Annotated in this window: 58 protein-coding genes and 1 riboswitch (1 of these 59 cut by a window edge); of the genes, 35 read left to right on the plus strand and 23 right to left on the minus strand. The window is 66.0% G+C overall.

Features of this window, described 5'->3' with window-relative positions:
- The first annotated feature begins 98 nt into the window (after positions 1–98).
- From ACFW0B_RS02600 to ACFW0B_RS02615, 4 genes are read left to right on the plus strand one after another with little or no spacing between them, the layout of a single operon-like run.
- The gene (locus ACFW0B_RS02600) at positions 99–623 is read left to right on the plus strand and encodes a C40 family peptidase (protein ID WP_449146396.1); all 525 of its coding nucleotides are present in this window, start codon (positions 99–101) and stop codon (positions 621–623) included.
- A gap of 7 nt (positions 624–630) precedes the next feature.
- Positions 631–1,281, plus strand: a complete 651-nt coding sequence (locus ACFW0B_RS02605) for an O-methyltransferase (RefSeq protein ID WP_449146397.1) — start codon at positions 631–633, stop codon at positions 1,279–1,281.
- A 5-nt stretch (positions 1,282–1,286) separates the two neighbouring features.
- Entirely contained in the window at positions 1,287–1,607 is a 321-nt protein-coding gene (locus ACFW0B_RS02610; protein WP_449146398.1) for a hypothetical protein, read from the plus strand.
- Positions 1,608–2,357 (plus strand): SIR2 family NAD-dependent protein deacylase, encoded by a 750-nt coding sequence (locus tag ACFW0B_RS02615; RefSeq protein ID WP_449146399.1) that lies wholly within the window; start codon positions 1,608–1,610, stop codon positions 2,355–2,357. It begins immediately after the preceding gene.
- 68 nt (positions 2,358–2,425) lie between these two features.
- Here ACFW0B_RS02615 and ACFW0B_RS02620 read toward each other — a convergent pair whose 3' ends face one another.
- The gene (locus ACFW0B_RS02620; RefSeq protein ID WP_449146400.1) at positions 2,426–2,713 is read right to left on the minus strand and encodes a type II toxin-antitoxin system Phd/YefM family antitoxin; all 288 of its coding nucleotides are present in this window, start codon (positions 2,711–2,713) and stop codon (positions 2,426–2,428) included.
- A 407-nt stretch (positions 2,714–3,120) separates the two neighbouring features.
- On the opposite strand from ACFW0B_RS02620, the gene ACFW0B_RS02625 reads away from it, so the two are divergent.
- From ACFW0B_RS02625 to ACFW0B_RS02700, 16 genes are all read left to right on the plus strand, one after another.
- A complete protein-coding gene (locus ACFW0B_RS02625; RefSeq protein ID WP_449146401.1) occupies positions 3,121–3,426 on the plus strand; it encodes a winged helix-turn-helix domain-containing protein in 306 nt (101 codons plus the stop codon).
- Positions 3,336–3,695: a transposase gene (locus tag ACFW0B_RS02630; RefSeq protein ID WP_449146402.1), complete on the plus strand. Its 360-nt coding sequence runs from the start codon at positions 3,336–3,338 to the stop codon at positions 3,693–3,695. Before ACFW0B_RS02625 ends, ACFW0B_RS02630 begins: the two co-directional genes overlap by 91 nt.
- Positions 3,696–3,787: 92 nt before the next feature.
- Positions 3,788–4,001, plus strand: a riboswitch (cobalamin riboswitch).
- A 34-nt stretch (positions 4,002–4,035) separates the two neighbouring features.
- Positions 4,036–5,937 carry a TonB-dependent vitamin B12 receptor gene (gene btuB / locus ACFW0B_RS02635; RefSeq protein WP_449146403.1) on the plus strand — a complete coding sequence of 634 codons (1,902 nt, stop codon included), beginning with the start codon at positions 4,036–4,038 and terminating at the stop codon, positions 5,935–5,937.
- Positions 5,938–5,950: 13 nt separating this feature from the next.
- Positions 5,951–6,562, plus strand: a complete 612-nt coding sequence (gene cobO, locus ACFW0B_RS02640) for a cob(I)yrinic acid a,c-diamide adenosyltransferase (RefSeq protein WP_449146404.1) — start codon at positions 5,951–5,953, stop codon at positions 6,560–6,562.
- Positions 6,563–6,619: 57 nt separating this feature from the next.
- Entirely contained in the window at positions 6,620–7,918 is a 1,299-nt protein-coding gene (locus ACFW0B_RS02645; RefSeq protein ID WP_449146405.1) for a cobyrinate a,c-diamide synthase, read from the plus strand.
- A complete protein-coding gene (bluB, locus tag ACFW0B_RS02650) occupies positions 7,915–8,565 on the plus strand; it encodes a 5,6-dimethylbenzimidazole synthase (RefSeq protein WP_449146406.1) in 651 nt (216 codons plus the stop codon). The genes ACFW0B_RS02645 and bluB overlap by 4 nt, the downstream gene beginning before the upstream one ends.
- Positions 8,562–9,470, plus strand: coding sequence for an adenosylcobinamide-phosphate synthase CbiB (cbiB, locus tag ACFW0B_RS02655; protein WP_449146407.1), 909 nt, complete (start codon positions 8,562–8,564; stop codon positions 9,468–9,470). Before bluB ends, cbiB begins: the two co-directional genes overlap by 4 nt.
- Positions 9,463–10,455 carry a threonine-phosphate decarboxylase CobD gene (gene cobD / locus ACFW0B_RS02660; RefSeq protein ID WP_449146408.1) on the plus strand — a complete coding sequence of 331 codons (993 nt, stop codon included), beginning with the start codon at positions 9,463–9,465 and terminating at the stop codon, positions 10,453–10,455. The genes cbiB and cobD overlap by 8 nt, the downstream gene beginning before the upstream one ends.
- Positions 10,452–11,909, plus strand: coding sequence for a cobyric acid synthase (locus tag ACFW0B_RS02665; protein WP_449146409.1), 1,458 nt, complete (start codon positions 10,452–10,454; stop codon positions 11,907–11,909). Before cobD ends, ACFW0B_RS02665 begins: the two co-directional genes overlap by 4 nt.
- Before the next feature lie 108 nt (positions 11,910–12,017).
- A complete protein-coding gene (gene cobU / locus ACFW0B_RS02670) occupies positions 12,018–12,539 on the plus strand; it encodes a bifunctional adenosylcobinamide kinase/adenosylcobinamide-phosphate guanylyltransferase (protein WP_449146410.1) in 522 nt (173 codons plus the stop codon).
- Entirely contained in the window at positions 12,536–13,594 is a 1,059-nt protein-coding gene (gene cobT / locus ACFW0B_RS02675; RefSeq protein WP_449146411.1) for a nicotinate-nucleotide--dimethylbenzimidazole phosphoribosyltransferase, read from the plus strand. Before cobU ends, cobT begins: the two co-directional genes overlap by 4 nt.
- A complete protein-coding gene (gene cobC / locus ACFW0B_RS02680; RefSeq protein ID WP_449146412.1) occupies positions 13,591–14,157 on the plus strand; it encodes an alpha-ribazole phosphatase family protein in 567 nt (188 codons plus the stop codon). Before cobT ends, cobC begins: the two co-directional genes overlap by 4 nt.
- Positions 14,154–14,882 (plus strand): adenosylcobinamide-GDP ribazoletransferase, encoded by a 729-nt coding sequence (locus ACFW0B_RS02685; RefSeq protein ID WP_449146413.1) that lies wholly within the window; start codon positions 14,154–14,156, stop codon positions 14,880–14,882. Before cobC ends, ACFW0B_RS02685 begins: the two co-directional genes overlap by 4 nt.
- A gap of 292 nt (positions 14,883–15,174) precedes the next feature.
- Positions 15,175–15,588, plus strand: coding sequence for a MarR family winged helix-turn-helix transcriptional regulator (locus tag ACFW0B_RS02690; protein ID WP_449146414.1), 414 nt, complete (start codon positions 15,175–15,177; stop codon positions 15,586–15,588).
- 43 nt (positions 15,589–15,631) lie between these two features.
- Positions 15,632–16,837 carry an MFS transporter gene (locus tag ACFW0B_RS02695; protein WP_449146415.1) on the plus strand — a complete coding sequence of 402 codons (1,206 nt, stop codon included), beginning with the start codon at positions 15,632–15,634 and terminating at the stop codon, positions 16,835–16,837.
- A 171-nt stretch (positions 16,838–17,008) separates the two neighbouring features.
- Positions 17,009–17,563: a glutathione peroxidase gene (locus ACFW0B_RS02700; protein WP_449146416.1), complete on the plus strand. Its 555-nt coding sequence runs from the start codon at positions 17,009–17,011 to the stop codon at positions 17,561–17,563.
- Positions 17,564–17,619: 56 nt separating this feature from the next.
- Here ACFW0B_RS02700 and ACFW0B_RS02705 read toward each other — a convergent pair whose 3' ends face one another.
- The 5 genes from ACFW0B_RS02705 to ACFW0B_RS02725 all read right to left on the minus strand — a co-directional run bounded on the left by ACFW0B_RS02705 (position 17,620) and on the right by ACFW0B_RS02725 (position 22,588).
- Positions 17,620–18,873 carry an OmpP1/FadL family transporter gene (locus tag ACFW0B_RS02705; RefSeq protein WP_449146417.1) on the minus strand — a complete coding sequence of 418 codons (1,254 nt, stop codon included), beginning with the start codon at positions 18,871–18,873 and terminating at the stop codon, positions 17,620–17,622.
- A 180-nt stretch (positions 18,874–19,053) separates the two neighbouring features.
- Complete coding sequence (locus ACFW0B_RS02710; protein WP_449146418.1) at positions 19,054–19,533, minus strand: hypothetical protein; 480 nt, start codon at positions 19,531–19,533, stop codon at positions 19,054–19,056.
- Between the two features lie 242 nt (positions 19,534–19,775).
- Positions 19,776–20,630, minus strand: a complete 855-nt coding sequence (locus ACFW0B_RS02715; protein WP_449146419.1) for a sulfurtransferase — start codon at positions 20,628–20,630, stop codon at positions 19,776–19,778.
- A gap of 102 nt (positions 20,631–20,732) precedes the next feature.
- Positions 20,733–21,908, minus strand: coding sequence for a cystathionine beta-lyase (gene metC / locus ACFW0B_RS02720; RefSeq protein ID WP_449146420.1), 1,176 nt, complete (start codon positions 21,906–21,908; stop codon positions 20,733–20,735).
- Between the two features lie 203 nt (positions 21,909–22,111).
- Entirely contained in the window at positions 22,112–22,588 is a 477-nt protein-coding gene (locus tag ACFW0B_RS02725) for an Lrp/AsnC family transcriptional regulator (RefSeq protein ID WP_449146421.1), read from the minus strand.
- Positions 22,589–22,714: 126 nt separating this feature from the next.
- On the opposite strand from ACFW0B_RS02725, the gene ACFW0B_RS02730 reads away from it, so the two are divergent.
- Positions 22,715–23,524, plus strand: coding sequence for a lysophospholipid acyltransferase family protein (locus tag ACFW0B_RS02730; protein ID WP_449146422.1), 810 nt, complete (start codon positions 22,715–22,717; stop codon positions 23,522–23,524).
- Between the two features lie 107 nt (positions 23,525–23,631).
- Here the strand turns inward: ACFW0B_RS02730 and ACFW0B_RS02735 are convergent, their stop codons facing one another.
- Positions 23,632–24,693 (minus strand): SMP-30/gluconolactonase/LRE family protein, encoded by a 1,062-nt coding sequence (locus ACFW0B_RS02735; RefSeq protein WP_449146423.1) that lies wholly within the window; start codon positions 24,691–24,693, stop codon positions 23,632–23,634.
- Positions 24,694–25,108: 415 nt separating this feature from the next.
- Between ACFW0B_RS02735 and dapA the strand changes: the two genes are divergently transcribed.
- The 6 genes from dapA (at position 25,109) to ACFW0B_RS02765 (ending at position 30,407) form a co-directional block, all read left to right on the plus strand.
- A complete protein-coding gene (dapA, locus tag ACFW0B_RS02740; protein ID WP_449146424.1) occupies positions 25,109–25,963 on the plus strand; it encodes a 4-hydroxy-tetrahydrodipicolinate synthase in 855 nt (284 codons plus the stop codon).
- A gap of 155 nt (positions 25,964–26,118) precedes the next feature.
- On the plus strand, positions 26,119–27,246 hold the full coding sequence (gene rnd, locus ACFW0B_RS02745) for a ribonuclease D (protein WP_449146425.1): 1,128 nt from the start codon (positions 26,119–26,121) through the stop codon (positions 27,244–27,246).
- A gap of 47 nt (positions 27,247–27,293) precedes the next feature.
- Positions 27,294–27,587 (plus strand): YcgL domain-containing protein, encoded by a 294-nt coding sequence (locus ACFW0B_RS02750; RefSeq protein ID WP_449146426.1) that lies wholly within the window; start codon positions 27,294–27,296, stop codon positions 27,585–27,587.
- Positions 27,587–28,516: a D-2-hydroxyacid dehydrogenase gene (locus ACFW0B_RS02755; protein ID WP_449146427.1), complete on the plus strand. Its 930-nt coding sequence runs from the start codon at positions 27,587–27,589 to the stop codon at positions 28,514–28,516. The genes ACFW0B_RS02750 and ACFW0B_RS02755 overlap by 1 nt, the downstream gene beginning before the upstream one ends.
- A 94-nt stretch (positions 28,517–28,610) precedes the next feature.
- On the plus strand, positions 28,611–29,060 hold the full coding sequence (locus ACFW0B_RS02760) for a YcgN family cysteine cluster protein (RefSeq protein WP_449146428.1): 450 nt from the start codon (positions 28,611–28,613) through the stop codon (positions 29,058–29,060).
- A 123-nt stretch (positions 29,061–29,183) separates the two neighbouring features.
- Complete coding sequence (locus ACFW0B_RS02765) at positions 29,184–30,407, plus strand: hypothetical protein (protein WP_449146429.1); 1,224 nt, start codon at positions 29,184–29,186, stop codon at positions 30,405–30,407.
- A gap of 266 nt (positions 30,408–30,673) precedes the next feature.
- On the opposite strand, the gene ACFW0B_RS02770 is transcribed toward ACFW0B_RS02765, so the two are convergent.
- Together ACFW0B_RS02770 and ACFW0B_RS02775 are read right to left on the minus strand one after the other, a co-directional pair.
- Entirely contained in the window at positions 30,674–31,369 is a 696-nt protein-coding gene (locus tag ACFW0B_RS02770) for a type 1 glutamine amidotransferase domain-containing protein (protein WP_449146430.1), read from the minus strand.
- A gap of 41 nt (positions 31,370–31,410) precedes the next feature.
- Positions 31,411–31,785: a YajD family HNH nuclease gene (locus ACFW0B_RS02775; protein WP_449146431.1), complete on the minus strand. Its 375-nt coding sequence runs from the start codon at positions 31,783–31,785 to the stop codon at positions 31,411–31,413.
- Positions 31,786–31,918: 133 nt separating this feature from the next.
- On the opposite strand from ACFW0B_RS02775, the gene ACFW0B_RS02780 reads away from it, so the two are divergent.
- Positions 31,919–32,245, plus strand: coding sequence for a hypothetical protein (locus tag ACFW0B_RS02780; protein ID WP_449146432.1), 327 nt, complete (start codon positions 31,919–31,921; stop codon positions 32,243–32,245).
- Here ACFW0B_RS02780 and ACFW0B_RS02785 read toward each other — a convergent pair whose 3' ends face one another.
- Entirely contained in the window at positions 32,246–34,288 is a 2,043-nt protein-coding gene (locus ACFW0B_RS02785; protein ID WP_449146433.1) for a S9 family peptidase, read from the minus strand.
- Between the two features lie 95 nt (positions 34,289–34,383).
- Between ACFW0B_RS02785 and ACFW0B_RS02790 the strand changes: the two genes are divergently transcribed.
- Positions 34,384–34,863, plus strand: a complete 480-nt coding sequence (locus tag ACFW0B_RS02790; RefSeq protein ID WP_449146434.1) for an MFS transporter — start codon at positions 34,384–34,386, stop codon at positions 34,861–34,863.
- 164 nt (positions 34,864–35,027) lie between these two features.
- Positions 35,028–35,801, plus strand: a complete 774-nt coding sequence (locus ACFW0B_RS02795) for a class II glutamine amidotransferase (protein WP_449146435.1) — start codon at positions 35,028–35,030, stop codon at positions 35,799–35,801.
- Between the two features lie 113 nt (positions 35,802–35,914).
- On the opposite strand, the gene ACFW0B_RS02800 is transcribed toward ACFW0B_RS02795, so the two are convergent.
- The 4 genes from ACFW0B_RS02800 to ACFW0B_RS02815 all read right to left on the minus strand — a co-directional run bounded on the left by ACFW0B_RS02800 (position 35,915) and on the right by ACFW0B_RS02815 (position 39,012).
- Complete coding sequence (locus tag ACFW0B_RS02800) at positions 35,915–36,409, minus strand: PaaI family thioesterase (protein WP_449146436.1); 495 nt, start codon at positions 36,407–36,409, stop codon at positions 35,915–35,917.
- Positions 36,410–36,490: 81 nt separating this feature from the next.
- The gene (locus ACFW0B_RS02805) at positions 36,491–37,669 is read right to left on the minus strand and encodes a vWA domain-containing protein (protein ID WP_449146437.1); all 1,179 of its coding nucleotides are present in this window, start codon (positions 37,667–37,669) and stop codon (positions 36,491–36,493) included.
- Between the two features lie 28 nt (positions 37,670–37,697).
- Positions 37,698–38,093: a GFA family protein gene (locus tag ACFW0B_RS02810; RefSeq protein WP_449146438.1), complete on the minus strand. Its 396-nt coding sequence runs from the start codon at positions 38,091–38,093 to the stop codon at positions 37,698–37,700.
- A 73-nt stretch (positions 38,094–38,166) separates the two neighbouring features.
- Positions 38,167–39,012, minus strand: coding sequence for an AAA family ATPase (locus tag ACFW0B_RS02815; RefSeq protein ID WP_449146439.1), 846 nt, complete (start codon positions 39,010–39,012; stop codon positions 38,167–38,169).
- Positions 39,013–39,235: 223 nt separating this feature from the next.
- Here ACFW0B_RS02815 and cysK point away from each other — a divergent pair, with 223 nt between their 5' ends.
- Entirely contained in the window at positions 39,236–40,210 is a 975-nt protein-coding gene (gene cysK, locus ACFW0B_RS02820) for a cysteine synthase A (protein WP_449146440.1), read from the plus strand.
- A 78-nt stretch (positions 40,211–40,288) separates the two neighbouring features.
- Here cysK and ACFW0B_RS02825 read toward each other — a convergent pair whose 3' ends face one another.
- From ACFW0B_RS02825 to ACFW0B_RS02835, 3 genes are all read right to left on the minus strand, one after another.
- Positions 40,289–41,197 carry a DMT family transporter gene (locus tag ACFW0B_RS02825; protein ID WP_449146441.1) on the minus strand — a complete coding sequence of 303 codons (909 nt, stop codon included), beginning with the start codon at positions 41,195–41,197 and terminating at the stop codon, positions 40,289–40,291.
- A 504-nt stretch (positions 41,198–41,701) separates the two neighbouring features.
- Positions 41,702–42,433, minus strand: a complete 732-nt coding sequence (locus ACFW0B_RS02830) for a TorF family putative porin (protein WP_449146442.1) — start codon at positions 42,431–42,433, stop codon at positions 41,702–41,704.
- A gap of 104 nt (positions 42,434–42,537) precedes the next feature.
- Positions 42,538–44,280, minus strand: a complete 1,743-nt coding sequence (locus ACFW0B_RS02835) for an amidohydrolase (RefSeq protein WP_449146443.1) — start codon at positions 44,278–44,280, stop codon at positions 42,538–42,540.
- Between the two features lie 105 nt (positions 44,281–44,385).
- On the opposite strand from ACFW0B_RS02835, the gene ACFW0B_RS02840 reads away from it, so the two are divergent.
- Entirely contained in the window at positions 44,386–45,300 is a 915-nt protein-coding gene (locus tag ACFW0B_RS02840) for a LysR family transcriptional regulator (RefSeq protein ID WP_449146444.1), read from the plus strand.
- A gap of 116 nt (positions 45,301–45,416) precedes the next feature.
- Positions 45,417–47,153, plus strand: a complete 1,737-nt coding sequence (aceK, locus tag ACFW0B_RS02845; RefSeq protein ID WP_449146445.1) for a bifunctional isocitrate dehydrogenase kinase/phosphatase — start codon at positions 45,417–45,419, stop codon at positions 47,151–47,153.
- A gap of 271 nt (positions 47,154–47,424) precedes the next feature.
- On the opposite strand, the gene ACFW0B_RS02850 is transcribed toward aceK, so the two are convergent.
- From ACFW0B_RS02850 to ACFW0B_RS02865, 4 genes are all read right to left on the minus strand, one after another.
- Positions 47,425–49,968 carry a penicillin acylase family protein gene (locus ACFW0B_RS02850; RefSeq protein ID WP_449146446.1) on the minus strand — a complete coding sequence of 848 codons (2,544 nt, stop codon included), beginning with the start codon at positions 49,966–49,968 and terminating at the stop codon, positions 47,425–47,427.
- 82 nt (positions 49,969–50,050) lie between these two features.
- Positions 50,051–50,701, minus strand: coding sequence for a glutathione binding-like protein (locus ACFW0B_RS02855; RefSeq protein WP_449146447.1), 651 nt, complete (start codon positions 50,699–50,701; stop codon positions 50,051–50,053).
- A gap of 82 nt (positions 50,702–50,783) precedes the next feature.
- The gene (locus ACFW0B_RS02860) at positions 50,784–50,969 is read right to left on the minus strand and encodes an SEC-C metal-binding domain-containing protein (protein ID WP_449146448.1); all 186 of its coding nucleotides are present in this window, start codon (positions 50,967–50,969) and stop codon (positions 50,784–50,786) included.
- Positions 50,970–50,976: 7 nt separating this feature from the next.
- On the minus strand, positions 50,977–51,477 hold the full coding sequence (locus tag ACFW0B_RS02865; RefSeq protein WP_449146449.1) for an LEA/WHy family protein: 501 nt from the start codon (positions 51,475–51,477) through the stop codon (positions 50,977–50,979).
- 114 nt (positions 51,478–51,591) lie between these two features.
- On the opposite strand from ACFW0B_RS02865, the gene ACFW0B_RS02870 reads away from it, so the two are divergent.
- Entirely contained in the window at positions 51,592–52,161 is a 570-nt protein-coding gene (locus ACFW0B_RS02870; RefSeq protein WP_449146450.1) for a hypothetical protein, read from the plus strand.
- 42 nt (positions 52,162–52,203) lie between these two features.
- Here the strand turns inward: ACFW0B_RS02870 and ACFW0B_RS02875 are convergent, their stop codons facing one another.
- The gene (locus tag ACFW0B_RS02875) at positions 52,204–52,674 is read right to left on the minus strand and encodes a YchJ family protein (RefSeq protein WP_449146451.1); all 471 of its coding nucleotides are present in this window, start codon (positions 52,672–52,674) and stop codon (positions 52,204–52,206) included.
- A 3-nt stretch (positions 52,675–52,677) separates the two neighbouring features.
- Positions 52,678–53,175 carry a DUF6231 family protein gene (locus ACFW0B_RS02880; RefSeq protein WP_449146452.1) on the minus strand — a complete coding sequence of 166 codons (498 nt, stop codon included), beginning with the start codon at positions 53,173–53,175 and terminating at the stop codon, positions 52,678–52,680.
- 130 nt (positions 53,176–53,305) lie between these two features.
- On the opposite strand from ACFW0B_RS02880, the gene ACFW0B_RS02885 reads away from it, so the two are divergent.
- Positions 53,306–53,651: the 5' end (the start) of an OmpA family protein gene (locus tag ACFW0B_RS02885; RefSeq protein WP_449146453.1), read on the plus strand. The gene runs 347 nt beyond the window's last position; the window shows 346 of its 693 coding nt (coding positions 1–346); its start codon is at positions 53,306–53,308; the stop codon falls past the right edge of the window.

Consider the following 53,651-nt stretch of genomic DNA (forward strand, 5'->3'; position numbering starts at 1 on the left):
CCTCGGCTTTTTTGTGCACAATCGCACAGCTGCCTCTTGCAATATCATTGTGAGATCAGCAAATTAGCGAGCATTCTTCAAGTCAGGACTGACTTGCCATGCTCGCACCGGACCGCCTTGCCATTCTTGCCCTGGCCTCGCTGCTCACCGCTTGTGCGAGCAAGGCGCCGCCGCCTTATTCCCCTCCTGTCGCCACCCCCGTCCAGCAGTCCTCGCCGGCCGCCGAAGACGTGCTGTTCCGCGCCATAGGCCTGGTCGGCACGCCCTATCGCTGGGGCGGCAACACCCCGGACAGCGGTTTCGACTGCAGTGGCCTCATCGGCTACGTCTACCGTGACGCCGCGGGCATCAGCCTGCCGCGCTCCACTCGCGAACTGATCACCATGCGCGCCCCGAGCATCGGCATCGATGCCCTGCAAAGCGGCGATCTGGTGTTTTTCGCCACCAATGGCGGCGGCCAGGTCAGTCATGCCGGCATCTATGTGGGCGAAGGGCGTTTCGTTCATGCGCCGCGCACCGGCGGAACGGTGCGGCTCGACAGTCTGTCGAACAGCTACTGGCAACGAAGCTATCTCAGCGCCAAGCGCGTAATCTTCGATCCACGTCTGGCGCAATCCCACTGAGGCATCCATGACCAACCGCACGCTGAACCTGGACGACGCCCTCTACGGCTATCTCCTCAAGGTTTCGCTGCGGGAGGCGCCCCTCCTCGAACGTCTGCGCGCTGAAACCGCGGCACTGCCCATGGCCCGCTGGCAGATCGCGCCGGAGCAGGGCCAGTTCATGGCCTTGCTGGTCAGGCTCACCGGCGCCCGGCGCATCCTCGAAGTGGGCACCTTCACCGGCTACAGTGCTCTGTGCATGGCCGCAGAGCTGCCCGGCGATGGGCAAATGATCTGCTGTGACCTGCCCGGCGACTACAACGCCATCGCCCGCCGTTATTGGCAGGACGCTGGCCTTGCCGGGCGCATCGAGCTGCGCCTCGCGCCCGCGCTGGATACTCTCGCCGGCCTGCAGGACGGCAGTTTCGACCTGATCTTCATCGATGCCGACAAGGCCAATTACCCGGCCTACCTGGAAGAGGCCCTGCGCCTGGCCCGCACGGGCGGGCTGATCCTGTTCGACAACGTGCTCTGGAGCGGCCGGGTCCTGGAACAACAGCCGGATGACCCCGATACCCGCGCCATCCAGGCGCTCAATCTGGCCCTGAAGAACGACCGGCGCGTCGACCTCTCGATGCTGCCGGTGGGCGACGGCCTGACCCTCTGCCGCAAGCGTTGAAGGGCATGCCCGAGCCAATCCGCCTTCCGCCCCAGCCCGATGCCTGCGAACTCTGTGGTCGCGCATCCATGCTGACCCGCCATCACCTGATCCCCAAGGCGCTGCACGACAAACCCTACGTGCAGAAACGCTTCGGCAAGGGCGAGCGCATCACCGCCACCCTCTGGGTCTGCCGCCCCTGCCACAACCAGATCCACAAGCTGTTCAGCGAGAAGGAACTGGCCCTGACCTACAACAACCGCGATGCCCTGCTGGGCGACGAGCGTCTGCGCACCTTCGTCGACTGGCTGGCGGGCAAGCCGGCGGGCTTCACCCCGAGGCACTGAATGACACGCATCCCCGACGACCTTGTTTCGCGCCTGCGGAATTCCCGGCATCTGCTGATCTTCACGGGCGCCGGCGTTTCCGCCGAGAGCGGAATCCCGACCTTCCGTGACGCCCAGACCGGCCTCTGGGCGAAATACCGTCCCGAGCAACTGGCCAGCCCCGAAGGATTCCGCGCCGATCCGCAGACGGTCTGGGACTGGTACGCCTGGCGCCGCGAGCGCTGCCTGGCGGTACCGCCCAATCCGGCGCACCAGGCCATCGCAGAACTGCAGCGGCGGCTGCCGAAGGTCACCCTGATCACCCAGAACGTCGACGGCCTGCACCAGCGCGCCGGCAGCTCCGCGCCCCTGGAACTGCACGGCAATATCCATCGCCTGAAATGCTTCAAATGCCGACGCGACGGCGGCCACTGGCCGGAGGATGTTCGCCGCATCCCGCGCTGCGAATGTGGCGGCCTGCTGCGCCCGGCGGTGGTCTGGTTCGGCGAGAGCCTGCCTGAAAACGTGCTGGAGGCGGCCGCCGAGGCCAGCCGGGACGCCGACCTGTTCCTCAGCATCGGCACTTCCAGCCTGGTCTACCCGGCGGCCGAACTGCCGTTCCTGGCCAAGCGCCACGGCGCCTATCTGGTGGAAATCAACCCACAGCCCACGCCCCTCAGCGCGCGTGCCGACCTTTGCCTGCAAGGTGCGGCGGGGGAGGTGATGGCGGCCCTAATGGCGACCGCATGGGCGGGTTCGCAGGTGCGCTAGAGCGAAGCGAATCCAGCGGCTGTGTCTGCATCAAGTGTTGCAGGTCGCTGCATTGCCCGTAGGCGATCTCAATCGTTTTGATCAGCCTGGGCGTCTCCCGGCGTTTCCTGGGCAGCAGGGCTGCGCTGCTTCAGTCGTTCCAGCAGGGGGTCACCCGAGATCAAGCGGTCTTCCGCCACATCGCGGTCGGCGAAGGACAGCAATTTGATCAGTGCCAACGCTTCGTCATGGCGCTGGCGCTCGGCGTAGGACTCGACCACATAGGCCGGTACGCCCTTCTGGGTGATCACCATGGGCTCGCTGAGATCCAGCGAGGCAGCATGCTGCTTCAGATAGCTGATGGTCTGGATTTTCATGGCATCTCCCAGGTGTTGAGGACGTCGCATCCCGGCGGGATGATGCGCCCCAAGGGCGTGAATGGAGCGGTCCATTCAATGTCCGAACAAAGACTGCCATCAATCAGCGAATTCGGGGCGAACTTCCGGTTGCCTTGGGCGTCGTGCCGCATTACCGTCCGCCGCTGCAGAAATTTGCGCCCGCCCGGGCGCCCGACTCAATCGCGCACCAAGCAGGACAAGCATGATCACCGGGGAACTCAAGAGCCAAGTCGACGCCGTCTGGAACGCCTTCTGGACCGGCGGCATCTCCAACCCCCATTCGATGCGCCGGCGCTGTTGGGCTGCGCCGAGGTGAGCTTGCCTGTGACCGCTCCGGCTACTAATGTAGCCAAAACGGCTACGAATGAAGCTGAGTTGGCTACAACATGAACCTGCTGGATACCCTGTTCGGCCTGCAACGCCAGCGCGTGCTGAGCTGGCTGCTGCTGCACCCGGAGCAAGCGCTGCACGTGCGCGAATTGGCGCGCCTGACCGGCACTCATGCCGGCTCACTGCACCGTGAGCTGGCCAAGTTGGCCGAGGCCGGGTTGTTGCTGCGCAGTAAACAGGGCAATCAGGTGCTGTACCAGGCCAATCGGCAATGCCCGGTGTTCGAGGAACTGGCCGGGCTGTTCCGCAAGACCCCCTGCGCTTCAGGAGTGCCCGCGCGATCACCGCCTTTGCCGGGCTGAATCCGAAGCTGCAGGAGTCCGGCACCTACAAGGGCCAGACCCGGATTTCCAAGATGGGCTCGGCGCGCCTGCGGGCGGGGTTGTACATGCCAGCGGTGAGCGCGCTGACGCACAACGCGGCTATCCGAGCGCTGAGTGAACGCCTGCGCGCGAAGGGCAAGACGGGTAAGCAGATCGTCTGCGCGGCGATGCGCAAACTGCTGCACATCGCCTACGGGGTCCTCAAATCGGGCCAGCCCTTCGATGCAGAACGGGCGCTTGCTCACTAGGGATCAAGACGGTATCTACCGGTTCGTTTCGCTGCGGATGTACCCGGTCCCCTGGCCGCCATCCGATTTGACGCTACCCCGCGCACCCTCTAACCTTCGCCGCTGCCTCAGGTGCCCCTTGGCTTTGGCCTAAGGGGTGAAACAGGGAAGCCGGTCCATTCCTTCGAAGAATCCGGCGCTGCCCCCGCAACGGTAGGCGAGTCGAATGCCGCAATCGGCCACTGTGCTCCAGCATGGGAAGGCGCGGCGCAGGAGCATGTCGCTCCACTCGCAAGCCCGGAGACCGGCCTGTCGCACACAGGGCATCGCGGAGTTTTCCGCATGCAGTTCCTCCCAAGAAATGTCGCGCGGGTGGCACGACGGAGATCCGACCTTGATTCGCAAGCCTTTCTTCAGGCCGGCGGCGCTTGCGCTGCTCGGCGGTACTTCCATTTCCCCCTTCCTGAACGCCGCGCCCCTGACGCTGGACGAACAGGTGGTCACGGCAACCCGTAGCGAACGGCCGGTGCGCGCCAGCCTGGCCGCCAGCAGTGTGATCGACCGCGAAGAGATCGAGCGCAGCCAGGCCCGTTCGGTGCCCGAGCTGCTGCGCACTGTGCCGGGCGTGACCCTCAACAACAACGGCGGGCCGGGCAAGCAGACCTCGGTTTCCATCCGTGGCACCGAATCGGACCATGTGCTGGTGCTGATAGACGGGGTCAAGGTGGGTTCGGTCAGCAATGGCCTGACCGCCTTCCAGGACCTGCCGGTGGAGCTGATCGAGCGCATCGAGGTGGTTCGTGGTCCGCGTTCCAGCCTCTACGGCTCCGAAGCCATCGGCGGCGTGATCCAGATCTTCACCCGCAAGGGCGGGGAGGAGGGCACCAAGCCCTGGTTCTCGGCAGGTTATGGCACCCACGACAGCTATGACGGCAGCGCCGGCGTTTCCGGCGGTGATGGACGGGCCTGGTACAGCCTCGGCGTCAGCAGCCAGGACACCGACGGCATCGACGCCCTCAATGCGCGCAATAGCTATCACGAGCCCGACGCCGACGGTTACCGCAACCTGTCCGGCAACCTGCGCGCCGGCTATCGCTTCGATAACGGCCTGGAGCTGGATGGCACCCTGCTGCGTGCCAAGGGCCATACCGATCTCGATCTGGTGAGCCCCTTCAATCCCGGCGGCGGCCACAACGCCAACTCCGACAACGAGCAGCGCCTGGCCGGTGGTCGCGCCCGTTTCAGTCCGCTGGAGCCCTGGGATGTGACCCTGCAGGCCGGTCGCAGCGAAGACCTGGCCTATACCGAAACCAGCGGACTGTTCTACTCGCGCTTCGATACCCAGCGCGACTCCGCCTCCTGGCTGAACGACCTGACCCTGGCCGAAGGCCACGTGCTGACCCTGGGCTACGACTGGCAGCGGGACCGGGTCAGCAGTTCCACTGCCTTCGACAAGGACTCGCGGCTGAACAAAGGCTGGTTCGCCCAGTACCTGGGCGAATACGGGCGCCAGGACTGGCAGCTGGCCCTGCGCCGCGACGACAACGAGCAGTTCGGCACCCACGACACCGGCAGCGCCGCCTGGGGCTACGCCCTGACCGACGCGGTGCGCTTCAGCCTGAGCTACGGCACCGCCTTCAAGGCGCCGAGCTTCAACGAGCTGTACTTCCCCGACTATGGCAACCCGAACCTGGACGCGGAAACCTCCGAGACCTTCGAGGTCGGCCTGACCGGTGAGCACGACTGGGGGCGCTGGTCCGCGAACGCCTTCCGCACCCATGTCGATGACATGATCGTGCACGACGCGAACTCCGGGCTGGGGCCGTTCGGCAGCCCTAACAACATCGGCAAGGCACGCATTGACGGCATCGAACTGGTGCTCGGCAGCCGTTGGCTGGGCTGGGACTGGCAGGCCAACGCGACCGTTCTCGACACCGAGAACCGCGCCCGAGACGCCAACCACGGCAATGAACTGCCGCGCCGCGCCCAGCAGGTGTTCAACCTGGACCTGGACCGCCGATTCGGCAAGCTTGGCCTTGGCGCGACCCTGCATGCCGAAGGACGGCGCTTCGACGACGTGGAAAACGACGACCGCCTGGCCGGCTACGCCACGCTCGACCTGCGTGGCGAATACTGGCTGACCGAGGAGTGGCGCCTGCAGGCCAAGGTGACCAACCTGCTGGATGCCGACTACGAAACCGCGCAGGACTTCAACCAGCCGGGGCAGGCGGTGTTCTTCACCGTTCGTTACCAGGCTCTGTGACGAGGACGCTCCGATGACCGAATCCGCCGAACGCGACGCCCGGCACAAGGCCCGCATGCAGCGCAAGAAGGCCGTGATCGACGAGAAGATCGCCCAGGCCCGGGATGAATACGGCCTCCTGCTGGTGCACACCGGCAACGGCAAGGGCAAGAGCAGCTCGGCTTTCGGCATGGTCGCCCGCGCCCTCGGCCATGGCCTCAGGGTCGGCGTGGTGCAGTTCATCAAGGGCGGCATGTCCACCGGTGAAGAGAACTTCTTCCGCCGCTTCCCCGAAGAGGTCAGCTACCACGTGATGGGCGAGGGCTACACCTGGGACACCCAGGACCGCCAGCGCGACATCGAGAAGGCGCGGGCCGCCTGGGCCGTCGCCCGGGGGCTGCTGGACGATCCGAAAGTAGGCCTGGTGGTGCTGGATGAACTGAACATCGCCCTCAAGCACGGCTACCTGGACCTGGACGAGGTGCTGCGGGACATCGAATCCCGCCCCGAGCACCAGCACGTGGTCGCCACCGGCCGTGGCGCGCCCCAGGGGCTGATCGACGCCGCCGACACCGTCACCGAAATGACCCTGGTCAAGCACGCCTTCAAGTCCGGCGTGAAGGCCCAGAAGGGTGTGGAGTTCTGATGCCCGGCACCGCTACTCCTTCTCCCTTCAGGGAGAGGGCCGGGGAGAGGGCATCCCATGTCTGACCTCGCCCGGAGCTGCCCGGCCCTGCTGATCGCCGCTCCCGCCTCCGGCCAGGGCAAGACCACCGTCACCGCCGCCCTGGCCCGCCTGCACACACGTCAGGGCAAGCGCGTGCGGGTGTTCAAGTGCGGCCCGGATTTCCTCGACCCGATGATCCTCGCCCGCGCATCCGCGGCCCCGGTCTACCAGCTGGACCTGTGGATGGTGGGCGAGGCGGAAAGCCGCCGCCTGCTCTGGGAAGCGGCAGGGGAGGCCGACCTGATCCTGATCGAGGGCGTGATGGGGCTGTTCGACGGCTCGCCCTCGGCCGCTGACCTGGCGCGCCGCTTTGGCGTGCCGGTGCTCGGCGTGATCAATGGCGCCGCCATGGCCCAGACCTTCGGCGCCCTGGCCGTGGGCCTGGCCACCTACCAGCCGGACCTGCCCTTTGCCGGCGTGCTCGGCAATCGCGTCGGCAGCCAGCGTCACAGCAACCTGATCCGCGACAGCCTGCCGGACTGGATCCGCTGGTACGGCGCCCTGCCGCGCAGCGCGGACGTGGAACTGCCCAGTCGTCACCTGGGCCTGGTGCAGGCCGAAGAACTGGCGGACCTGGAGGCGCGCCTGGACGCCGCTGCCGATGCCTTGGCCGCCAGCGCCGAAGTGGCCGTGCCACCGGCGGTGAGCTTTGCCGCGCCCGAGCTGCAGGCGATCGCTGAAGAGCTGGCCGGTGTGCGCATCGGCGTCGCGCGGGATACCTCCTTCGCTTTCCTTTACCAGGGCAACCTCGACCTGCTGCAGCGGCTGGGCGCCGAGCTGGTGTTCTTCTCGCCGCTGATCGATGAGCAGCTGCCCGAGGTGGATAGCCTCTACCTGCCGGGCGGATACCCCGAATTGCACCTGCGCCAGCTGCAAGGCAACCGCGCCATGGCCGAAGCCATTCGCGCGCACCATGGAGCGGGCAAGCCGATCCTCGCCGAGTGCGGCGGCATGCTCTATCTGTTCGACGCCCTGACCGACACGAGCGGCGAGAGCGCGGAACTGCTGGGCCTGCTGCCCGGCCGCGCGACCATGCAGAAGCGCCTGGCGGCGCTGGCCCTGCAGGAGGCAGCGCTGCCGGAAGGTCATCTGCGCGGTCACACCTTCCACCATTCGCTGCTGGACTCGCCGTTGCAGCCCCTGGTTCGCGGCCTTTGCCCGAACGACAAGCCGGTGGCCGAGGCAGTGTTCCGCTGCGGCCGGCTGACCGCCTCCTACATTCACTTCTACCTGCCGTCCAATCCCCGGGCGGCCGTGGAGCTGTTCCGACCATGAGCGAACACGCCTTCAGCCTCGACGAGCGCGCTGCGGTCTACCGGGCCATTGCCGAGCGTCGCGACATGCGCCACTTCTGCGGCGGCGAGGTGGCCCCCGAGCTGCTCGCGCGCCTGCTGGAGGCGGCCCACCAGGCGCCCAGCGTCGGGCTGATGCAGCCCTGGCGTTTTATCCGCGTCACCTCCACTGAGCTGCGGGAAGGCATCCACGCCCTGGTGGAGGCCGAGCGGGTACGCACTGCCGAAGCGCTGGGCGAACGCTCCGACGAATTCATGCGGCTCAAGGTGGAAGGCATCCGCGACTGTGCCGAACTGCTGGTGGCGGCCTTGATGGATGGCCGCGAAGCCCATGTGTTCGGCCGCCGCACCTTGCCGGAAATGGACCTCGCCTCGCTGTCCTGCGCCATCCAGAACCTCTGGCTGGCGGCTCGCGCTGAAGGCCTGGGGATGGGCTGGGTGTCGCTGTTCGATCCCGCGGCCCTGGCCGATCTGCTGGGAATGCCCGAGGGCAGCAAGCCGCTGGCGGTACTCTGCCTGGGCCCGGTGAGCGGGTTCTATCCGGCGCCTATGCTTGTGCTCGAAGGCTGGGCCCAGCCGCGTCCGCTGGCCGAGCTGGTGTTCGAAAACCAATGGGGGCAGCGTCCATGAGCCTGGGATTGTTCGCCCTCGGCGCGGTGGCGCTGGATGCCCTGTTCGGCGAGCCGAAGGGCTGGCACCCGCTGGTGGCCTTCGGCAAGTTCGCCAACCGCCTGGAGCGCCGCTTCAACCCGGGCGGCTGTGGCTGGCGCAGCCATGGCGCGAGTGCCTGGGGGCTGGCGGTGCTGCCGCTGACCTTCGGTGCCTGGCTGCTCTCGGAGCTGCCTTACATCGGCTGGCTGGTGGGGCTGGTCGCCCTCTACGCCGCCATCGGCCTGCGCAGCCTCAACGAACACGCCGAGCCTGTGGCCAACGCCCTGCAAACGGGCGACCTGCCGGAGGCACGCAAGCGCGTCGGCTACATGGTCAGCCGCGAAACCCGTGAGCTGGATGAATCCGCCGTCGCTCGCGCCGCCACCGAGTCGGTACTGGAGAACGGCAGCGATGCGGTGTTCGCCGCGCTGTTCTGGTTCGCCGTGGCCGGGGCGCCGGGCGTGGTGTTCTATCGCCTGTCCAACACCCTCGACGCCATGTGGGGCTACCGCAACGAGCGCTTCGAGCGCTTCGGCTGGGCGGCGGCGCGCATCGACGACCTGCTCAACTACATCCCGGCGCGGCTGGTGGCGCTGACCTACGCGCTGCTCGGCAAGACCGCCCTGGCCCTGCGCTGCTGGCGCCGCCAGGCACCGCAGTGGGACAGCCCCAACGCCGGTCCGGTGATGGCCGCTGGTGCCGGTGCTCTGGGCGTGGCCCTGGGCGGACCTGCCGTCTACCACGGCGAGCTGCATCAACGGCCGGTGCTGGGCGAAGGCCAGGCGGCGCGGGCGCAAGACATCGGCCGCGCCATGGACCTGGTGCGCCAGGGCGTGCTGCTGTGGCTGGCGGTGCTGATTGTTGGAGGCTGGTTCCTTGCTTGAACATGGCGGACGGCTGCGCGCAGCGGCGCGGCGCTACGGCATAGCAGACGCCGACTGGCTCGATCTCTCTACCGGCATCGCGCCCTATGGCTGGGACTTGCCGGCCATTCCGGCTGCCGCCTGGGCGCGCCTGCCCGAGCTGGACGACGGCCTGGAAGAGGCGGCGCGGCGTTACTACGGTTGTGCCTCCCTGCTGCCGGTGGCCGGTTCCCAGGCGGCGATCCAGACCCTGCCGCGCCTGCGTGAACGCAGCCGGGTAGGGGTGATCTCGCCGTGCTACGCCGAGCACGCCCATGCCTGGCGCCGCGAAGGCCACGAGCTGCAGGCGCTGGATGCGCAAGCCGCCGGACGTGAGCTGGAGCGTTTCGACGTGATGCTGGTGGTCAACCCGAACAACCCCACCGGCCAGCGCCTCGACCGGCAGACCCTGCTGGAGTGGCGCGCACGGCTGGCCGCGAAGGGCGGCTGGCTGCTGGTGGACGAAGCCTTCATGGACTGCACGCCGCAGGAAAGCCTCGCCGGCGATTGCCCCTTGCCGGGGCTGGTGGTGCTGCGATCCTTCGGCAAGTTCTTCGGCCTGGCGGGGATCCGCCTGGGCTTCGTGCTGGCCGAGCCGCAACTGCTGCAGCGGCTCGAAGAGTGGCTCGGGCCCTGGGCGGTGAGCGGCCCCGCGCGCGCCCTGGCCAGGGCGCTGCTGCTGGATCAGGCGGGCCAGGCCCGGCAGCGGCAAGCCCTGCTGCGGGACGGCCAGCGTCTGGAGAGCCTGCTGCGCGACTGCGGCCTGCCCGCCAGTGGCGGCACGGCGTTGTTCCAGCGCCTGCTGCGTGACGACGCGCCAGTCCTGCACGAATTCCTCGCCGCTCGCGGCATCCTCACCCGGCTGTTTGAAACGCCCGCCAGCCTGCGCTTCGGCCTGCCGCCGGACGAGGCTGGCTGGGAGCGGTTGGGCCGGGCCCTGATCGACTACGCCAAGGAGCGTCCATGACCACCCTGATGGTGCAGGGCACCACCTCCGATGCCGGCAAGAGCACCCTGGTGACGGCGCTGTGCCGCTGGCTCAAGCGCCAGGGCGTGGCCGTGGCGCCCTTCAAGCCGCAGAACATGGCGCTGAACAGCGCGGTGACCGCCGACGGTGGCGAGATCGGCCGCGCCCAGGCGGTGCAGGCCCAGGCTTGCGCCCTGGCGCCGCACACCGACATGAACCCGGTGCTGCTCAAGCCCAATACGGATATCGGCGCCCAGGTGATCATCCACGGCCGCGCCGTCACCAGCATGAATGCCGCTGCCTACCACGACTACAAGAAGGTCGCGATGGCGGCGGTGCTGGAGTCCCACCAGCGCCTCAGCCGCCAGTATTCCGTGGTCATGGTCGAAGGCGCCGGCTCGCCCGCGGAGATCAACCTGCGGGCCAACGACATCGCCAACATGGGCTTCGCCGAGGCGGTGGACTGCCCGGTGATCCTGGTGGCCGACATCGACCGTGGCGGCGTTTTCGCCCATCTGGTGGGCACCCTGGAGCTCCTCTCGGAAAGCGAGCAGGCGCGGGTGAAGGGCTTCGTCATCAATCGCTTCCGGGGCGACATCGCGCTGCTCAAGCCGGGGCTGGACTGGCTGGAACAGCGCACCGGCAAACCGGTGCTGGGCGTGCTGCCCTATCTCACCGACTTCCACCTGGAAGCCGAGGACGCCATCGACCAGCGCCAGGCCGCCAAGACGGGCGATGTGCTGCGGGTGGCGGTGCCGGTGCTGCCGCGCATCAGCAACCACACCGATTTCGATCCGCTGCGCCTGCATCCGCAGGTGCAACTCGACTTCGTCGCCCCCGGCCAGCCCATGCCGCCGGCGGACCTGATCATCCTGCCCGGCTCCAAGAGCGTGCGCGCCGACCTCGCGCGGCTGCGTGAACACGGCTGGGATCGGGCCCTGCAGCGCCACCTGCGCTACGGCGGCAAGGTGTTGGGCATCTGCGGCGGCTACCAGATGCTCGGCTGCAGCATCGCCGACCCCCACGGCCTGGAAGGCCCGGCAGGGGAGAGCGCAGGGCTTGCCCTGCTGGAGGTGGATACCGTGCTGGAGCCGGAGAAGCAGCTGCGCAACGTCAGCGGCCGCCTGCTGCCGGATGGCGCCGCCCTGAGCGGCTACGAGATCCATGCCGGCGTCACCACCGGTGCGGGCCTGGAGAATCCTGCCGTGATGCTCGACGACGGCCGTGCCGACGGCGGGCGAAGTGCCGATGGCCAGGTCATGGGCACCTACCTGCATGGCTTGTTCGAGTCCGCCGATGCCAGCGCCGCGATCCTCCGCTGGGCCGGACTTTCCGTCGTACAAGCGGTGGACTACCACGCCCTGCGCGAGCGCGACATCGAACGCCTGGCCGACCAGGTGGAGCAGCATCTGGATATTGGGAGGCTGCGATCACTGTGCGGACTCTCTCTGTAGGAGCCAGCTTGCTGGCGAACCTTCGGTGCATCCTTCGCCAGCAAGCTGGCTCCTACGGGCGTGCACTCGGTCCACGGATGCACTCCCCACGAACGACGAGGTTTACCAATGCCTGAACTCATCCTCGGCGGGGCCCGCTCCGGCAAGAGCCGGCTGGCAGAGAAACTGGCGGCTGAGAGTGGCCTGAAGGTGGTCTATATCGCCACCAGCCAGCCACTCGATGGCGAGATGAGCGCGCGGGTGGCCCATCACCGCGCCCGCCGCCCGGAGCACTGGGGCCTGGTGGAAGAACCACTGGAGCTCGCCCGCGTGCTGCAGGCGCACGCCGCCGCCGATACCTGCCTGCTGGTGGACTGCCTGACCCTCTGGCTGACCAACCTGCTGATGCTGGACGACCCGGCGCATCTGGACGAGGAACGCGAGGCGCTGCTCGGCTGCATCGCCGCGCTGCCCGGCCGCGTGCTGCTGGTCAGCAATGAAACCGGCCTGGGCGTCGTGCCCCTGGGCGAGCTGAGCCGTCGCTACGTCGACGAAGCCGGCTGGCTGCACCAGGCCCTGGCCGAACGCAGCGAACGGGTGATCTTCACCGTCGCCGGCCTGCCCATGATCCTCAAGGGAGACCCCCTATGACTTCACTGCATTGGTGGCAGGCGCCCTGCCAGCCGCTCGACCCGGTGGCCCGCGCCAAGGCCCGGGGCCGCCAGGACCAGCTGACCAAGCCCCGTGGCGCGCTTGGCCAGCTGGAGGAGCTGGCCATCACCCTGGCCGCCCAGCAGGGCCGTGAACGACCCGCCATCGACCGCCCCTGGTTCGCCGTGTTCGCTGGTGACCACGGCGTGGTGGAGGAGGGCGTGTCCGCCTACCCGCAGGCAGTGACCGGCGAGATGCTGCGCAATTTTGTCCGTGGCGGTGCCGCCATCAGCGTGTTGGCCAGGAGCCTTGGCGCCACCCTGGAACTGGTGGACCTGGGCACCGCCCTGCCGCTGGAACCGCTGCCGGGTGTGCTGCACCTGCAGGTCGGGGCCGGTACGGCGAACTTCGCCCGTGAACCGGCGATGACCGCCGCCCAGTGCCTGATCGCCCTGCAAGCCGGCCGCTCCAGTGTCGAACGCGCCCTGGCCGCCAGCGCCGACCTCTATGTCGGCGGCGAGATGGGCATCGGCAACACCACCACTGCCAGTGCCTTGGCCTGCGCCCTGCTGGAGCTGCCGGCCACCGCGCTGGCCGGGCCCGGCACCGGGCTGGATGGCACGGGCGTGGCGCACAAGATCCAGGTTATCGAGCATGCCTTGGCCTTGCATCGCCAGGATTGCGACAGCCCGCAGGAAACCCTGCGCCGCCTTGGCGGCTTCGAAGTGGCGGCGTTGACCGGCGCCTACCTCGCCTGCGCCCAACTGGGCCTGCCGGCCTTGGTGGATGGTTTCATCTGCAGCGTGGCGGCGCTGTGTGCCGTGCGCCTGAACCCCGCGTGCCGCGAGTGGCTGCTGTTCTCCCATCGTTCCGCCGAGCCCGGTCATATCGCCGTGCTCGCAGCGCTGCAAGCGCAACCGCTGCTGGACCTGGGCCTGCGCCTGGGCGAAGGCAGTGGCGCGGCCATCGCCCTGCCGCTGCTGCGCCTGGCCTGCGATCTGCACGGCGGCATGGCCACCTTCGCCGAAGCTTCCGTGTCGGACCGCCCGGCATGAAACTCGACCTCCTGCGCCACGGCGAAACCGAGCTGGGCGGCGGCTTTCGCGGCAGCCTGGACGACGCCCTGACCGCAACCGGCTGGGCGCAGATGCGCGCCGGAGTCGACGGTGCAGGCCCCTGGGATGTGCTGGTGAGCTCGCCCCTGCAGCGCTGCGCCGCCTTCGCTCGCGAGCTCGAGGCGCGACTCGGCCTGCCGCTGAGTTTCGACGCCGACCTGCGCGAGTTGCACTTCGGCCAGTGGGAGGGCCGCAGCGCGGCGCAACTCATGGAGGACCACGCCGAAGGCCTGGGGCTGTTCTGGAACGATCCTTACAGCTACACGCCCCCGGACGGCGAACCCCTGCTGGATTTCGAGGCACGGGTGCTGGCTGCTGGCGAGCGCGTGCGGCAACGCTTCGCCGGCAAGCGGGTATTGCTGGTCACCCACGGCGGGGTGATCCGCATCCTGGTGGCCCGCGCCCGGCAACTGCCGCGTAGCCAGTTGATGCAGGTGGAAGTCGCCCATGGCGAGCTGTTCCGCCTGGCCTTCGACGAACACGGCCTGCGGGAACGTCCATGACACCGCTGCTGATCGCCCTGCAGTTCCTCACCCGCCTGCCTGTGCGCCTGCCGGGCATGCCCGAGCCTCGGCAGATCGGCCGCTCGCTGCTCTGCTATCCGCTGGTGGGCGTACTGATCGGCGCCCTGTTGCTGGCCGGTGCCTGGCTGCTGGACGGCCGCCCGGTCCTGTTGTCGTCCGCGCTGCTGCTGGCGCTCTGGGCGGGATTGTCCGGCGGCCTGCACCTGGACGGCCTGGCCGATACCGCGGACGCCTGGGTGGGTGGCTACGGTGACCGTGAACGCACCCTGAGCATCATGAAAGACCCCCGCAGCGGCCCCATTGCCGTGGTCGTGCTGGTGCTGGTACTGATGCTCAAGTTTGCCGCGCTGGCTGCCTTGCTGCAGGCCGGGCAGTGGCTGCCCCTGCTCCTGGCGCCCTGGCTGGCGCGCGGCATGCTGCCGCTGCTGTTTCTCACCACTCCCTATGTGCGCCCCGGTGGCCTGGGTCAGGCGCTGGCCGAACACCTGCCACGCCGGGAACTGCCGCTGTGGCTGGGCGGGCAGGCGGTGGTGATGCTGTTTTTGGGCTGGGTGGCGTGGATTGTGCTGGTGGCGGCGCTGGTGATCTTTGCCTGGCTGCGAGGGCGGTTCATCCAGCGGCTGGGAGGGACCACCGGGGATACGGCGGGGGCGCTGGTGGAGATTGTCGAGGTGGGGGTGTTGGTGGCTGTGGCCTTGGCCTGACAGTTACCTCACCCCTGGCCTCCTCAGAGCAGCCCTTCGGCCTGCTCAGCGATTGAAATCGCCCCCACAGGAAAAGCGAGCTGCGTTCCGCACCTATCCCCCGGTGGGCTCCATACCTTGTGGGGGCGAATTCATTCGCTATGGGCAACACAGTTGCCCCCTGCCATCCCGCAGGGCAGCCCTTCGGTCTGCTTGGCGATTGAAATCACTCTCACAGAAAAAACGGCCCGGCCATCGCTCCCACGCAGTCTTCGATTGACGCTCAGGTGGTTGCGGGTATATACACGCATCCATGTTGCCGACCCAATGCCTCTGTACCAAGTTGCGCCGTGCCACCCGTAACGTGACCCGGCTCTACGACGACGCCCTCGCCGGTGTCGGGGTGAATGTCGCCCAGTATTCGCTGCTGAAGAACCTGGCCCGACTGAACCAGCCGAGCATCACCAGCCTGGCCGAAGCGCTGGGGCTGGATCGCAGCACCCTGGGGCGCAACCTCAAGGTGCTGGAGAACAGGGGACTGGTGCATCTGGAAGGCGGCGAGGACCAGCGTAATCGCCTGGTTTCCCTGACCCCGGCCGGGCGCGCCTGCCTCGATGAAGCGCTGCAGGCCTGGGAACAGGTGCAGGTGCGGCTGGGTCAACGCATGGGGCTGGAGAAGCGGGCGGCGCTGATGGCGCTGCTGGATGATCTGGAACATATCAGCTGATATTTTCGCTGGAAAACGGGTATATACCCGCAAAGGACTTTCTATGACTTCGGTATGGCGTACGACTGGCTGGGTTCTTCTTGGGGCGTCGCTGATCCTGGCGTTGTCGCTGGGCATTCGCCATGGCTTCGGCCTGTTTCTGGCCCCCATGAGCAGCGAGTTCGGCTGGGGCCGCGAGGTGTTCGCCTTCGCCATCGCCCTGCAGAACCTCATCTGGGGCCTGGCGCAGCCCTTCACCGGCGCCCTGGCCGACCGCTTCGGCGCGGCGAAGACGGTGATCGTCGGCGGCGTGCTCTACGCCCTGGGGCTGGGGCTGATGGGCTTCTCCGATTCGGCCCTGTCGCTGTCGCTCAGCGCCGGCCTGCTGATCGGCATCGGCCTTTCGGGCACCTCATTCTCGGTGATCCTCGGCGTGGTGGGCCGTGCCGTGCCGGTGGAGAAGCGCAGCATGGCCATGGGCATCGCCGCGGCTGCCGGGTCCTTCGGCCAGTTCGCCATGCTGCCCGGCACCCTCGGCCTGATCAGCTGGCTCGGCTGGTCCTCCGCACTGCTGGCGCTGGGCCTGCTGGTGGCGCTGATCGTGCCGCTGACGGGGCTGCTCAAGGACAATCCGCCGCCGCCCCAGGCCCATGAACAGAGCCTGGTCGAGGCGCTGCGCGAGGCCACCGGCCACTCGGGCTTCTGGCTGCTGGCCCTGGGCTTCTTCGTCTGCGGTTTCCAGGTGGTGTTCATCGGCGTGCACCTGCCGGCCTATCTGGTGGACCAGCATCTGCCGGCTTCGGTGGGCACTACGGTGCTGGCGCTGGTGGGGCTGTTCAACGTGTTCGGCACCTATATCGCCGGCTGGCTCGGCGGCCGCCATGCCAAGCCGAAGCTGCTCACCGCGCTGTACCTGCTGCGCGGCGTGGTGATCGTGGCTTTCGTCTATCTGCCGCTGAGCACCTGGAGCGCCTACGCCTTCGGCATGGCCATGGGCCTGCTGTGGCTGTCCACGGTGCCCCTGACCAACGGCACCGTCGCCACCCTGTTCGGCGTGCGCAACCTGTCCATGCTCGGTGGTATCGTTTTCCTGTTCCACCAGTTGGGCGCCTTCCTCGGCGGCTGGCTGGGGGGCTATCTCTATGACCACACGGGCAGTTACGAACTGGTATGGCAGATTTCCATATTCCTCAGTCTGGTGGCGGCGGTGCTGAACTGGCCGGTGCGCGAGCAGCCGGTGGCGCGCCTGCAGCCCGTCGCAGCGGCATGAGCCTGCGTCTGGGCTGGGTCCTCGGCGCCCTGGCCGCCGGCCTGCTGCTGGCCCTGGGCTGGTGGGGCTGGCAGCAGGGCGGCCTGGCACTGATGCAGCTGGGATTCAATTGCTAGTCGGCCTGCCCGGCGCTAGCTTAGGTGGATCACCCGATCCGCTTCGGAACTCGCCATGAAAGCCTTGCCCATCCTGTCATTGTCGCTGCTGGCCCTGTTCGGCGGTCAGGCCATGGCCGCCGAGTGCCCTTCGCTCCTGCAGCACAACCTGCCGCAACTCCGCTCCAAGAACAGCATCGACCTCTGCCAGCGCTTCGCCGGCAAACCGCTGGTGGTGGTCAACACGGCCAGCCACTGCGGTTTCACCCCGCAGTTCAAGGGGCTGGAAGCGCTCTACAAGCGCTACAAGGATGAGGGCCTCGAAGTGCTCGGCGTGCCTTCGGACGACTTCAAGCAGGAAGCCGCCTCCACCGAGGAAACCGCCAAGGTCTGCTACGAGAACTACGGCGTGACCTTCGTCATGACCCAGCCGCAGCACGTCACCGGCGACCAGGCGATACCGCTCTACAAGGAGCTGATCGCCCAGTCCGGGCAGACGCCGCGCTGGAACTTCTACAAGTACGTGGTGGATCGCCAGGGCAAGGTGATCGCGCATTTTTCCAGCCTGACCAAGCCGGATGATCCCGACCTGCTGAAGGCGGTGGAGCAGGCGCTGGCCAGCCAACCCTGATCCACAGGCAGAAAAAAGCCCGGATTCCTCCGGGCTTTGTTTTTCCTGTGGCCTGATCAGAAGCGATAGGTCAGCTGCGCACCCAGGCCATGGGCGCTGTTCTTGTAGGTGGCGCGATAGGCCCCCTTGCTGGCGTTGACCTGGTTGATGTCGGCGTCTTCTTCCTTCAGGTAGGAATAGGCGACGTCGACGGTCACATCGTCGTTCGGGCTCCAGGCGGCACCCAGGCTGAAGATCTTGCGGTCGTCAGTGGGGATGCGCGGCGAGCGGAACTCGTTGCGGGTCGGGGACTGGTCGTAGGCCAGGCCTGCACGCAGGGTCCACTGGCGGTTCAGCTTGTAGGCGGCACCCACGGCATAGGACCAGGTGTCGCGCCAGTCCTGCTCTTCGGTGATGTTGCTGAGGGCGGCAGGCAGGCGTCCGGTGTTTTCAACGCGGATTTCTTCCAGGCGGCTCCAGCGGGTCCAGGTGCTACCGGCGTAGAGGGTCCAGGCGTCGTTCAGGTCATGGGTGACGGAGAAGTCGACGGATTCCGGGGTTTCCAGGTCCAGGGAGGCGTCGTACTTGCCGGCCAGGGGGCCGAAGCCGCTGCCGCTGAGGGTGGTGTCACCTTCCAGCTTGTAATCCACCTTGGAGTGGTAGGTCAGGCCGATGCGGGTGCGCGCGTCCAGTTCGAAGAGCACGCCGGCATTGAAGCCCAGGGCGGTGTCGTCGCCCTTGACCTTCACCTTGCCGTCGTTGCGGCCCGGGGACAGCGGGTTGAGGACCGCGGAAGTCAGTTCACCGTCGATGCGGTTGATGGTGGGGCCGAAACCGAACGACAGCTGGTCGTTGATGCGGTAGCTGACGGTGGGCTGCAGGGTGATCACCCGCACTTCGCTCTTGTTGCCGTAGTAACGGCCGGCGAAGCCGGATTCGTAGTCGGTGATCAGGCCGAAGGGCACGTACATGCCGAGGCCGAAGGACCATTTGTCGTCGATCGGCTTGACGTAATAGCCCATGGGCACGCCCACGGTGGGAACCATGTCGCCGTCGTTGTTGCCGCCGAAGGTGCTGCGGGTGTCGTCGATGTCGGTCTTGGCGAAGATCACGGCGGCGCCGACGCTCACCTGCTCGCGCTTGAGGCGGGCCATGCCGGCGGGGTTGCCGTAAACGGTGGTGGCGTCATCGGCGGAAGAAGAGCGGCCGGCGAAAGCGGTGCCCATGCCGCTGATGCTTTGCTCGTTGAGGGCGAAGCCGGAGGCCAGGCTGTAGCTGGAAGCGGCGCTGACGGCCAGGGCGAGGGCGGTCCTGAAGACTCTGATTATCACGGTGAACTCCTGAACGATGGTGCAAAGGCCGGCACGCTAACAGGATTCAGGAGGCCTTTCCAGCTTGGCGGTTTTCGGCAAACTTCCTTGTAAGATTGTCGAACAATCTGGAAGTTGGTGGCATTTTCGCTGATCGTGCAAATTGCCTGGCACCATGGTTCCTGACTGGTCGGTCAGTGATCAGGCAACTTGGCTGAGTCCTCCGACATGGCGTTGCCAGGCGTCGATGAAATCCCTCGGGCTGCCTTCGGGCTGGAACACTTGGCGCCAGATCATGGCCATGCCGATCAGGTCGTCGGCGGCCGGCAGCACCAGGATGCTCGATTCGACCAGCATCCAGGCGATGGCGGTGGCGTAGCGCAGGTTGACTGTCAGCTCCAGGTGCGGCGCGGTGAGGAAGGCATGCTGGCTGGCCAGCCCGCGAACCTGGCTGGCGAGTTCCGGGTCCAGTGCCAGGTGATGGTCCCAGAGCTGCTGGTGGCGCTCGTCGCTGATGCCGTACAGGCCGCGTCCCTTGCCGCGGTCCAGGGCGGAGCCGAGTGCCGACTGGCAGGCGGCGGCGCCCAGCAGGATCGTTTCGGCGGTGGGGGAGGGGCGCTGCAGGTAATTCAGCGTCGGTCGTATCACATGCTGGCGGAGATCGCAGGCGGCTATTCCCATTTTGCCCTCGCGAAGGGTGCCGGCGGGGCCGGGGCGTTTTGGCAGCTTCTCGTCGTTCTAGGAAAGGGCCCCACCGGGAGCGGAGTTAGCCGCTCGATTTGAAGTCTAGTGCGATATTTGTGCTGTAAAGGCCTGTTTTTAAACCGATTCAGGCTTCTGGTTATTGTCTATATAGCTGGCTGTGATTAAAAAACAGCCAACAGGCAAGGGCCGCAAAGTCCCATGCCTGCTGGCTTTCTGCCTTATTCGCCCTTGGCCAGAGGGCGGGAAGGATTGGTGATCCACTCGCTCCAGGAACCGGCATAGAGCCGCGCCAGGGGATAGCCGGCCAGGCTCAGGGCGAAGAGGTTGTGGCAGGCGGTGACGCCCGATCCGCAATAGGCTACGACCTCGTCCAGCGGACGGTCGCCGATCAGCGCGGCGAAGCGCTGTTTGAGGGCCTCGGCCGGAAGGAAGCGGCCGTCGCTGCCGAGGTTGTCGGTGAAGGCTGCGCACTGGGCGCCGGGGATATGGCCGGCCACCGGGTCGATGGGCTCGACCTCGCCCTTGAAACGCGGCAGGGCGCGGGCGTCCAGCAGGGTCAGGCGGGTGTCGCCCAGGCGTTGCTGCAAGCCGTCGGCATCCAGCAGCAGGTTGTTGTCGGGCTGGCCCGCGAAATCGCCCGGCTGCACCACCGGCACCTCGCGGGTGAGCGGCAGCCCTGCGTCGCGCCAGGCCTTGAGGCCGCCATCCAGCAGGAATACGCCATCGCGCTTGCCCAGCCAGGCCAGCAGCCACCAGGCGCGCGCGGCGAAGGCGCCGGGGCCGTCGTCGTAGAGGACGATGGTGCTGTCGGCCGTGATGCCCCAGTCGCGCAGCTTGTCGGCCAGCGTCGCCGGGGCCGGCAGCGGGTGGCGGCCGGTCACGCCCTGGGTGACCGGGCCGGACAGGTCGCGTTCCAGGTCGGCGAAGCAGGCCTTGGGAATATGGTTCTCGGCATAGCCGCGCTGGCCATAGGCCGGGTCATCGAGGGAGAAGCGGCAGTCAAGGATGACCAGGCCCGGTTCTTCCAGGCGGGCACTGAGTTGGGCTGGGCTGATGAGCTGTGCGAGCGACATGGCGGGTTCCTTGTCGTGACCATTGGTGTGGCGAGCATCATAAGGACGCTCGCACAGCCTGTCGCGCGCAATTGGCGGCGGCGCGGAACCGCCGCCGGTGGCTCAGCGGTAGGCGGCGCGCAGGCGCTGGAAGCCGGCGTCGAGGTCGGCGATCAGGTCGTCCGGATGCTCCAGGCCGACGTGCAGGCGCACCAGCGGACCATCGCTCTTCCAGGTGGTCGCGCTGCGGTGGGCGCCGGGATTGGTCAGCAGGATCAGGCTCTCGAAACCGCCCCAGCTGTAGCCCATGCCGAACAGTTGCATGCCATCGAGCATGGCGCGCACCGCCTGTTCGGGCATCGCCTTGAACTCCACGCTGAACAGGCCGCAGGCGCCGGTGAAGTCGCGCTTCCACAGTTCGTGGCCGGGCGCGCCGGGCAGGGCGGGGTAGAGGATGCGTGCCACTTCCGGCTGTTCGGCCAGCCACTGGGCCACCTTCTCCGCATTGCGCTGGTGGCGTTCCAGGCGGGTGGAGAGGGTGCGCAGGCCGCGCAGGGCCAGGTAGGCATCGTCGGCGCTGACCGACAGGCCGAGCTGCTTGTAGAAGCCGCGCACCTGCGGGAACAGCGATTCGGTGGTCATGATCACGCCCATCAGCACGTCCGAGTGGCCGACGATGTATTTGGTGGCGGCATGGATGGAGATATCCACACCGTGGCTGAACGAAGGGAAATGCAGCGGTGTGCCCCAGGTGTTGTCGATCATCACCAGGGCGCCGTGGGCATGGGCCACTTCGGCGATGCTGGGCACGTCCTGCACTTCGAAGGTCAGGGAGCCGGGCGATTCGAGGAACACCACGCGGGTGTTGGGACGCATCAGCGCGGCGATGCCACCGCCGATCAGTGGGTCGTAGTAGGTGGTCTCGATGCCGAAACGCTTGAGGGTCTCGTCGCAGAAAGCGCGGGTCGGGTCGTACACGGAGTCGGTCATCAGCAGATGATCGCCGGGCTTCAGGGTGGCCAGCAGGGCGGTGGTCAGGGCGCTCAGGCCGCTGGGGGTGAGCATGGCCCCGTAGGCGCCTTCCAGTTCGGCCAGGGCGGACTCCAGCGAGCGGGTAGTGGGGTTGCCGTGACGGCCGTAGGTGTTGAGGGTGCCGTTCTGCGCGTGCAGGGCTTCCACGCTGGGGAAGAGCAGTGTGGAGGCGCGGTAGACCGGGGTGTTCACGGTTCCGCCGACCCGGCCCCGTTCACGGCCTTCATGGGCCAGCAGCGTTTCGAGATGCAGCTTGCGTTCGTCCACCTGGGTGTACCTCTGGGTCGGGATAGCGGATATGAGCGGTGCCTGCCTGGAACGGAAGGCCTCCGGGATGGCGAAAAGATTACCGGTGGAGGCGGGGAAATTCTTTGCTTTGATTGGTCGGGAATATCGGTGGTCTGGAAATAATTTCTACAGAATAATCTGTTATTGGAAGAACTTTCTACGATGCACTGGTGCCGGGGAAATCATGAGTCGCCGGTCTGGGTCAGATGATCCAGGGGTAGCGCCGTGGTGTGCTTGATCACTTCCATGGCGAAGCCGGAACTGACGTCCGACAGGTCGGCCACGCGGATCAGGCGCTTGTACACCGCGTCGTAGGCCTTGATGTCCGGCACCACCATTTTCAGCAGGTAATCGACGTCGCCGGTCATGCGGTAGATCTCGACGATCTCGGGAATGTCGCGCGTGCCTTCGATGAATTGCCGGGTCCAGTCATCGCTGTGGCGGCTGGTGCGGATGGTGACGAACACCGTGACCCCGAGCTTGAGCCGCTCGGCATCGCAGAGCGCTACCTGCCGGGTGATCACGCCGTCCTCGCGCAGCTTCTGCAGGCGCCGCCAGCAGGGCGTGGGGGAGAGGTTCACCGCTTCGGCCAGCTCCGCGAGGGAAATCGAGGCGTCCTGCTGCAGGAGGGCGATGATCTGCAGGTCTTTCTTGTCCATGGGCTGGGTCCGTGGCAGGGGTGTCTGGTCGGGAGGCCGGCGGGCCGGGTGTGTCGAAACGATGACAATCGGCATCATAAGGTCACCCGTGCATGAAGTCGCGCGGGGAGAAGATGGGAGAGCTCGATGCCAAGCCTGCAACTGCCGAATGAACGTGCCTCGCTGATCCGCCGCCTTGGCGTGATCCTGGGGACCTTGCTGGTGGTCCTCTACTACTGCTGCCTGGTGCTGGTGCGTGCGCCGCTAAAGCGCCTCGACCGCGCCTGCGTGGATCGCTATACCCGTGCCATGTCGCGCCTGCTGCTGCGCCTGGTGCGCATGGACCTGTCGGTGCACGGTGCGATACCCGATTTCAACGATGGCCGTCGCTACCTGATTCTCTGCAGCCATTCCAGCCACTACGACATCCCGGCCAGCTTCGTCGCCCTGCCGGGGTCGATCCGCATGCTGGCGAAGAAGGAGCTGTTCCGCATCCCCTTCCTCGGCCCGGCCATGCGCGCGGCGGAGTTCCCCTCCATCGACCGGCACAACCGCCGCCAGGCCCTGGCGGACCTGGAAACCGCGCGGCACATGATGGAGAGCGGCATCGTCCTCTGGGCCGCACCTGAAGGCACCCGTTCCGCCGATGGCCGCCTGCTGAAGTTCAAGAAGGGCTGCTTCCACCTGGCCCTGGATACCGACGCCGTGATCATCCCGGTATCCATTCGCGGCATTCACCGCGTGCTGCCGGCGCGCACCTTCCGCCTGAACCTGGGACAGAAGGTGGAAGTGCACGTGGGCGAGCCCATCGACGCCAGCCAGTACGATGCGGCGCGGCTCGACGAGCTGATGGCTGCGACCCGTGCCCGGATGCAGGAGCTGCTGGGGCAGGAGCCTGGTGAAGCCATGAATCCTGTAGGGGCGACTTCCCACCTGCCGCCAGCGCGAGCCTTGTAAGCAGGCAATGTAGGAGCGAGCTTGCTCGCGAAGCTCTTGAGCTCGCCCGTTCGCGAGCAAGCTCGCTCCTACATGTTCGATGCCCCCGTGAGAAAGCCTTCCGTGCCTCAGCGAATCTTCAACTTGCCGATCCGGTCATTGTCCAGGCTACCCAGGTACAGGTAATCCCCCACCGGCTTGGCCGAGGTGACCATGCGCAGGTGGGCGCCGCTGGTGTCGTGCAGGCTGTGGACGATCTCGCCTTTCTCGTTCAGTTGCAGCACCAGGCCGTAGGGCACCGGCTTGGGCCAGAACATGCGCGGCAGCTTGGCGATCTGCGCCTTCAGCCAGGGTTGGGTGTGGAGGAAGTCGGCGTCAGCCTTGCGCGGGGAGGGCAGGGCGACCCAGAAGCTGCCCTGGTGGTCACCCTGGAGGTTATCCGGCAGGCCCGGCAGGTTGTCGATGAAGACGTCGTGGGTACCGGCCTTTTCGCCGCTCAGCCAGTAGCGGGTGATGCGGTAGCGGTAGGTCTCGTTGATCAGCACGAAGTCCTCGTTGGCCGACAGCGCCACGCCATTGGCGAAGTAGAGGTCCTTGAGCAGCACCTCGGTCTTTCCGCTGAGCGGGTCGAAACGCATCAGGCGGCCGTGGGGGCGGGCCTCCAGCAGGTCGAGCAGGTAATCCGGTTGCTGGAACCTGCTGGAGGCGTCGGTGAAGTAGATGCGGCCGTCCTGGGCGATGTCCAGGTCGTCGGTGAAGCGGAAGGGCACGCCGTCGGCTTCGCTGGCCAGCACACTGATGTTGCCTTGCGGGTCGATGCGCAGCAGGCCCTTGTAGGCATCGCCGACGATCAGGTTGCCGGCGGCGTCGAAGTCCATGCCCAGCGGGCGGCCGCCGGTTTCGACGAAGGTTTCCACCTCGCCCTTGTCGTCGAAGCGCACGATGCGGCCATCGTGCAGCCCGGCGTAGAGGCGGCCCTGGCCGTCGACGGCGGTGTCTTCCGGTCCGTGTATCTGGCCCTGGGCGATCAGCTCGGCCTTCATCAGGGTGTCGTTGGGCTCCAGTACGCCGGTCATCGCTGGGGCCTTGGGCGCGTCCCAGGCCAGCGGGTCGATGGGGGAGGGCGTGACAGCAAGGTAGACCGCCACGGCGGCGATCAGCAGGGCGAGCACGCCCAGCAGCTTCTTCATCTTCTTGTATCCGTTGAGGTGGGGTGATGGCCGGGGCCTGTTGTTCTGCGCGGGCTTTTTTAGCAGCCGCCCGTGGCCGGCGCCAGGGCTGAATGTCGTGCCATCAGGCAGGCCACGGTTGACAGCGCCGGGGCGGACTGAGCAGTATCGGTGCCTCGCTTGATCCAACCGAGCCTTTCAATGTCCGCCATCGCCCACTCCGCCGTTTCCGCCCAGGCCTTCCAGGTCCTGGCGTCGGCCCATGGCGTTGGCGCAGGCAAGAAATCCAAGAAACAGTCGCTCATTTGACCGGGGCGCGCTGTCCCGTCAGATGGGCTGACAGGACAGTAGGCGTGAACCGGGACTCCCCCCTTTCGAACCCCCTCCCTGCATCCCTCCGACGGTGACTCTGACGGTCAGCCAAAGGAGATCTGCAATGCCTGTGTTTTCTGGAATCTGGGTTGCCCTGGTGACCCCCTTCAACGATGGCGCCATCGACTTCCCCGCCCTGCGCCGCCTGGCCCGGCACCTGTTGGACGAAGGCGTGGCCGGGCTGGTGGCCTGTGGCACCACGGGCGAGGCGGCGGCGCTGTCGAAGGACGAGCAGCTGGCGGTGCTCGACGCGTTGCTCGAAGAGGTGCCCGGCGAGCGCCTGGTGATGGGGCTGGCGGGCAACAACCTGGCCGAACTGCTGGCGTTCCAGCGCGAGGTGCAGCGTCGCCCCATCGCCGGTGTGCTGGTGCCGGCGCCTTACTACATCCGCCCGTCCCAGGAGGGCCTGCTGGCCTGGTTCGGCGCCATCGCCGATGCCTCCAGCGTGCCGCTGATCCTCTATGACATTCCCTACCGCACCGGCGTACGCCTGGAGCTGGCTACCCTGCGCCAGCTCGCCCGGCACCCGCGGATCGTGGCCATCAAGGACTGCGGCGGCAATCCGGAAACCACCCTGGCGCTGATCGCCGACGGTGAACTGGACGTGCTGACCGGCGAAGACGGGCAGATCTTCACCACTCTGTGCATGGGGGGCCGTGGCGCGATCGCGGCGTCGGCGCATATCCACCCGCGCCGGTTCGTGGAAATGGCCGAATGCATCGGCAAAGGTGAACTTGAGGCCGCGCGTGCGATCTTCCAGAAGATACAGCCACTGATTCGCCTGGCCTTCGCCGAACCCAATCCGGCCCCGGTGAAAAGCCTGCTGGCGATGCAGGGGCTGATCCGCGACGAGTTGCGCCTGCCCATGCAGCCCAGTTCCGAAGCCCTGCGGCAGCGGCTGCGCACGGAACTGGCGTAGGTTATGTACGAAGACTGCCTGCGCTCGACGACTTCTCGTACAAAACCTGGGCGCCCCCCGTGCGGAGCAGCAGCGGCGGGGCGGGAGTGATGCAAGGCGCGAAGCGAGGACCCGGCGCGATATATACTGCGCGCCACTGATTCAAGGAGAGCCCTGTGGCCATCGACATTATCTGGATCCGCGACGACGCTGCGCTGGCCGAACACTGCGCCGCGTGGCGGCGCCTGCCCTTCGTGGCCCTGGACACCGAGTTCATGCGGGTCGACACCTTCTACCCCAGGGCCGGCCTGGTGCAGGTCGGCGACGGTGAACACGCCTTCCTCATCGATCCGCTGCTGATTCGCGACTGGTCGCCCTTCGCCGAACTGCTGGAGGACCGGGCCGTACTCAAGGTGCTGCACGCCTGCAGCGAGGACCTGGAAGTCTTCCTGCGCCTGACCGGCACCCTGCCGCAGCCGCTGCTGGACACCCAGCTGGCAGCCGGTTACCTCGGCATCGGCTACTCCATGGGCTATTCCCGCCTGGTGCAGGCAGTCCTCGGCATCGACCTGCCCAAGGACGAAACCCGTTCTGACTGGCTGCAGCGTCCGCTCACCGAGATGCAGGTGCGTTATGCCGCCGAAGACGCGCAGCACCTGGCCGAACTCTACGTCGCCCTGGAGCCGCGCCTGAGCGAGCCCAAGCGCGCCTGGGTGCTGGAAGACGGCGCCGAACTGGTGGCCAACCTGCGCCGTGAGGTCGTTCCCCAGGAGCTCTACCGCGAAGCCAAGCTGGCCTGGAAGTTGTCTCGTGCCCAGCTCGCCGTGCTGCGCGAGCTTTGCGCCTGGCGCGAGACCGAGGCGCGCCTGCGCGACCAGCCGCGCAACCGCATCCTGCGTGAACACAGCCTCTGGCCCCTGGCGCGCTTCCAGCCGGACAACCTGGTGTCCCTGGCGCGGATCGACGACATGCACCCGCGCACCGTGCGTCAGGACGGCAATACCCTGCTTAAATTGATTCGCGAGGCCGCCGGGACTCCACCGGAACAGTGGCCCGAGGCACTGCCCGAGCCGCTGCCGCCGGAAGCCGCGCCGCTGCTCAAGAAGCTGCGTGCCATCGGCCATGCAGAGGCCGAGCGCCTGGGCATGGCGCCGGAACTGATGCTGCGCAAGAAGCACCTGGAAGCCCTGCTCAAGAGCGGGTTCCCCAACGGCCCCTACAGCCTGCCCGACGGCCTGCGTGGCTGGCGCCGCGAGCTGATGGGCCAGGCCCTGCTGGACGCCCTGGCCACGACCGGCCAATGAACCTATCCGCCGTGCCGTCCGGCACGGCTCGCCCCACGAGCCCGACCATGAAACGTATCTGTTCCATCTACAAAAGCCCGCGCAAGAACGAGATGTACCTCTACGTCGACAAGCGCGAAGCCCTGAGCCGCGTGCCCGAAGCCCTGATCGCCGCCTTCGGCGCCCCGCAGCATGCCTTCGACCTGGTGCTGACCCCCGAGCGCCAGCTGGCCCGCGAGGACATCAACAAGGTGCTGGAGAACATCGAGAAGCAGGGCTTCCACCTGCAGATGCCGCCGGCCCAGGACGAGTACATCGAGCACCTGCCGGAAGAACTGCTGCGGATGAACGACCCCGTCTGATGAAAATCCTCATCGCCGAACAAGAGTTCGCCCTCTACGCCGACCTGCTGCGCACCCAGACCGGTCTGCAGTTCCATGGCGGCAGTGAAGTCGGGAACCTGCTGGACGCCGCGCGGGAATGCCCGGTGTGGCTGGGCGAGCCCGACCTGATGGCGGAGCTGCTGCGCAGGGGCTGCAAGCCGGAGTGGATGCAGTCGACCTGGGCCGGCATCACCCCGCTGCTGGCTGCCGACCTGCCCCAGGACTACCGCTTGACCCGCGCCGTGGGCATCTTCGGCCAGGTGATGGCCGAGTACGTCCTCACCTACCTGCTGGCCCATCAGCGGCAGCTGTTCTCGCGGGTCGCCGCCCAGGCCGAGAAGCGCTGGGACAACCGCCTGCCGCGCAGCCTCGAAGGCAAGAGGGTGCTGATCGTCGGCAGCGGGGATATCGGCCAGAGCGTCGCCGGCTTCCTCGACCCCTTTGGCGTGGAACTCCACGGCATCGCCCGCGAGCCGCGTCCGCTGGAGCCTTTCGAGCGGGTCTTCGGCATGGAGGCGCTGGCCGAACAGGTGGCCTGGGCCGATTGCGTGGTGAACCTGCTGCCGGATACCCCGGCCACCCGCGACATCTACGACGCGGCGATCTTCGCCTGCATGCGCCCGACCGCTCTGTTCATCAATGCCGGGCGCGGCGTGGCGGTGGTGGACCACGACCTGGTGGCAGCCCTGCAGGCCGGCCAGCTGGCGGCCGCGGTGATCGACGTTTGTCGTGAAGAGCCGTTGCCCGCCTGGCACCCGTTCTGGAACGCCCCCAACCTGCTGATCACCGGCCACAGTTCGGCGCCCACGCTGCCTAGCGCCATGGCCCGGCTGTTCATCGACAACCTCAACCACTACCAGGCGGGCGAGCCGTTGCGCGGGCAGGTCAATTTCGAGCGAGGCTACTGAATTCGCCGCGCCGCAACCGACGGTCAGCTATGCTTGGCCGAGACCCTGGACCCGACTAGACTACGCGCCCCCCGAACCGACCCCACCGCACACCATGGCCGCCAAAGTCGAACCCTTCTGGAAGCGCAAGACCCTCGCCCAGCTCGATCAGCAAGAGTGGGAATCCCTCTGCGACGGCTGCGGCCTGTGCTGCCTGCAGAAGCTCGAAGACGAGGACGACGGCAGCGTCTATTACACGCGCATCGCTTGCAAGCTGCTGGACCTGAAGACCTGCCGCTGCACCGACTACGCCAATCGCCGCCAGTTCGTCGCCGACTGCATCCAGCTCACCCCGGCCCAGGCCGACGAGTTCCAGTGGCTGCCGCCCACCTGCGGTTATCGCCTGGTGGCCGAGGGCAAGGACCTGCCGCCCTGGCACCATCTGGTCTGCAATGACCCCGAAGCGGTGCACAAGACGGGCATCTCCCAATCCGGTCGCATGCTCAGCGAGACCAGCGTCTCCGAGGATGATTGGGAGGAATATCTGATTTTCCGCGCAGGCTAGGCGGTTGCAGACCGGCCGCCGCGCTCGCTTTTTTCACTGCGCTGCAGGGCCGGTCACGGATCAAGCCGCCGCCTTTCGAGTCTCAGGGACTGACCGCCACACCCACCAAGGAAGCCATCCTCGATGTCCGCCCGATCCCAGCTCCTGCTGTCCACCGTCCTGCTCACCCTGAGCGCCCCGTTGTGGGCGGCGAAGAAGGTCGATCTCGACTATCAGGTACGCTTTCTGCCCGAGAGCGACCAGGCGGAAGTCAATCTGCTGCTGGAGAAGGGCGACGGCATACGCAGCCTGCGCTTCGACCTGGGCGAGAAGGGCTACTACAGCGACTTCAAGGCCAGCGGCACCTGGAGCCAGGAGGACCCGGGCCACGGCACCTGGGTGCCCGGCAAGGGCAAGGCCAGCCTCAGCTACCGGGTGCGCGTCAGCCATCCCCGTGGCGACGGCCGCTTCGATGCCCGCATGACCCCGGACTGGGCATTGTTGCGCGGTGATGATCTGGTGCCGGCGGCGCGCCTGGACATGGTGGAGGGCGTCGAACTGGTGGCGCGCCTGCAGTTCGAACTGCCCGGCGGCTGGCAATCGGTGGAAACCGGCTGGCCACGCATCGGCAAGAACCGTTTCCGCATCGACAATCCCGAACGCATGTTCGACCGTCCCACCGGCTGGATCCTCGCTGGCAAGCTGGGCAGCCGCCGGGTCACCCTGGGCAATACCGATGTCACCGTCAGCGCCCCGGTAGGCGAGGGCATGCGGCGCATGGACATCCTCACCATGCTCACCTTCGTCTGGCCCCACGCCCAGGCAGTCTTTCCCCGTGAACCGGGCAAGCTGCTGATTGTCGGCGCCGACGACCCCATGTGGCGCGGCGGCCTGTCGGGCCCCAACTCGTTCTTCATGCACTCGGCGCGCCCGATGGTGAGCGAGAACGGCACCAGTTCCCTGATGCACGAGCTGGTGCACGTGCTCAGCCGGATCAGCGATACCGACCGCAGCGACTGGATCAGCGAAGGGGTGGCCGAGTACTACGCCATCGAACTGCTGCGCCGTGCAGGTGGCCTGGGCGAGGACCGTTACGAGGCGATCCGCAAGCAGCTGCGCCAATGGAGCAAGAAGGTGGACAGCCTGCGCGGCGAACATGCCAGCGGCGCCATCACCGCCCGCGCCGTGCTGCTGCTGCAGGACCTGGACAAGGAAATCCGCCTGCGCACCGACGGCAAGCACTCCTTGGACGACGTCACCCGCGGCCTGATGCGCCTGGACAAGGCCAGCACCAGGGACTTCATCGAGATCAGCGAGAACATCATGGGAGGCGCGTCGGACGTGCTGGATACCAAGCTGTTGCGTTGATTGCGGGGCTGTCGCTTTTTCTGGGGGCGAATTGCCCGTAGGAGCTGGCTTGCCAGCGAATGGCCCTTTTTCGCTAGCAAGCTAGCTCCTACAACTCATCCTGCGTTGCTGCAGATCCGTAGGTTGCGGTAGAGCGAAGCGAAACCCAACGCTTCGTGGTCGCGCCGCTGTTGGGCTTCGCAGGCTCAGCACCAACCTACGGCAGAACTTCGTTCTGCTTGGCGAATGAATTCGCCCCTACAAGCATCGATCCGTCGCCATTCGGCTTACATCTCCCCCTTTCGACCGCTCAGCAGTTCCAGCATGGCCGCCGCCGTGGGCTCGGAGGAGGCCGGGTTCTGCCCGGTGATCAGGTTGCCATCGGCGACCACATGGGGCTGCCAGTCGGCCACCTTGGAGTAATGGCCGCCTTTTTCCTTCAGCGCGTCCTCCAGCAGGAAGGGCACCACTTCGACCAGACCGACGGCGATTTCTTCGGAGTTGGAGAAGCCGGTCACCGCGTTGCCCTGCACCAGCGGCGCGCCGTCCGCTGCCTTGGCGTTGAGCAGTACCGCCGGCGCGTGGCACACGGCGCCGATCGGTTTGCCGGCTGCGTAGAAGGCTTCGATCATCGCGATGGAATGCCGGTCGTCCACCAGGTCCCACAACGGACCGTGGCCACCGGGGTAGAAGAGGGCGTCGTAGTCCCCCGGCTCCAGGCCGGCCAGCACCTGGGTGTTGGCCAGCGCCCGGCGTGCCTGGTCATCGTCGCGAAAGCGGCGGGTCGCTTCGGTCTGCGCGTCCGGGTCGTCGCTTTTCGGGTCCAGCGGCGGGTGGCCGCCCTTGGGGGAAGCCAGCACCACCGCGGCGCCGGCATCGCGGAACGCGAAGTAGGGGGCGGCGAATTCCTCCAGCCAGAAACCGGTCTTCTTGCCGGTGTTGCCCAGCTGGTCATGGGAGGTCAGTACCATGAGGATCTTCATCGTGAACTCCTTGCAGGCTCGGTTTCGAACGGCCCGGCGGGCTATTCCTCGCGCTTCAACAGGTCGCCGATGGCGGCGAATGCCTTGTAGGTGGCGCGCGGTCCCTGCCGCGCACCGGGTTGTTCTTCGCTGTGCCACTGCTGATCGGTATAGCGGGAGTGCTCGTTGTCGTGGCAGTAGAGGCAGAGCAATTCCCAGTTAGAGCCGTCGGCCGGATTGTTGTCATGGTTGTGATCACGGTGGTGCACGGTAAGTTCGGACAGGCGCTTGCCGCTGAACTCGCGACCGCAGCGGGCGCAGACCCAGGGAAACAGCTTAAGCGCCTGTTCCCGGTAGCTGTGTTCGCGCCGTTTGCGTTCGTCGGCGAGCAGTTTGTCCAGCTTGCCGGTCGGGGTCGCCGACGGTCCCGTAGTCATCTTCCGCTCCCGTGCCTGAACCTGTGAAAAGTCTAGTTGCGGGGACGCCGGATCGCTGGCATCCCGTCGCGTTGGGAAACGCCCGATCCGGTGGGAACTAGACTGGTTTGAGTGATGAGCAGGAGGCCGCGTCATGACTCGCTCCCGAATTCCTCTGCTGCTGGCGTTGGCCCTGCTCGCCGCTGGCGCGGCGGCGCAGAATCCCCCACTGCTGCGTGCGCCGCTGCAGGCGCCGGCAGGATCGCCCGGAACGGCGAATCCGCAGCCCTATCCGCAGGTGGTGCCGCGCGCGGTCACCAGCCCGTCGCCGCAGAGCGGCAGCCCACACTTGATCAAGCGTCCGGATCAGGAACAGCGCCTGCGCGAGTCCCTGGAGCAGCGCGACCAGCCCATTCCGGTGCTGGAGCAGCAACTGGAACGCAACTCCAGGGGGCTCGGAACCAGCACCGGCAACCCCTGATCAGTTAGCGGAAATGCCCAGCACCTTGAACAGGAAGGCGTATTCCAGCGCCACATCGCGCAGCGCCTGGTAGCGCCCGCTCATGCCGCCGTGGCCGGCGCCGAGGTCGGTCTTGAGCAGCAGCAGGTTGTTGTCGATGCGGGTCGCACGCAGGCGGGCCACCCACTTCGCCGCTTCCCAGTACTGCACACGGCTGTCGTTGTAGCCGGCCACCACCAGCATCGCCGGATAGGCCTGGGCGCGGACGTTCTCGTAGGGCGCATAGCCCTTGATCCGCGCGAACACCTCGGGGTCGTTCGGGTCGCCCCACTCGTCGTACTCGGTCACGGTCAGCGGCAGATCGGGGTTCTGCATGGTGTTCAGCACATCCACGAAGGGCACTTCGGCAATGGCCGCGGCGAAGAGTTCGGGGCGCAGGTTGAGCACCGCCCCGATCAGCAGGCCACCGGCGCTGCCACCGCTGATGGCCAGCTGCGCCCGGCTGGTGTAGCCCTCGGCGATCAGGTGTTCGGCGCAGGCGATGAAGTCGCCGAAGGTGTTGGTCTTGTGCTCCAGCTTGCCGGCGCGATACCAGGCTTCACCCAGCTCGCCACCGCCGCGCACGTGGGCGATGGCGAAGACGAAGCCGCGGTCCAGCAGGCTCAGCCGCGCATGGGAGAACCAGGGGTCGAGGCTCTCGCCGTAGGCACCGTAGCCGTAGAGATAGAGCGGGGCGGGCTTGCCCAGGGTTTCGCGGCGGGCCACCAGGCTGATGGGAACGCGCGTGCCGTCCGCCGCCGTCGTCCATAAACGCTGGCTGACATAGGCGTCGGCATCGAAGGGGCCTTCCACCGGCGTCTCCTTCAGCACTTTCTGTACGCCGCTGGCCAGTTCCAGCTGGCGAATCTGCGCCGGGCGATTCAGGGCTTCGTAGCGCAGGCGGACGAAGGGGCTGTCGAACTCCAGGTTGTCCTGCACATAGAGGCTGTAGGCGGCGTCCGGCAGTTGCAGCGGGTAGGGCTCGGCGCCTTGCGGATGCACCTGGATGATCGGCAAGCCGCCTTCGCGCAGGCTGAGGACGAATCCGCCGGCGTTCAGGCTGACACCCTCCAGCATGCGCGCCTCGTCGTGGGCGATCAGTTCCTGCCAGTGGGCGCGGGTGGGCTCGCTTTCGCTGGCCTGGTAGAGGGCGAAGTTGATGCCGGTCTGGTTGCTGCGCAGCAACCAGACCCATTGCCCGTTCAGCCTGCCGTGGTCGGCGTAGTACTCGTGGTTTTCCTCGCGTGGCGCCAGGCAGGTCCAGGTGCCTTCTGGCGTGTTGGCATCCAGCACCCAGGTTTCGCTGGTGGTCTTGCTGTTCAGCAGCAGGATCAGCTGGCGCTCGGAACTGGCGCGATAGCAGTGGAGGAAGAAGCGGCCGTCGCTTTCCTCGAACACCAGCGTGGCGCCGGCTTCGCCCAGGCGATGGCGGTGCAGGCGGTGCGGGCGGTGGGTGTCGTCCAGCTCGCCGAAGAACAGGGTGGCGCTGTCGTTGGCCCAGGTCATGCTGCCGTCGCAGTGCTCGAAGGGCAGGGCGGTTACCTCGCCGCTGGCCAGTTCCTTGACGAACAGCTGGTAAATCTCGTCGCCGCTGGTGTCCAGGCTGTAGGCCAGACGCGCGTGGTCGGGGCTGACGCTGAAGGCGCCGATGGAGAGGAAGCCGCCGGCCGCCAGCGCGTTCGGGTCCAGCAGCAGCTCCTCGGCCGCCGTGTCCGGGGTGAGGGAACCGTCCGCCGGCCGCGGGCAGCGGTAATGGCGCGGGTACTCGTCGCCGGCAGTGGTGCGCTGGTAGTACAGCCAGGGGCCCCAGGGCACCGGCAGAGACAGATCGGTTTCGCGGATGCGGCCCTTGATTTCCTGGAACAGCGTCTCGCGCAGTTCCTTCTGGTCGGCCAGCTCGGTTTCCAGCCAGGCGTTCTCCGCCTCGAGGTGGGCGAGCACTTCGGGGGCGTCGCGCTCTTCCAGCCAGCGGTAGGGGTCGTCACCGGGTTCGATGCGGGCGATGGGGGCTTGGGACATGGGCATTCTCGAAGGCAGGCGGAGCGGCGACGGCAGGAGCGCCGGAACCGCGAAAAGCGTTTATCATAAGCGCCCTTTTGCCAGCCTTGCCACGGACGCCAATGACTGAACACGACTACCTGCTCGCCTGGTCCGCTTACGGAGTGGCCGCACTTGGCTGCCTGCTGGTGTGGTTCCGCCTGACCGGCTGGATGTGGCGCTGGCTGCGTGAGCCCCTGCGGCTGCTGGTGGCGGTCCTGTTGCTGACCCCGACCATTGTCGACCCGGCCAAGGATCAGTTCGCCCCGGCCGTGGCAATCACCGCCCTGGACCTGGTGTTCAAGGTCGGCAACAACGCCTGGAAGGCGGCGCTCGACCTGACCATGTACAGCATCATCGCCCTGGCCCTGTACCTGGTGTTCGCCGCTATCCGCTGGCCCATCGAGAAGAAGCTCAAGGCGCGCCGCGCCGCGCGCGAGGTCGCACAACAGGCCGATGAAGAGCCGACCCTGCGTGAAATCATGGGTGAAGGCCGGCCCGACGCCGATACCCGCATCGATCAGAACGGCGACCGCCGCCTGCGAGTCGAACCCCGCCTGTAACGCCGGGGCCTTGCAGCCTGGGCACGACACGTTCAGCATGAGCCATTTCCGTGAAAGAGCGCCCATGGATTGCGTGTTCTGTGCCATCACCGCTGGCAAGCTGCCGGCCCATGGAACGCGAAGCCGAACAACTGAAAATCGCCCTGGAGCTGGAATTCTGAACCATGTGTGAATTGCTTGGCATGAGCGCCAACGTCCCCACCGATATCGTCTTCAGCTTCACCGGCCTGATGCAGCGCGGCGGCGGCACCGGCCCGCACCGCGATGGCTGGGGCATCGGCTTCTATGAAGGCCGCGGCCTGCGCCTGTTCCAGGACCCCTCGGCCAGCGTCGAATCCGAAGTGGCGCGCCTGGTGCAGCGCTATCCGATCAAGAGCGAGACGGTGATCGGCCATATTCGCCAGGCCAACGTCGGCAAGGTCTGCCTGTCCAACACCCACCCCTTCGTGCGTGAGCTCTGGGGGCGCAACTGGTGCTTCGCCCACAACGGACAACTGGCCGGCTTCGAGCCGCCGAAAGGCTTCTACAGCCCGGTAGGCGACACCGACAGCGAAGCCGCCTTCTGCAACCTGCTGAACCGCGTGCGCGGTGCCTTCCCCGAACCGGTGATGGCGGAAATCCTCCTGCCGGTGCTGATCCAGGCCTGCTTCGAATACCGCCAGAAAGGGGTGTTCAACTGCCTGCTGAGCGACGGCGACTGGCTGTTCAGCTTCTGCTCCACCAAGCTGGCCCACATCACCCGCCGCGCGCCTTTCGGCCCGGCAAGCCTGAAGGACGCTGACCTGACGGTGGACTTCCAGGCGGAAACCACGCCCAACGACGTGGTGACGGTGATCGCCACCGAGCCCCTGACTGACAACGAAACCTGGAACATCTACCAGCCGGGCGAATGGATTCTCTGGCGCCGCGGCGAGATCGTCACCCAGGGCCGTACCTGAGCCGCTGGGATCAGTTGTAGGTTGTGGCTGAGCTACGCGAAGCCCAACGATGCGGGCTTGGCCCCTGTCATGTTGGGCTTCGTTGCGCTCTGCACCAACCTACAGTTCGAGGCTCAGGACTCGCGGCCGTGAGCCGCCGAGGCCAGTTGCCCGGTGTCTACCCGGACGAAGACGGAGTCGCCGACGGCGGTCAGCACGTCCCCTGCATAGACCTCGCAGATTATCCGGCTCTTGCGGCCCAGTTCGCCCTCCAGCCGTGCGCGCAGGAGCAACGGCACGCCCATGGGCGTCGGCTTGATGAACTTGATGCCGAGGTTGCCGGTGACGCACTCGATGCGTGGCTGGCTGCCGGGCTCACGGTTCTCGCCGCGGTAGTGGTAGGCCATGGCGGTCCAGTTGGAGTGGCAGTCCACCAGCATGGCGATCAGCCCGCCATACACCAGGTCCGGCCAGCCGCAGTACTTGGCATCCGGCAGGTGTTCGGCCACGACGTGTACGCCGTCCTCGTGCCAGCGGCTCTTGATTTGCAGACCGTGATGGTTGCGGCTGCCACAGCCGTAGCAGACGCCTTCCGGCGCGGCGGAGTCCTGCAGGGAAATGTCTTGCATGATTGGCTCGTTGCGAAGAAACAGGCGCCAAGCCTAGCGGCTTTGGCCACAAAGTAGAACGGGCCCTTCCGGGCCCGTTTGTCATTTCGAGAGGAACTTCATCCCTTCCTCCAGGCCCTGCAGGGTCAGGGGGTGCATCTGGTCGTTGATCAGCTCGCGGACGATGCCGGTGGAGGCCGTGTAGTTCCAGGTGTCCTTGGGGTAGGGGTTGATCCAGATGAGCTTCTTGTACTTCTCCATGAAGCGCTTCATCCAGACGTAGCCCGGCTCTTCGTTCCAGTGTTCGACGCTGCCGCCGGCCTGGGTGATCTCGTAGGGCGCCATGGCGGCGTCGCCGACGAAGACCACCTTGTAGTCCGGGCCGTACTTGTGCAGCAGGTCAAGGGTGGAGGTGCGCTCGGAGGTTCGGCGCAGATTGTTCTTCCACACGGACTCGTAGATGAAGTTGTGGAAGTAGAAGTACTCCAGGTGCTTGAACTCGGTCTTGCACGCCGAGAAGAGCTCTTCGCAGACCTTCACGTGGGCGTCCATGGAGCCGCCGATGTCCAGCAGCAGGAGCAGCTTGACGGTGTTGCGGCGTTCCGGGCGCATCTGGATGTTGAGCAGGCCGGCGTCGCGGGCGGTGTGGTCGATGGTGCCGTCCAGGTCCAGCTCTTCCGCCGCGCCTTCGCGGGCGAACTTGCGTAGGCGGCGCAAGGCGACCTTGATGTTGCGGGTGCCCAGTTCCACCTGGTCGTCGAGGTTCTTGTACTCGCGCTGGTCCCAGACTTTCACGGCCCGGCCCTGGCGTTTGCCGGCATCGCCCACGCGGATGCCTTCGGGGTTGAAACCGCCGGAGCCGAAGGGACTGGTACCGCCGGTGCCGATCCACTTGTTGCCGCCGGCATGGCGCTCCTTCTGCTCTTCGAGGCGCTTCTTGAACTCTTCGATCAGCTTGTCCAGGCCGCCGAGGGACTGGATCTGTGCACGCTCCTCATCGGTGAGCATGCGTTCGAATTCCTTGCGCAGCCATTCCTCGGGAATCAGCGCCTGGAGGTAGTCGTCGAGCTTCTCCAGGCCCTTGAAGTAGGCGGAGAAAGCGCGGTCGAACTTGTCGAAATGACGCTCGTCCTTGACCAGCACCGTACGGGCGAGGAAGTAGAACTCGTCCATGTCGGCGAACACCACGTTGTGCTTCAACGCGTTGATCAGGTCCAGCAGCTCGCGGACCGACACCGGCACCTTGGCTGCGCGCATTTCGTTGAACAGGTTGAGCAGCATGGCTGCACCCTCGTCTATCTGTTGGTTCTCAGGAGCGGGGCTCCTGGAGCAGGCTGTCGGCGATGGCGTACCAGTCGGCCTTGGATTCCGGAAAGATGTGCTTCTGCGGGATCGGGCCCAGCGGCGAGTCCAGCGTGCCCAGGGCGACTGAAACCCAGTCGGGATGGGCGTTCTCGCTGTACCACAGCAGGGTTGAGCCGCACTGCCGGCAGAAGGACCGGGTCACGCCGGGGGAGGAGTGGTACCGGGCCAGCGCATCCTCGCCCTGTACCAGGCGGAAGGCGCTCCAGCGCACGTTGCCATAGGTGCCGAACGCCGCCCCGTGGCCTTTGCGGCACTGGCTGCAATGGCAATGGGTGGCGGAATTGATGGGCGCGTCGATCTCGTATTTCACCGCGCCGCACAGGCAACTGCCGTGGTGCATGGCTGGTCTCCTAAGTGGGCGGGATTACCCTCAGCCCCGGCCCCTCTCCCGCAAGCGGGAGAGGGGAGGTTCGTCAGCGGCTGGCGCGGCGGCTCATGAAGGCCAGGCGTTCCAGCAACTGTACGTCCTGCTCGTTCTTCACCAGGGCGCCGGCCAGCGGCGGGATGGCCTTGGTGGGGTCGCGCTCGCGCAGCACGGCTTCGCCGATGTTGTCGGCCATCAGCAGCTTCAGCCAGTCCACCAGCTCGGAGGTGGAGGGCTTTTTCTTCAGGCCAGGGACCTTGCGCACGTCGAAGAACACGTCCAGCGCCTCGGATACCAGCGAATTGCTGATATTCGGGTAGTGCACATCGACGATCTTTTGCAGGGTGTCGCGGTCGGGGAAGGCGATGTAGTGGAAGAAGCAGCGGCGCAGGAAGGCGTCCGGCAGCTCTTTCTCGTTGTTGGAGGTGATGATGATGATCGGGCGCTGCTTGGCCTTGATGGTTTCGTTGGTCTCGTAGACGTAGAACTCCATCTTGTCGAGTTCCTGCAGCAGGTCGTTGGGGAACTCGATGTCGGCCTTGTCGATCTCGTCGATCAGCAGGATGACGCGCTCTTCGGACTCGAACGCCTCCCACAGCTTGCCTTTCTTGATGTAGTTGCGAACGTCGTGGACTTTGTCGGAATTCAGCTGGGAATCCCGCAGGCGGCTCACCGCGTCGTATTCGTACAGGCCCTGATGCGCCTTGGTGGTGGACTTGATGTGCCAGGTGATCAGCCTGGCGCCGAAGGCCTCGGCCAGTTGCTCGGCCAGCATGGTCTTGCCGGTACCCGGCTCGCCCTTGACCAGCAGCGGGCGCTGCAGGGTGATGGCGGCATTCACCGCGAGCTTGAGGTCATCGGTGGCGACGTAGGACTGGGTGCCTTCGAACTTCATCAGGGAATCCTCGGACGTATCGCTCCGGTTGGAAAACCGGACGGTTCAGTATTTGGGAAAGGGCTGACTATAACGCGGGTACAAGTCGACTGTGAACGCAGAACCCTCATTCAGTCACTGAATGGCAGGAATGCCCTCTCTCCGGCCCGGCGAGCGCTGGACGCTGCCCCGGGCGCCGCCTTAGGCTTGCGGCTCCTTTTTCCGCCATGACAAGGATTCCGCCATGAGCCGCATCTTCGCCGACAACTCGCAAGCCATCGGCAACACGCCCCTGGTGCGCATCAACCACCTGGGGCCGAACGGTGTGACCATCCTCGCCAAGATCGAGGGCCGCAACCCCGCCTATTCGGTGAAGTGCCGCATCGGCGCCAGCATGATCTGGGATGCCGAAGCCACCGGCCGCCTCAAGCCGGGCATGACCCTGGTAGAGCCCACCTCCGGCAACACCGGCATCGGCCTGGCCTTCGTCGCCGCCGCCCGTGGCTACAAGCTGATCCTCACCATGCCGGCGTCCATGAGCCTGGAGCGGCGCAAGGTGCTCAAAGCCCTGGGCGCCGAACTGGTGCTGACCGAGCCGGCCAAGGGCATGAAAGGCGCCATCGAGAAGGCCAACGAGCTGGTGGCCGCCAACCCCGGGCAATACCTGCTGCTGCAGCAGTTCGAGAACCCGGCCAACCCGGCGATCCACGAAAAGACCACCGGCCCGGAAATCTGGAACGACACCGATGGCGCCGTGGATGTGCTGGTGGCCGGCGTGGGAACCGGCGGCACCCTCACCGGCGTGGCCCGCTACATCAAGCAGACTTGTGGCAAGCCGATCCTCGCCGTGGCGGTGGAGCCGGTTTCGTCCCCGGTCATCAGCCAGACCCTGGCCGGCGAAGAAGTGAAGCCCAGCCCGCACAAGATCCAGGGCATCGGCGCCGGCTTCGTGCCGAAGAACCTTGACCTGACTCTGGTCGACCTCGTCGAGCAGGGCACCGACGACGAGGCCAAGGCCATGGCCCTGCGCCTGATGCGCGAAGAAGGCATCCTCTGCGGCATTTCCTCCGGTGCCGCCATGGCGGTGGCCGTGCGTCTGGCCGAGCGTCCGGACATGCAGGGCAAGACCATTGTGGTGGTCCTGCCGGACTCGGGTGAGCGCTACCTCTCCAGCATGTTGTTCGACGGTCTGTTCACCGAGCAGGAATTGCAGCAATAAGCTCCGGCCGGTCCACCCCGTGGCGAAGGCGGGGTGGACCATCCGCTGGCCGGGTTTCCTTGCAGGCAGTACGGAAATTCATCCCGCCGATTTCACCGCAGCCGGCACCGCCGCCGGCTTGAGCACCAACCACAGCGCCAGGGCGATCAGCACACCGCCTTGCAGGTGCGCCATCGATACGGACTCGCCGAGCAGCAGCACGCCCCAGAACACGCCGAACGGCGGGATCAGGAAGGTCACTGTCATGGTCTTCACCGGGCCGACGCTGGCGATCAGGCGGAAGTAGAGGATGTAGGCGAACGAGGTGCAGAGGAAACCCAGCGCCGCCAGGGCCACCCAGGTGCCGGGATGCAGCAGGGGTTCCAGCGGCATGCTTGGGGCATCCCAGGCGAACGCCGGCACCAGGCACAGGGTGGCGCCGATCTGGCAGCCCAGCGCCACTATTCCGCTGTCCATGCCGCCCGCCTCGGTGATCCAGCGTTTGGTCATGAAACCGGCGAAGCCATAGCAGGTGGTCGCTACCAGGCAGGCCGCCGCGCCCCAGAGCAGCTGGGCATCGAAGGCCACCGGCCCGGTGCGGGTCAGCACGGCAACACCGGCCAGCCCCAGCAGCACGCCGGTGGCCTTGGCGCCGGTGAGTTTCTCGCTGAAGAACAGCGCGCCGATGAGCACGCCCATGAGTGGCGTCGTCGCGTTGAGGATCGCCGAGTAGCCGGCCGGTAGCACCTGCGCCGCCAGCGCGTACATCGCTGCCGGAACGCCTGAGCTGACGGTGCCGATCACCAGCGTCTTGCCCAGCTTGCCGCGAAAATTCCAGTCGCTGCGCAGCACCGCGAGGATCACCGCAAGTCCGATGGCCGACAGCAGCACACGCAGGAAGGCCGTGGGCAACGCACCGATTTCCGGCACCAGCATGCGGATAAATAGAAAGCTGGCGCCCCAGATGGCGGCAAGGCTCAGCAGGCGGACGAGGTCGGCGGGTTTCATGGCAGGCTCCAGGCAGTGGAGCCGGCAAGATGCGCCGCCGGGGAAGGGCGGCGCAATCCACAACTTGCTTTCAAATTGGCGGAACAGTTTGACGCGGGGCCGGCCTGGCTTTCTGTGGGGGCGAATTCATTCGCGAAGGGTTGCGCAGCAGCCCCATTGGACCTTGCCTCGCACGCCTCTCGCGGCATCCATGCCGCTCGTCCCCTGCGCAACGATTCTGCGCGGAGTCCGGGAGGATGTAGGAGCGAGCTCTGCTCGCGATTCGCTGTGTGGGACATTCGCGAGCAGAGCTTGCTACGGTGTTTCGGTCCGTTAGGGAGGCGGCTCCCCTCTCCTGCCGGGGCTCAGGGCGGGGGCCGGGGGAGAGGGACGTGTCAGGCGGAACGGAGGCCTGAAACCCCTGGCTAGAGCGTTCCCTTCAACACTGCAACAGCTAACGCAGACATAGCCAATGAATTCGCCCCCACAATTGAATGCAACTGCCTGTTTCCCCTTTTCCCGGGCTTAGAAGCGCTTGCTCACACTCACCACCCAGGTCGAGCTGCACACATCGGTGAAACCGTAGTAGCTGGCGCATTCCGACTCGGAGAGGTCGGTATCGACATAAGCGAGGCCCCAGGTGACGCCGACGAAGTCGCGGGTCAGCCTGGCCTCCCACTCGTGGTAGGCATCGGAACTTTCGCCCCGGGCCGACCAGAACAGCGGGTCCTTGAAGTCGTTGCGTCCGTAACGCAGCTTCAGGCCCACGTCGAGGGGAAGGGTGTTCTCGTAGCCGATGTAGCTGTAGAGCGTGTCCTGCTTCTCGCCGATCAGGTTCTTCGCGTCGCTGGAATACTGGGCGGCGAAAGTGAAGCCGTAGGCGCCGAGAATGGCGTAGGCCTCGCTCTGGTTGAACTGCCCTTCCTTCGGGTAGCTGTACTTGATGTAGCCGAGATCCAGGTTCACTTCGTCGGTGACCGGCCAATACCAGCCGACGTAGTAGTCCAGTTCATGGCGGGTCTTGAGGCCGAAGCCGAAATCGACGTTCGAGGTCCATACACCAGCATAGAGGCCGCTGCTGTGCAGCAGAGTGGCATTGGTTTGAGCCGCCGGGTCGTTCTGGGTCTGGGAGATGCCACGGGTGCGATAGTCGCTGACCAGCGCCAAGTCGACTTGCAGGGAAAAGTCATCGTTCAGTTCTACGGCCTGGGAGGCCAGCGGAGCCAGGATCAAGGCAAGAAGGGGAGCGCGTTTCATCGAGGGTTTCCCGTTGTTGTGATTGTTCGGGCAGATGCGGGCAAGGCTCCGCCAGCCCCCGCCAGGTAGCGGGGGATGAGTGCGGAGCAGGTGGTGACTTGGCGTTAGAGGGAGGCGTTGAAGACTTCGCGACCGGCGAACCAGGTCTTCAGTACCCGGGTGTCGCGCAGGGCTTCGGGTTCGACCTGGAACACGTCACGGTCGAGCAGGATCAGGTCGGCCTGCTTGCCCGGCTTCAGGGAGCCGATCTGCTTGTCCAGGCCGATGGTGCGTGCCGAGTTGAGGGTGTAGGCCTGGAACATGGTTTCGCGGTCGATTTCCTCGTCTGCGTTCAGCACGCCCTTGGGACCCTTGCGACTGATCGCCTGGTAGATGGCCTTCCAGGGGGCCGGGGTGCTTACCGGCCAGTCGCTGGCGCCGGAAATGGTCGCACCATTCTTCAGCAGCGATCGCGCCGGGTACTGGTAGTGGAAGGCCATGGCGCTGATGTATGGCTGCACCAGGTCCAGGCTGAGCTCATCGGCGCTGGCCCAGTAGAGCTGCATGGAGGCGATTACCCCCAGCGGCTTGAAGCGGGCGAACTCCTTCGGGTTGACCATCTGCAAGTGGGTCACCGAGTGGGCGATGCCGCTCTGGCGATCCCTGCGTGCCTGTTCGATGCCGTTGAGGGATTCGCGCACCGCGCGATCGCCGATGGCATGCACGTGCACCAGCCAGCCTCGGGCGTCGGCGGCGCTGACCAGTTCGCCGAAGTGCTCCGGGTCGATCAGCAGTTCGCCGCGCTTGTTCGAGTTTTTGTAGGGCTCGAGCATGGCGGCGGTCTGCGCCGGTACTTCCGCCACGCCGTCGGCGAAGACCTTGATGCCCGGCAGGGTCAGGTTGGGCACGCCCTGGAACTGCTGGCGCACCTTGTCGAGGGTGTCCAGGTCGGCAGGAAGACTCTTCGGGTTGGCCACCAGCAAGGCCGCGACATGGGCGGTCAGCTCGCCCTTCTCGGCCAGCGCCTTGTAAGCGGGTAATACACCCAGGGTCTGGGCGGTGGGTTTGAAGTCGAACAGGGGTTCTCCTGGCGCCGCGTTGGCCGCCGGGTCCATCCAGGCGGTGATGCCCAGGCTGAGGTTGTAGCGCAGCGCCGAGCGGGCGGCCTTCAGCAGTTGTTCGGCGGACGCCTGTGGAAGCTGCGCCATCACCGGGTCCAGGCCGGCATCGGCGAGGAAGCCGTTGGGCTGACCGTCGGGGTGATGTCCGATGGTGGCCTGCGCCTCGCCTTTCAGGCTTTTCACCAAGGCGGCGTCGATTCCAGCGCGTTCCAGCATGGCGCGGTTGGCCCAGCCGGTGTGGTGGTCCCAGCCGATGAAGAGGATCGGCACATCGGCCCATTCGCCCTGGTTGAAGCGCTGCTCCAGTTCCGCCACCTGGCCCCAGGCTGCTGAAGGCAGGCCGTTGACGCTGAGCACGTCGCCATGCCGGGCCTTGCCGTTGTCGCGCCACTGGCGCAGGCGCTGTTCCAGTTCGGCCACGGGTACCAGCTGGCCACCAAGACTGGCCGAGTCCAGCTCCAGCCCGCCAAAGATGGCGTGGGAATGGGAGTCGATGAAGCCCGGCATCAGCACCTTGCCGCCGAGATCGACCACCCGGGTGCCGGGTGCTTTCAGGCGCAGGACTTCGGCGTTGCTGCCGACGGCGCGAACCTTGCCGTCTTCCACGGCCACGGCCTGTTGCAGGGCCTGGCCGGGCTCGGAGGTATAGACCTTGGCGTTATGCAGGATGAGATCGACCGCCGCGAAGCTTTCCATGGAGGAACAAGACAGCGCGACGGCTAGGAGGGTTGGGGTAAGGGCCTTCATCGTTTTTTCCGGTTCTTGTTGGTCTGCAGGTGAGCCTAACCAAGCCGGAGAAGCAGCAGAATGCTATGTTCTCGCACAACTTTTGTGCCGGTCTGGAACAGATCAATGGACAAGCTCAGTGCGCTCAACATGTTCGTCGCCACCGCCGAATACGGCAGTTTCAGCCGCGCGGCCGAGCACCTCGGCAAGACCCCTTCGGCGTTGACCAAGGCGGTCGGGCATCTGGAATACGAGCTGGGCGTGCGTCTGTTCGAGCGCACCACCCGGCGCATGACACTGACCGAAGCCGGTCATATCTACCTGGAGGGCGCACGGCAGGCATTGATGCAATTGCAACTGGCCAGTGAGGAAGTGGACCAGTTGCAACACGAACTGCGTGGCATCTTGCGCCTTACCGCGCCGCCGTCCTTCGGTCCGGCGTTCCTCAACGAGGTTTGTTGCCGCTTCATGGATGCCCATCCCCAGGTGCGGCTGGAGGTGGACCTCAACGATGCCTTCGTCGACCTGATCGACGGTGGCTACGACCTCGCCCTGCGTGATGGCCCCACCGATCTGCCGGGGTTGATCGCACGGCCCCTGGTGGAGAACCGCATTCTGCTCTGTGCCAGTCCGGAATACTTGAGGCGCAAAGGCCTGGAAGTGTCGCTGGAGACCTATCTTCAACATGACTGGCTGATCTTCCAGCATCCGCTGCTCAACCGGCATTTCTGGTGGCTACGGCGCGACGGCGAGCGCATACGCCTGCCGCAACCCGTGCCACGAATGGCCAGTGACAACTACGACTTCCTGCTCGCCTGTCTCTTGGCCGGCCATGGCTTGCAGGTGCTTCCGCAATGGAGTGCGGCGCCCTATCTGGCCAGCGGCCAACTGGTTAACGTGCTGACAGACTGCGAGATGGAGCCGGATGTCTTCGGTCCCTGGGTTCATGTTCTCTACCTGGCTCACCGCCGCCGCACACGCAAGGTCCGGGTGTTCATCGAGATGCTGGAGGTCTGCCTGCGGGAGAAGGGAATTGCCTAGGCAATGCAACTTGTTTGCGGCACCTGAGGCGGACATCGCCAATGAACTGGCCCCTACAACGCGCAATTTTTTCTGGCTAAGCTCGCCTTTCCCGTTTCAGCAGCCGAGACATCGACATGGCGCAGCAATGGCCCGCCGAAGGCATCGCCCGACTGATCCTCGAAGGTTTCGACGACTACCGTGAGCATTTCCGCCAGATCACCGACGGCGCCCGCAGGCGATTCGAGCTGGCGCAGTGGCAGGCCGCGCAACAGGCGGCGGCGGAGCGGATCGCCCTCTACGAGGTGAAGGTCGGCGAAACCAGCGAACGGCTGCGCGCGGCCTATGCAGTGGACGAGCTGCTGGACGTGCAGCTCTGGCCCCTGGTGAAGAGCGCCTACATCGGCCTGATCGACCTGCGTTTCGACGATGAGCTGTCCGAGACCTGGTACAACTCGATTTTCTGCAACCTGTTCAGCCACGACCTGATCAGCGACGGCTGCATGTTCATCCACACCACGCGGCCTTCGCTGCGCGTTCACGAGCGTGCCCCCCAGACCCGCAGCTACCGTCCGGAAGGAAGGCTGCATGCGGCCCTTTCGGCGGTGCTCGATGACTTCCGCTTCGATGTGCCCTACGACGATCGCCCCGGCGACCTGGCGCGCCTGGAATCCCGCCTGCGCGAGAACCTGCCGGACTGGGTCTGCAAGGATCCGGAACTGTGCATCGAACTCTTCGCCTCGCCGCTCTACCGCAACAAGGGCGCGTACCTGGTGGGGCGCATCTACACCCGCGAGGAACAATGGCCGCTGGTGATTCCGCTGCTGCACCGCGAGGGCCGCGGAATCCAGGCCGACACGGTGATCACCGACGAAGCGGAAGTGTCGATCATCTTCTCCTTCACCCGTTCCTACTTCATGGTCGACGTGGCCGTGCCAGCCGAGTTCGTCGGCTTCCTCAAACGCATCCTGCCGGGCAAGCACATCGCCGAGCTTTACACCTCCATCGGCTTCTACAAGCACGGCAAGTCGGAGTTCTACCGCTCGCTGATCAACCACCTGGCCAACACCGACGACCGCTTCATCATGGCGCCCGGCGTGCGCGGCATGGTGATGAGCGTGTTCACGCTGCCGGGCTTCAACACCGTGTTCAAGATCATCAAGGACCGCTTCGCCCACGCCAAGACGGTGGACCGCAACACTGTGATCGAGAAGTACCGCCTGGTGAAGACCGTCGACCGGGTAGGGCGCATGGCCGATACGCAGGAGTTTGCCGACTTCCGCTTCCCCAGGTCCAAGTTCGACCCGGACTGCCTGGCCGAGCTGCTGGAGGTGGCGGCGTCCACCGTGGCGCTGGAGGGGGACGTGGTGCTGATCCGCCACTGCTGGACCGAGCGCCGCATGACCCCGTTGAACATCTACCTGGAAAGCGCCAGCGACGCCCAGGTGCACGAGGCGCTCTACGACTATGGCCTGGCCATCAAGCAACTGGCGGCGGCGAACATCTTCCCCGGCGACATGCTGCTGAAGAACTTCGGCGTCACCCGCCACGGCCGCGTAGTGTTCTACGACTACGACGAGATCTGCTTCCTCACCGAGGTGAATTTCCGCGTCATTCCGCCGCCGCGTTACCCGGAGGACGAGATGTCCGCCGAGCCCTGGTATTCGGTGGCGCCCAACGACGTATTCCCCGAAGAGTTCCCGCGCTTCCTCTTCGCCGACATCGGTCAGCGCCGGCTGTTCGCCAAGCTCCATGGCGAGCTCTATGACGCCGGGTACTGGAAGTCCCTGCAGGACGCCATCCGCTCCGGCAAGGTGATCGACGTCTTCCCCTATCGGCGCCAGGAGCGGGAGCTGACGGAAGCCATCCAGTAAGGGGGGCGCCGCGAACATATGGTCGATCAGGTTTTCTTCCGCGCCGCCTGGCCGATCCTCCGGGGCTGGAGGAACTGGCGAAGTAGATGAACTACTCCTCGCGCAGCCTGCGCCGCTCCCGGATTTCATCCGGGATACGAGTTGCTGCTAATCTCCAGGCCCTTCGCGCAGATAAAAGAAAAGGCGCCCAGGGGCGCCTTGAAATGTGATCTATGGAGTAAGTCCACCTGATCAGAACGGTGGCGCGGCAGGAAGTTCCGCCGCTGCTCGATCATTTTTGCGGGGTCAACATCAGGCGCTTGGTGCCGTAGACGGCATCGAGGTTTTGCGGCTGGAAGGGGAACTTCATGTAGCGCGCCTTCAGCCAGGCATCGATGCCGTCGGCGTAATGCGGGCTGGCCGGGTTGCCGGACTGGCCGGAGCTGTTCACGCCGATCATGGGTTCGGGCTGGCCAAAGTCGACGACGATGCGCATCGCCGGGATCAGCCAGGTTTCGAAGCCCTGTCCCCAGTGGTAGGCCGAGACGTTGAGGGTGCTGTGGTCGCCGCCGGCCGGGTAGGGGCCGCGATCCAGGTAGTCCTTCAGGGCGTTGAGGCCGGTGCGCTGGCTGGCGCTCATGTACGGCGCCAGCTGGGTGCTTTCGGTTATCCACTCGTAGGTGTGCAGCTTGCCCCATTGCCAGGCTTTGCGGTCAGCCCCCATACGGCTCTCGGCGAAGCTGACGGCGCTGGCCAGGCTGCGGGCGAGGATCGCCGGCTTGTCTTCCTTCTGCGGGGTACGCACGTCGTCCCAGAACGGGCTGTCGACGCGGCCCAGCAGGTGGTCGGCCTGGGCGGAGTAGGAGAGGTCGGCGGTCTGCACCAGTGCGCGCCAGGCCGGGCTGGTTTCCGGGCCCAGTTCGTCGAGGAAGATCTGCCGCGCACTCTCATGGAGGAAGGCCCCGTAGTAGGCGGCATCGGCCGACGTCGGGCTGAGACGGCCGTCGAAGGCCAGCAGGCGCTCCAGGCCTTCCTGGGCCCTCGCCCGTTCGGCAGGCGGCAGGGCGTTGATGGCCTGCTTCAGGGGCGCGGCCATGCCCGGGTCCTGCAGCATGCTCTTGAGCTTGGCCGGGAAGGGGCTGGTCTGGTCGTACTGCATGGCGATCATGCTCTGCCAGTCGTGCCTGGCGCTGCCGCCGGCCAGTTCCGCGATGCGCTCGGCGCGCTCGGGGTAGTACCAGGAGTTGGACAGCTGCACGCCGTAGCCGCCCTGCATGGTGCGGTGGTTGGCGGTGCCGAGCCAGCCTTGCGCCGGGTCCTGGTCATAGGGGTGGAGCATGGGGTCGGCGTAGCCATCCCAGTCGTAGCGGCCGTCCCAGCCGGGGGATGGCAGCAGGCCGCGGCCTTCGCGGCGGTTCGGATAGCGGCCGGTGACCTGCCAGGCGATGTGCCGGGCATCGGCGTAGAGGATGTTCAGGCCCATGGCGCGGATTTCGCGGGTGGCCTCGTGGGCCTGCTCCACGGACTGGGCGCGGGACAGGGCGAAGAAGGCGTCCAGCGACTGGTCCGCTTCGAACTGGCTGGTCTGCAGCGCGAGGCCGTAGCCGCTCTTGATCTCCATCGGCTGCAGCGGATGCTTGCGCTGGCCCAGCACCGAGTTCAGCAGCGGTCCGTGACGGGTCTCGTAGATCACTTCGCGCACCGGGCGCTCGCCCTTGATGAAGAAGGTTTCCATGCGCTCGCTGGCCGGCACCCACTTGCCGTTGGCCTGGTAATAGAGGCGGCTGCCTTCGCGCCTGATCTTCTCCAGGAAGAGGTCCTGGTTGTCGCCCATGACCATGGTCATGCCCCAGGCCAGCTTGCCGTTGTAACCGGCGACCACGGCCGGAACGCCGGCAATGGAGACCCCGGCGGCCTGGAATTTCGGCGAGCGGATCTGCACGAAGTTCCACGCCGAGGGCATGGAGATCGGCAGGTGCGTGTCGTTGGCCAGGATGCTGCGGCCGCTACGGCTCTTCTGCGGGGCGATGGCCCAGTTGTTGGAGGCGGCGACGCCGAGCATGTCCAGCGCGGCGATCTGCCCGGCCGCCTCGTTCAGTGCGGCCAGCCCCGGAATTTGGCCGCCGAGCTGCAGACCCTTGAGCTTTTCGGCTTCCTCGAAGGGTAGAGGTTCGTCCGGGTAGATGGGGGTGAGCCAGGCCAGCTTGTCGGCGCCGACCTTCTGCGCCAGGACCAGGGAAGCGATTTCCTCCTGCAGGTTCACCGCCAGGCCGAAGTTCAGCAGGGTGAACACCAGCGCCGAGTCCTCGGGCTTCCAGTAGGCCGGCGTGTAGCCGGACTCGGCCAGGTCCATCGGCAGCTTGTCGCGGTAGCGATAGAGGTAGGCGTTGACGCCGCGGGCGTAGACCGCGAAGAACTCCTTCAGGCGTGGCGAGGCGTTCTTGTAGAGGATGTCGGCGCTCTTGCGCAGGTTCACCGCGCGCATGAAGCGGTCGATCTCCAGCACGCCGGGGCCGACCATCTCGGCGAGCCGGCCTTCGGCCATCAGGCGCAGGCCGACCATCTGGCTGAGACGGTCCGAGGCATGCACGTAGCCAAGGGTGAAAAGGGCGTCGTGGAAGGTGGTGGTTTCGATCAGCGGCATGCCCAGCGGGTTGCGGCGGATCGAGACGCTCTGCGCCAGCCCCCTGACCGGCTGGAAGCCGGAAGTGGGCGGCAGGCTGTCTGAGTAGCGGCTGTCCAGCCAGGATTGGCAGCCGCTGAGGCCGATCATGGCGCCAGCGGCGGCGGCAACGCAGAACCGGGGAAGTAAGCGCTTGAAGGCTGGCGAAGCCATGGAACGGGCTCTCCTGAGAGGGACATCGGGTCAAACGCGCTACGTTAGTGAGCCACCCCGCGCCGTGCAAGCGCCGCCCGGCCTACTTTTTCACGGCGGCCGGGTTGACCTGTTCCACCAGCGCGTAGGCCCGGACTGTAGCCGGGCGCGCCTGGATGTCCAGGTACCAGCGCTTGAGGTTGGGGAAGTCGTCCAGGTTCTGTTCCTGCCAGGGGTGGCGGTCGATCCAGGGGTAGATGGCCATGTCGGCGATGCTGTATTCGCCGCCGGCTACATAGGCCCGGTCGGCCAGGCGCTTGTCGAGCACGCCGTACAGGCGCGCGGTTTCCTTCACGTAGCGCTGGATGGCATAGGGCAGCCTTTCCGGGGCGAAGCGATTGAAGTGGTGGTTCTGTCCCGCCATCGGGCCCAAACCGCCCATCTGCCAGAACAGCCACTGCAGGCAGTCCTGGCGGCCGCGCAAGTCCTGGGGGATGAAGCGTCCGGTCTTCTCGGCGAGGTAGAGCAGGATGGCGCCGGACTCGAACAGGGACAGCGGCTCGCCGCCGTCGGCCGGCGCGTGGTCGACGATGGCCGGGATGCGGTTGTTCGGCGAGATCTTCAGGAAGTGCGGCTGGAACTGCTCGTCCTTGCCGATGTTGATCGGGTGGATGCGGTAGGGCAGGCCGGCCTCTTCGAGGAACAGGGCGATCTTGTGGCCGTTGGGGGTGGTCCAGTAGTACAGGTCGATCATCGGGTAAGGCTCCATCGGGCCCTATACTCGGCCCTGAAACGAACAGGCCCGCGCTAGGCGGGCCTGGGGGCGTGCGGGGGCGTCAGGCGCCGTGGCACTTCTTGAACTTCTTCTGGCTGCCGCAGGGGCAGGGATCGTTGCGGCCCACTTCCTTCAGCGGGTTGCGCACCGGCTCCTGGTGGCCGTGGTTGCAGTGCGGGCCGTGTACGTGGTGGTGATCGTGGTCGTGGTTGCAGTTCGGACCATGGACGTGGGGTTCGTGACTCATGAAGGTTCTACTCCGGGATGTAACTGCCGGGGATTATCTCGCCATTGCGAGTGAGGTGCACGCTCTTGCCGAACATCAGCCCGGTCTTCACCTCGCCCTGCAGGTGGTACTTGATGGGTTCGTCGGGCTTTTCCAGGAGCTTCACGATGTACTTCATGTGCCGCCAGAGGTTGGTGCGCACGGGTACTTCGAAGGTCTGGCTGCCGTGGGCGGGCACGGTAAACCAGGTGCTGGACTCGCCAGAAGCGAGCTTCACGTCATTGAGATGGATGGTATAGACGAGCCCGCGCACCGGCAGACTGACATCGTTGGGGTTGTCGATGCGAAAGCGCAGCACGAACTGCTGTTCCAGCAGCTTGGCGCGCACTACGTCGACTTTGAGCAGGCGAACGTCGGGGTCCTGGAAGCTGCTGCTGATCCAGGTGGAGCATCCGCTGAGGCCCGAAAAGGGAAGGGCAAAGAAAAACAGTAGGCTGAGAATTCTTATCGTTTGCGCCTGGGAAAACATTGCAATACTCCAAGTGACGCTCCAGTGTAACAAGCAACTGCTTGGCCGCAACCTGTTGTTGGCCGAAAAAAAGCTGCGCCATACTGCAGGATAATTCGGTCAGGAGTGTTACCAATGGGTCGTTACGAGATCGCCTTTTCCGGAAAGCTGGTTCCCGGGGCGCGACCGGAACTGGTGCAGGCCAACCTGGGCAAGTTGTTCCAGGCCGACGCCCAGCGCATTGCCGCGCTCTTCTCCGGGCGCCGCGTGATTCTCAAGAGCAACCTGGATGAAGCCGCTGCGGAAAAGTACCGCTCGACCCTGGAGCGCGCGGGTGCGCTGGTCGAGGTGCTGTCGATGGAACTGGAAATAGAAGAAGTGGAACTGGCGCCACCGCCGGAGCCCGACCCCGAACCCCTGGCCCGCCCTGTCGCCGCGCCGGCGCAGGCCCCGACGCCGGGCCGCCTGAAGGTGGTTCCGCGCGATGAGTACATGGCTGCGTTCGTTGGCGTGGATGCACCGGACTTCGGTATCGCCCCCGTCGGCGCCGATCTGCAGGACGCCAAGCCGGAGGCGCCGCCGCCGCGTTTCGATTTCTCCGGCATGAGCCTGGCACCGGTGGGCAGCGATATGGGCCAGCAGAAGAGCACCCCGTCCGGGCCGCCGCCCGACACATCCCACCTGCGCCTGGAAGAGCACAAATAGACACCAAGAGGCCCGCAATTCGCGGGCCTCTTGGTCATCGAATCAGAAATAACCTGAACAACATTTCTTGAACTTCTGCCCGCTGCCGCAGGGGCAGGGGTCGTTGCGCCCCGCCTTCACCGGCACCGTCGGGTCGAGGAAGTACCAGTGGCCGTCCACCTGGACGAACGCCGAGCGTTCACGGTGGCTGTGCTCACCGCCCTGGTCGTGCCAGCGGGCGGTAAAGGTGACGAAGGCGTGCTCAGGCTGGCCGCCCAACAGCTCATGGCCTTCCACTTCCAGGCCGAGCCAGGTACTGCCGAGGCTCCAGGCGCGGATGGCTTCGATATCCAGTCCGGAGCGCTGGGTGGGCAGGGTGGTTTCCACCAGGTAGTCCACCAGGCCGAGGACATAGGCGCTGTAGCGCGAACGCATCAGCGCCTCGGCACTGGCAGCTGGGTGGCCGGCGTGATGGCGGCCGCAGCAGGCCTCGAGGAGATCGCCGCTACCGCAGGGACAGATCGCAGTGCTCATGACTTACCACCAGTACTTGCCGAAGTTTTCCGGATTGGCCCAGAACTTGGCGTTGAGCCAGTCAGGGACTTGCTTGTATTCGCGCAGGTCGTAGGTGAACAGAGTCAGGGTCTGCTGGTCACGGCGGAAACGCTCGCTGGCCTGCATGGCCAGGGAGAAGAAGTCGGTGTCCGTCCAGCCGCAGGCATTGAGATCTGCCAGCACGGCCACGCGGCTGGCGTTGAGGTTGCGGATGCCGCCCAGCAGCTGCAAGCCATCGCGCTTGGGCAGGTGCTCCAGGCAGTCCGTCAGCAGCGCGAGGTCGAAGCGGCGACCGGCCTGCTTGGCCGGCAGCGGGCCGGCGGGAACCTGCACCACCTGGCTTTCCGGGTGGGCGGCGGCAAAGGCTTCGAGCGCCGGAAGCGGACTGTTGCCGACCAGCAGAAGGTTTTGCGGAGCGTAGTGTTCGAGCAGGGCCGCAAGGGCTTGCTGCGGGGTGCGGGAGGAGAAGCTATCAGTCATCGAAAATCCTCGAACAGGTAGCGCAAGACTAGCCCGAAGGCGAGTCGTGGCCTAGTGCTGGCGGTTTCCGGGGCTGGCGTCTTTACTCCCTAATTGTCGGTATGGGCCGATTCTAAGAGGAGACTTGCTTATGAGCATTACACGGACAGCTTTACCCCTTGTACTGGTGACCAGCTTACTAACCGGTTGCGCCGGCCTGCAGAAGACCGACTGGCCCAAGTGTGCAGCAGTAGGGGGTGTGGTAGGTGCGGGACTGGGTGCGATTGAAAGCAGCACCTATGCCGGCTGGGGCACCCTGATCGGTGCCGGCACGGCGGCGGCCTATTGCTGGGTTCACGGCGATGGCGATGAGGATGGCGACGGTGTAAAGGATAGCCGCGACAAGTGCCCTGGCACGCCGCGCGGTACCCAGGTGGACGCCGACGGTTGTCCGCTCAAAGAAGAGCCGGTGGTCGAAGAGGTTGTCGTCGTCGAGC

It is taken from the genome of Metapseudomonas phytobenefica (assembly GCF_043392685.1).
Classification (GTDB): domain Bacteria; phylum Pseudomonadota; class Gammaproteobacteria; order Pseudomonadales; family Pseudomonadaceae; genus Metapseudomonas.

What these genes read in the sequence shown, in the direction of transcription:
- ACFW0B_RS02600 (WP_449146396.1), top strand. Translation starts at nt 99, where the DNA reads ATGCTCGCACCGGACCGCCTTGCCATTCTTGCCCTGGCCTCGCTGCTC.
- ACFW0B_RS02605 (WP_449146397.1), top strand. Translation starts at nt 631, where the DNA reads ATGACCAACCGCACGCTGAACCTGGACGACGCCCTCTACGGCTATCTC.
- ACFW0B_RS02610 (WP_449146398.1), top strand. Translation starts at nt 1,287, where the DNA reads ATGCCCGAGCCAATCCGCCTTCCGCCCCAGCCCGATGCCTGCGAACTC.
- ACFW0B_RS02615 (WP_449146399.1), top strand. Translation starts at nt 1,608, where the DNA reads ATGACACGCATCCCCGACGACCTTGTTTCGCGCCTGCGGAATTCCCGG.
- ACFW0B_RS02620 (WP_449146400.1), bottom strand. Translation starts at nt 2,713, where the DNA reads ATGAAAATCCAGACCATCAGCTATCTGAAGCAGCATGCTGCCTCGCTG.
- ACFW0B_RS02625 (WP_449146401.1), top strand. Translation starts at nt 3,121, where the DNA reads ATGAACCTGCTGGATACCCTGTTCGGCCTGCAACGCCAGCGCGTGCTG.
- ACFW0B_RS02630 (WP_449146402.1), top strand. Translation starts at nt 3,336, where the DNA reads ATGCCCGGTGTTCGAGGAACTGGCCGGGCTGTTCCGCAAGACCCCCTG.
- btuB (WP_449146403.1), top strand. Translation starts at nt 4,036, where the DNA reads ATGTCGCGCGGGTGGCACGACGGAGATCCGACCTTGATTCGCAAGCCT.
- cobO (WP_449146404.1), top strand. Translation starts at nt 5,951, where the DNA reads ATGACCGAATCCGCCGAACGCGACGCCCGGCACAAGGCCCGCATGCAG.
- ACFW0B_RS02645 (WP_449146405.1), top strand. Translation starts at nt 6,620, where the DNA reads ATGTCTGACCTCGCCCGGAGCTGCCCGGCCCTGCTGATCGCCGCTCCC.
- bluB (WP_449146406.1), top strand. Translation starts at nt 7,915, where the DNA reads ATGAGCGAACACGCCTTCAGCCTCGACGAGCGCGCTGCGGTCTACCGG.
- cbiB (WP_449146407.1), top strand. Translation starts at nt 8,562, where the DNA reads ATGAGCCTGGGATTGTTCGCCCTCGGCGCGGTGGCGCTGGATGCCCTG.
- ACFW0B_RS02665 (WP_449146409.1), top strand. Translation starts at nt 10,452, where the DNA reads ATGACCACCCTGATGGTGCAGGGCACCACCTCCGATGCCGGCAAGAGC.
- cobU (WP_449146410.1), top strand. Translation starts at nt 12,018, where the DNA reads ATGCCTGAACTCATCCTCGGCGGGGCCCGCTCCGGCAAGAGCCGGCTG.
- cobT (WP_449146411.1), top strand. Translation starts at nt 12,536, where the DNA reads ATGACTTCACTGCATTGGTGGCAGGCGCCCTGCCAGCCGCTCGACCCG.
- cobC (WP_449146412.1), top strand. Translation starts at nt 13,591, where the DNA reads ATGAAACTCGACCTCCTGCGCCACGGCGAAACCGAGCTGGGCGGCGGC.
- ACFW0B_RS02685 (WP_449146413.1), top strand. Translation starts at nt 14,154, where the DNA reads ATGACACCGCTGCTGATCGCCCTGCAGTTCCTCACCCGCCTGCCTGTG.
- ACFW0B_RS02690 (WP_449146414.1), top strand. Translation starts at nt 15,175, where the DNA reads ATGTTGCCGACCCAATGCCTCTGTACCAAGTTGCGCCGTGCCACCCGT.
- ACFW0B_RS02695 (WP_449146415.1), top strand. Translation starts at nt 15,632, where the DNA reads ATGACTTCGGTATGGCGTACGACTGGCTGGGTTCTTCTTGGGGCGTCG.
- ACFW0B_RS02700 (WP_449146416.1), top strand. Translation starts at nt 17,009, where the DNA reads ATGAAAGCCTTGCCCATCCTGTCATTGTCGCTGCTGGCCCTGTTCGGC.
- ACFW0B_RS02710 (WP_449146418.1), bottom strand. Translation starts at nt 19,533, where the DNA reads ATGGGAATAGCCGCCTGCGATCTCCGCCAGCATGTGATACGACCGACG.
- ACFW0B_RS02715 (WP_449146419.1), bottom strand. Translation starts at nt 20,630, where the DNA reads ATGTCGCTCGCACAGCTCATCAGCCCAGCCCAACTCAGTGCCCGCCTG.
- ACFW0B_RS02725 (WP_449146421.1), bottom strand. Translation starts at nt 22,588, where the DNA reads ATGGACAAGAAAGACCTGCAGATCATCGCCCTCCTGCAGCAGGACGCC.
- ACFW0B_RS02730 (WP_449146422.1), top strand. Translation starts at nt 22,715, where the DNA reads ATGCCAAGCCTGCAACTGCCGAATGAACGTGCCTCGCTGATCCGCCGC.
- ACFW0B_RS02735 (WP_449146423.1), bottom strand. Translation starts at nt 24,693, where the DNA reads ATGAAGAAGCTGCTGGGCGTGCTCGCCCTGCTGATCGCCGCCGTGGCG.
- dapA (WP_449146424.1), top strand. Translation starts at nt 25,109, where the DNA reads ATGCCTGTGTTTTCTGGAATCTGGGTTGCCCTGGTGACCCCCTTCAAC.
- ACFW0B_RS02750 (WP_449146426.1), top strand. Translation starts at nt 27,294, where the DNA reads ATGAAACGTATCTGTTCCATCTACAAAAGCCCGCGCAAGAACGAGATG.
- ACFW0B_RS02755 (WP_449146427.1), top strand. Translation starts at nt 27,587, where the DNA reads ATGAAAATCCTCATCGCCGAACAAGAGTTCGCCCTCTACGCCGACCTG.
- ACFW0B_RS02760 (WP_449146428.1), top strand. Translation starts at nt 28,611, where the DNA reads ATGGCCGCCAAAGTCGAACCCTTCTGGAAGCGCAAGACCCTCGCCCAG.
- ACFW0B_RS02765 (WP_449146429.1), top strand. Translation starts at nt 29,184, where the DNA reads ATGTCCGCCCGATCCCAGCTCCTGCTGTCCACCGTCCTGCTCACCCTG.
- ACFW0B_RS02770 (WP_449146430.1), bottom strand. Translation starts at nt 31,369, where the DNA reads ATGAAGATCCTCATGGTACTGACCTCCCATGACCAGCTGGGCAACACC.
- ACFW0B_RS02775 (WP_449146431.1), bottom strand. Translation starts at nt 31,785, where the DNA reads ATGACTACGGGACCGTCGGCGACCCCGACCGGCAAGCTGGACAAACTG.
- ACFW0B_RS02780 (WP_449146432.1), top strand. Translation starts at nt 31,919, where the DNA reads ATGACTCGCTCCCGAATTCCTCTGCTGCTGGCGTTGGCCCTGCTCGCC.
- ACFW0B_RS02785 (WP_449146433.1), bottom strand. Translation starts at nt 34,288, where the DNA reads ATGCCCATGTCCCAAGCCCCCATCGCCCGCATCGAACCCGGTGACGAC.
- ACFW0B_RS02790 (WP_449146434.1), top strand. Translation starts at nt 34,384, where the DNA reads ATGACTGAACACGACTACCTGCTCGCCTGGTCCGCTTACGGAGTGGCC.
- ACFW0B_RS02795 (WP_449146435.1), top strand. Translation starts at nt 35,028, where the DNA reads ATGTGTGAATTGCTTGGCATGAGCGCCAACGTCCCCACCGATATCGTC.
- ACFW0B_RS02800 (WP_449146436.1), bottom strand. Translation starts at nt 36,409, where the DNA reads ATGCAAGACATTTCCCTGCAGGACTCCGCCGCGCCGGAAGGCGTCTGC.
- ACFW0B_RS02805 (WP_449146437.1), bottom strand. Translation starts at nt 37,669, where the DNA reads ATGCTGCTCAACCTGTTCAACGAAATGCGCGCAGCCAAGGTGCCGGTG.
- ACFW0B_RS02810 (WP_449146438.1), bottom strand. Translation starts at nt 38,093, where the DNA reads ATGCACCACGGCAGTTGCCTGTGCGGCGCGGTGAAATACGAGATCGAC.
- ACFW0B_RS02815 (WP_449146439.1), bottom strand. Translation starts at nt 39,012, where the DNA reads ATGAAGTTCGAAGGCACCCAGTCCTACGTCGCCACCGATGACCTCAAG.
- cysK (WP_449146440.1), top strand. Translation starts at nt 39,236, where the DNA reads ATGAGCCGCATCTTCGCCGACAACTCGCAAGCCATCGGCAACACGCCC.
- ACFW0B_RS02825 (WP_449146441.1), bottom strand. Translation starts at nt 41,197, where the DNA reads ATGAAACCCGCCGACCTCGTCCGCCTGCTGAGCCTTGCCGCCATCTGG.
- ACFW0B_RS02830 (WP_449146442.1), bottom strand. Translation starts at nt 42,433, where the DNA reads ATGAAACGCGCTCCCCTTCTTGCCTTGATCCTGGCTCCGCTGGCCTCC.
- ACFW0B_RS02835 (WP_449146443.1), bottom strand. Translation starts at nt 44,280, where the DNA reads ATGAAGGCCCTTACCCCAACCCTCCTAGCCGTCGCGCTGTCTTGTTCC.
- ACFW0B_RS02840 (WP_449146444.1), top strand. Translation starts at nt 44,386, where the DNA reads ATGGACAAGCTCAGTGCGCTCAACATGTTCGTCGCCACCGCCGAATAC.
- aceK (WP_449146445.1), top strand. Translation starts at nt 45,417, where the DNA reads ATGGCGCAGCAATGGCCCGCCGAAGGCATCGCCCGACTGATCCTCGAA.
- ACFW0B_RS02850 (WP_449146446.1), bottom strand. Translation starts at nt 49,968, where the DNA reads ATGGCTTCGCCAGCCTTCAAGCGCTTACTTCCCCGGTTCTGCGTTGCC.
- ACFW0B_RS02855 (WP_449146447.1), bottom strand. Translation starts at nt 50,701, where the DNA reads ATGATCGACCTGTACTACTGGACCACCCCCAACGGCCACAAGATCGCC.
- ACFW0B_RS02860 (WP_449146448.1), bottom strand. Translation starts at nt 50,969, where the DNA reads ATGAGTCACGAACCCCACGTCCATGGTCCGAACTGCAACCACGACCAC.
- ACFW0B_RS02865 (WP_449146449.1), bottom strand. Translation starts at nt 51,477, where the DNA reads ATGTTTTCCCAGGCGCAAACGATAAGAATTCTCAGCCTACTGTTTTTC.
- ACFW0B_RS02870 (WP_449146450.1), top strand. Translation starts at nt 51,592, where the DNA reads ATGGGTCGTTACGAGATCGCCTTTTCCGGAAAGCTGGTTCCCGGGGCG.
- ACFW0B_RS02875 (WP_449146451.1), bottom strand. Translation starts at nt 52,674, where the DNA reads ATGAGCACTGCGATCTGTCCCTGCGGTAGCGGCGATCTCCTCGAGGCC.
- ACFW0B_RS02880 (WP_449146452.1), bottom strand. Translation starts at nt 53,175, where the DNA reads ATGACTGATAGCTTCTCCTCCCGCACCCCGCAGCAAGCCCTTGCGGCC.